Origin of the sequence: Limnohabitans sp. 2KL-27 (assembly GCF_001269345.1) — a bacterium.
GTDB lineage: Bacteria > Pseudomonadota > Gammaproteobacteria > Burkholderiales > Burkholderiaceae_C > Limnohabitans_A.
Genome location: NZ_CXOP01000002.1, coordinates 1,287,786 through 1,343,066 on the forward strand (window position 1 = coordinate 1,287,786; position 55,281 = coordinate 1,343,066).

A 55,281-nucleotide genomic window follows, 5' to 3' on the forward strand; every position below is an offset into this window, starting at 1 on the left:
CGAGCGTTGGTTGATCGAGCCTTTGTCGGTGATTTCGCCCTTGTCGATGGTGGGCGGCTCGCTTAGCAAGCACAGCCGGGCGATGCGGTTGGCGCTGCCGGTGCTGGTTTTGGCCAATTCGTTCACGATGTCTTGGAATTTGGCCAGCACGGGGGCACAAGCGAGCACCTCGGACAGGGGGGCGTCCGCAGGCATACCGCTCAAAGCCCTCACCGCGGGTGTCGGAAAGATCATCGCGCCGACTTCTTTCAGGTTGATGCCGGTCAGCACAGCATCTTGGATGTAGGGTGCGCCTGCGGCAATGATCTTGCCCCGCAACGGGCCCACGCTGACAAAGGTGCCGGTGGCCAGCTTGAAGTCTTCGGCAATGCGGCCGTCAAATTTCAGGCCCAGGTGCACATTGGTCTCGTCGATCCACTTGACCGCATCGCCTGTTTTGAAAAAGCCTTCTTCATCAAACGCGCCCGCGGTTTCTTCGGCGTTGCGCCAGTAGCCGGGGGTGATGTTGGGGCCGCGGTAGCGCACCTCGGTTTTGCCTTGCATGTCCACCAGCTTGAGCTCCAGACCGGGCGTGGGCACGCCCAAATCGCCGGCCTGCACAAAGGGGTTGGTCACGAAAATGCCGAACGGACCCGACTCGGTCATGCCCAAGCCCGTGCCCATGACAATGCGTTCGCCCACCTCTCGCTCTTGCGATTCGTACAGGCTGTCCCAGATCGGTTGGGCCAAAGCGGCACCGGCATAGAAGAACATCTGGACACGCGACAGCAAGGTTTTGCGCAATTGGTCGTCGGCCTTCATCGCGTGGGCGATCGCTTCAAAGCCGGTGGGCACGTTGAAGTACACCGTGGGCGCGATTTCGCGCAGGTTGCGCAGGGTTTCGTGCATCAGCGCCGGTGTGGGCTTACCGTCGTCGATGTACAGGGTGCCGCCGTGGAACACGGTCATGCCAAAGTTGTGGTTGCCGCCAAAGGTGTGGTTCCAAGGCAACCAATCGACCAGCACCAATTCTTGCTCGGCCAACACGGGCATGGACTGGGCCATTTGCTGCTGGTTGGCGCACCACAGGCGGTTGGTGTTGATGACGGCTTTGGGCAGCTTGGTGGAGCCGCTGGTGAACAAAAACTTGGCGATGGTGTCGGGGCCGGTGGCGGCCATGGCAGCGTCCACGGCCGGTGTGGCGGCGGTGGCGCACAGGCTGTCAAAAGCCGTGACCGTGCGGCCGGGCACTTCGCCCTCGACCATCACCACTTCCATGTCAGGGCCCACGGTGGCGGCAATGGCTTTGGCATAGCGAGCGTCTGAGGCGAACACCAGGCCGGGGGTGACGGTGCTGAGCACATGCTTGAGCTTGTCGTAGTCCACGCTGACCAGCGAATAGGGGGGCGAGGTGGGGACAAAGGGCACGCCTGCGACCAGGCAACCCAAGGCCAATAGGGCGTGCTCCAGGCTGTTTTCGCTCAAGATGACCACTGGGCGCTCGGCGCTCAAGCCTCTGTGGATCAGGCTTTGGGCAATGCTGCGTGCGGTCGTCCAAGCTTGGTCATAGGTGATGTGCTGCCAGTCGCCCAATGTGCCATCGGCATTTTTCACGCGGCGTGCCATGAAGGTTTGGCCAGGCTTGACGCGCGCCCAGTGCTGCAGGCGGTCGGTCAGGCGCTCCGGAAAAGCTTGCAGTTCTTGGTCGGCCTTCAGGTATTGCGTGCCGGACACGCCACTTTCCAGTGTGACGCGGGTCACGCCAAATTTGAGGGGGCGAAATTGAGGGGCGTTCATGCGCTTCTCCGATTCAGCTTTTTTGCACCTTAGCCGCTTTGCCTTCGAGGAAGGCGCGCACACGCGCTTTGGCTTCAGGCGCGGACTGCGCAATGGACGAAATCAGGGCTTCGGTGAAGAAGCCGTGGTCCGCAGGCTGCTCGGCAATGCGGGGCAGGGCGTGCATCAGGGCAAAGTTGGTCAGCGGGGTGTTGGTGGCGATGCGGGTGGCCAACTCGATGGCTTTGGTCAAGGCGGTGCCGGTGGGCACCAGGTACTGGGCAAAGCCCACGCGTTCCCCGTCTTGGGCGTTGTAGACACGGCCGGTGAGCATCATGTCGGTCATGCGGGCCGCACCGATCAGTTTGGGCACGCGCACCGAGCCCCCACCCCCCACGAAAATCCCGCGTGTGCCTTCGGGCAGGGCGTAAAAAGTGCTCTCGTCGGCGACGCGGATGTGGCTGGCGCTGGCCAACTCGAGTCCACCACCGACCACCGCGCCATGAAGCGCCGTCACCACCGGCACCCGGCCTTGCTCGATGGCATTCAGGGCGACGTGCCAACTGCGCGAGTGGTGGATGCCTTCACCCGCGTCGCGCTCTTTCAGTTCGGACAGATCGAGGCCAGCACAGAAATGGTCGCCTTCGCCGTGGATGACGGCGGCGCCGGCTTCGGGGGGGAGGTTCTGAAAGACATCTCGCAGCGCTTCAATCAGACCGTCGTTGAGGGCATTGCGTTTGGCCGGACGGCACAAACGCACCACGGCCACAGCGCCTTGCAGGGTCAGAGAAACGCCATTCGCAGCGGCACGGTCAAGGATGGGGTGGCTTTGCGTGGTCATCAGGGGTCTCTCAAATGACTTGACCAAGGGGTCAAGAAGGTTATTATTGATAACGATATTGTGGGCAGGTCGGTGCACTTTGTTGCTTGGGGGTTTCCCTAGGTTTGAACGGAAATCTTTGTTGACAGCTTGCAACCATCGATCTGAGCCGCCGTCATCGGCTATCGTCCACGGGACGCACGGAGACACCGAACCATGAAACACGAAGACCTGATCGCCATCGACATCCACACCCACGCGGAGGTGAGTTGCTGGAACCCGTTTGACAATTACGGCGAGGAATACGACCGCGCTGCGGACAAGTTCTTTGGCAGCAACCGCCGTCCGACCATCGAAGAAACGGTGGCCTATTACCGCGAGCGCAAGATCGGTTTGGTCATGTTCACCGTGGACAGCGAATCGCAGTTGGGCCGTCGCCGGATCCCCAACGAAGAAATCGCCAAGGCCGCGCGCGACAACAGCGACATGATGATCGCCTTTGCCAGCATCGACCCGCACAAAGGCAAGATGGGCGCTCGCGAGGCCGAGCGACTGATCAAGGAAGAGGGCATCAAGGGTTTCAAGTTCCACCCCACGGTGCAAGGCTTTTTGCCCTATGACCGCATGGCATGGCCGATTTACGAGGTGATCAACCACCACAAACTGCCTGCGATCTTTCACACCGGACACAGCGGCATCGGCTCTGGCATGCGTTGCGGAGGCGGTCTGCGCTTGCAAAACAGCAATCCCATGCTGCTCGAAGATGTGGCGATCGACTGGCCCGATATCCAGATCGTCATGGCGCATCCCAGCTTTCCATGGCAAGACGAGGCGCTCAGCCTGGCCACGCACAAGCCCAATGTGTGGATTGACCTGTCGGGTTGGAGCCCCAAGTACTTTCCCAAGCAATTGGTGCAGTACGCCAACACCTTGCTCAAAGACCGCGTCTTGTTTGGCAGTGATTACCCACTGATCACGCCCGAACGCTGGATGAAAGACTTTGAGGTGGCGGGCTTCAAGCCCGAGGTGATGCCCGGTATCTTGAAGGGCAATGCGGTCCGTTTGTTGGGGCTGGACAAGGCCCTGTGACCCTTTCAGGGGCGATGGGGCTGCCTCAGCGCTGACCCCACGGGGTGACTTTGATGGCCACCGCAGTGACCACGCCATACAGCACCATGGCCACGGCCACCAGCCCATAAAAATGCTCGGCTGTGCCTTGGTGTTGGGTCAGCCAATAACCGACCCCGGCCACCAAGACCAGGCGCACCGTGCCCGCCAGCACGGGTCCGATGACCTGTCCTGCGCCTTGCGAAGCAAAGTACAAGGTCAGGCCCAAACCAAAGAACGGAAAAGCTGGCCCAGCCGTTACCAGGTATTGCCGGGCGAAGCCCAGCACCGTTTCATCTTGCGTGAACAGCCGTGCCCACAGCTCAGGGGCCAGTGTGACCACGGCCCCGATCAGCGCCAAATTGAAAGCCGACACGCCACCGGCCACCCAGGCCACGCGCCGTGCTCGATCCACTTGGCCAGCGCCTATGGCCATGCCCACCATCGGCACCGAGGCCACGCCAATGCCAAATGCGATGGGGATGAGCAAAAACTCCAAGCGCTGACCAATGCCATAGCCGGCCAAGGCTTCGGTGCCCAGCTGAGCCAGCAAACCGGTAAAAATCAGAATCGCCAGCACCGATTGCACGGGCGACAAGCAAGCCATCGCCCCCACTTTGAGGATGTCGGCAAACACACGGCGCTGCATTTCGAAGGCCTGAAGCTTGAGCGTGAGGCGCCCTTGACCCGTGATCAGGTACCAGAGGAAGTAAGCCACGCCGGCGGCCGTGGCGATGATGTGGCCCCAAGCCACCCCCACCATGCCCATGGCGGGCACAGGCCCCGCGCCCAGACACAGCACACCGGCCAAAATGATTTGCAGGGCCGACGTGACCATCAATGCGATGGAGGGCGTGCGCATGTTGCCCGTGCCGCGCAGCACCGAGGCCAAGGTGTTGATGAGCCAAACCCAGAGGGCCCCACTGAAGAGGACCAGGGCATAAGCATTCGCTTCCAGCAAAACGGCATCTCGCCCGCCTAAAAGTTGGTAAAGCCAAGGCCCCCAGATCACAAAGATGGCGCTGTAAATCAGCCCAGAGCCCAGACCAATCAACAAGGCATGCTGCAACAAGGTTTGCGCGCGCGGCACATCGGCTGCACCCAGTGCCCGGCTGATGGCGGCAGACACCCCTCCACCCATGGCCCCGGCCGACATCATTTGGGTGAGCATGGCAAACGGGAAGACCAGCGCCATGGCCGCCAGAGGGGCAGTGCCCAAGCGGCCGACGTAATAAGTTTCGGCAACACCCACCAACACCGTCATGACCATGGCCAACACATTGGGTGCAGACAAACGCAGCAGGGTGGGCAAGATGGGCGCGGTGAGCAGGCGCTGCAGATCGTTAGAGGCTGGGGTCATGGGCGCATCGTGACTTGGGGCTCGGGCTTTGTCATGACTTAGGCGACAGACTCTCCGGGCGGTGGTGCTTGCAGCAGCTGGTCCATCGGCCAGTTGAGCAGCTCGGCCAAGCGACACACCACCCAACGCGCTTCGACGGGCGAGACCACGGAGGGCTCGGCGAGCAGGCCCAACTCGCACTGCTGCAACGCCAGCTCCTCGGTGATGCCCAAGGTGAACTGCATGTTGGCTGCCTTGTCGGTCAATAAATTGGCCAAGTCTTCGCACAGCTCGTAGCGCCCGGCCATCTCCCGCAGGCCCAGTGTGGGCTTGACTTTGCCAGGCAGCAGGTAAAGCGCCATGAACGATGGCGGGATGTGGATTTGGAATTCTTCGGTCATGGGGCGCAATGAAATCAGGGGTGAATTAACGCACAGACGCGCCGTCGGGGACTTTTTTCATCTGCTCATCGCAGGCGGGCGCTCTATTCAGTCGGTTCCAGCGCAGGCATCCCTCTTTTGGGGCTCAGACTTTTTTGACGAACGCGGTTGTCAGTCGAAATGGGCAGTGTGCATTTGACGTTATGCTTGATGCGACTGTTTTTATCCTTTGTTGACATGGCCACCACCCCCAAATCGCTCACCGGTCTCACGCCATTCTTAAAGCCTTACCGCGTGGCCATGGGTTTTGCCGCGGTGTTTTTGCTGCTGGCGGCAGGCACCACGTTGGCTTTTCCTTGGGTCTTGCGCCAGTTGATTGACCAAGGCCTGGCCAGTGGCGCCACGGCCGATCAGTTGTCGGGCAATTTTTTGCAGCTGTTTGTGGTGGCCGCGGCTTTGGCGGTGTTCTCTGCAGGGCGTTATTACACCGTGAGTTGGCTGGGTGAGCGCATCACGGGCGACCTGCGCAATGCGGTGTATGGCCATGTGCTGAAACAAAGCCCGGCTTTTTTTGAGACCACCCAGTCGGGCGAAGTGCTTTCGCGCCTGACCAACGACACCACCCTGGTGCAAACCGTGGTGGGCTCTTCGTTCTCGATGGGCTTGCGCAACTTGGTCATGGGGGCGGGCGCGCTGATCATGCTGGTGTGGACCAACCCGGTGCTCATGCTGCAGGTCGTGGCCGTGCTGGCTGCGGTGATTTTTCCAAGCGTCTACCTGGGCCGCCGTGTGCGCCGCCTGTCGCGGGCCAACCAAGACCGTGTGGCCGACTCGAGCGCCATCGCGTCCGAAGTGCTCAACGCCATCAGCGTGGTGCAAAGCTATACCGCCGAGGGCCGCGAAACCCGCCGTTTCGTGGAATCAACAGCCCGAGCCTTGGGTACGGCTCTGGGCCGCATCCGCGCCCGGGCGGTGCTGGTGGGCTTCATCATCATGGCGTCGAGCGCCGTCTTGCTTTGGGGCCTTTACATGGGCACCCTGGCCGTGCGCGCGGGCACCAGCACCGCAGGCCAGCTGGGCGAGACGGTGTTTTACGTCATCTTGTTGGCCAGTGCTTTTGCAGTGCTGGGCGAGGTGTACGGCGACTTGCTGCGTGCGGCGGGCGCCACCGAGCGACTGATGGAGTTGCTGCACACCGAGTCGAATCTGAAAATCGCCCCCCAGCCGCAACCAGCGCCCTGGCCGCAAGGCGGCTCGTCCTTGCAGCTGGAATCGGTTCGATTTCATTACCCCTCGCGCCCCGACACCTGGGCGCTGGACCAGCTGACAGGCCAGATCCACCCCGGACAGACCGTGGCGGTGGTGGGCCCGAGCGGTGCGGGCAAAACCACTTTGTTTGATTTGCTGATGCGGTTTCACGACCCGCAGTCGGGCCGCATCGTACTCGACGGGGTGCCCATCGACCAAATGGACCTGCATGCCCTGCGCGAGCGCATGGCCATCGTGCCGCAAGAGCCGGTGATTTTTTCGGGCACCGTGATCGAGAACATCCGCTACGGCCGCCCTGATGCCAGCCTGGAAGACGTGCACGCCGCGGCCGAAGCCGCTTATGCGCAAGAGTTCATCCGCGAGCTGCCTGAGGGTTTTGACACGTATTTGGGCGACCGGGGTGTGCGTTTGTCTGGCGGACAGCGCCAGCGCATCGCCATCGCGCGGGCCATTTTGAAGAACCCGCCACTCTTGTTACTCGACGAGGCCACCAGTGCGCTCGATGCGCAAAGCGAAAAAATGGTGCAAGCCGCGCTGGACAAAGCCATGGTGGGTCGCACCACGCTGGTGATTGCCCACCGACTGGCCACGGTGCAACGCGCCGATGTGATCTGGGTGCTCGAGCGCGGTCGCCTGATGGAGCAGGGCACCCACGCCGAACTGCAAGCCAAAGGCGGGCTCTACGCCAGCCTGGCGGCGCTGCAGTTCAACGCCGACCACAGCGTCTGAAGACCGCTGTGCAGTAGCCCACCCCGTGGGCGATGGTTGTGGCATACGCCCCCAAACCATCTGGCAGATGCCTGTGGCTCACGACCTCTTGTCGGTTTCTTCGCTCGCTGGCTTGGCGGCGGCTTCCTGATCCTGCGCCTCTTGCGCCGCCTTTTCCCGTGCCCGCTGCTGGCGGGTAAGTTCCTGCGCCTTGCGCACGTCGTGCATTTGCCAAAAGGCAAACACGAAGACCAGGCCAAAAATGCCCAGTTCCAACCAAATTCCCATGGCTTGACCTTCCGCGTGTTGATATGTCAATAAAGGTTGACAGTATTGATTATCAGGTTATATTGACACTCATACCTGTCAGTTTGTATTGACAGGTCTTCCCTGCCGGAGGTCCCATGAGTCTGTTGACACGCACCGAAGAAGCTTTGAGCGCCCATTTTGACCAAGCTGCGGGTGTGGGCGCCCCCACCCGGCTGGTGGCCGCCATGCGGCATGCGGTGTTTTCGGGCGGCGCCCGCATCCGCCCTCAGCTGTGCATGGCGGTGGCCACTGCCTGTGGCGACGATGCGCCGGAGTTGACCAATGCCGCCGCCGTGGCACTCGAGTTGATGCATTGCGCCTCTTTGGTGCACGACGACATGCCCGCTTTCGACAACGCCGACACGCGGCGCGGCCGGCCCACGGTGCACAAGGCCTTCAGCGAGCCGCTGGCGCTGCTGGCCGGTGACGGCCTGATCGTCATGGCCTACCGCGTCTTGCTGCAAGCGGGCGCGCAGCGTCCCGAGCGCCTGATTCAGTTGATGGACAACATGACCACGGGCGTGGGCCTGCCCAACGGCATCGTGGCCGGGCAAGCCTGGGAGTGCGAGACCAGTGCGGACCTGGGCCAATACCAACGCGCCAAGACCGGGGCTTTGTTCGTTTCGGCCACTTGTGCGGGCGCGCTCAGTTGCGGATACGAACCCGAGCCCTGGGCGCCTTTGGGGCAATACCTGGGCGAGGCCTACCAAGTGGCTGACGATATCCGTGACGTGATCGCCGACGCCGCCACATTGGGCAAACCTGCAGGTCAAGATGTTTTGCACGCCCGCCCCAGCTCGGCCCAAGCACTGGGTCTGGACGGGGCCATTGCCCACTTTGACCACCTGATCGAGCAGGCCGCCTCGTCGATCCCCGCCTGTTCCTGCCGCGATATGTTGCGCCAGCTGGTGCAGCTCGAAGCCGAACGCCTGGTGCCCAAGGCCCTGTGCGAAGGCTATTTCAAGACGCACCCGGCCGTCGCCCCGGCCCGTATCGGTGCCGCGCATTGAGCGCCCCAGCTGCCCAAAGCGAAGGAAGCCGCATGTCACAACCCCTGGATCTGGCCGCCATGCAGGCCCACACCGCCCCCACGTTCAAGGATGCCTGGCAGGCCCGCCTCGAGCGCTGGTACGCGCACCCTGGCTTGTACCGCTGGTCATTGGGTAACCCGCTCACCCGCTGGCTCACGCGCCGCCGAACCCGACAGTTGTTTGATTTGATGGCCGGTTTCGTGCACAGCCAGGTGCTGCTGGGCTGCGTGCGCCTGGACCTGTTTCGCGCCTTGCACCAAGCCCCTGCCAGCTTGACCGATCTGGCCCGTCGCACGGGCCTGGCCCCGGCCGTCTTGCAGCGCTTGTTGCTCTCGGCCGTGGCACTGGGCTTGCTGGAGCACCGCAGCCAGGGCCGTTTTGGCCTGGGGCCTCTGGGCGTGCCTTTGGCCCAGCACGAGGGCATCGCGCAGATGATCGAGCACAACCACCTGCTCTACCAGGACATGCAGGACCCGGTGCAGTTCCTGAACAACGCCTGGAGCGGCGGTATGGCCGAGTACTGGCCCTATGCCCACGAAAAACCCGCTGTGGCCATGCCAGCAGCTGAGGTGGACAAGTTCACCCGCTACTCCCAGCTCATGGCGGCCTCGCAAGGCTTTGTGGTGCAGGAGATTTTGTCGTCCTACTTTTTTGACGAACACCGCTGCGTGCTCGACGTGGGGGCGGGCAAGGGCCGCTTCGTGAGCGAGCTGGCCGTGCACGCGCCGCACCTGCAGTTCAAGATGTTCGACTTGCCGCCAGTGCTGGCGCTGGCCCGTGAAAACCTGCAAGCCCAGGGTTTGAGTGAGCGGGTGAGCTTGCACCCCGGCAGCTTTCTCGACGACCCTTTGCCTGAAGGCGCCGACCTGATCACCTTGGTGCGTGTGGCGCACGACCACCCCGATGCGGTGGTGCGACAGATTTTGCAAAAAGCCCATGCCGCCTTGCCGGTGGGCGGTGTTTTGCTGTTGGCCGAACCCATGGCCCAACCCGACGAAGAAGCCGGGCAGCCCGAGGCCTCGGCCGATGCCTACTTCCACTTTTACCTGCTGGCGATGGGGGCAGGTCGTCTGCGCACCCCGCAGGAGCTGCAAACCATGATGCAAGAGGCCGGTTTCACCCATGTCGAGCTGGTGCCCAACGCCATGCCCATCCATGCGCGCATCCTTGTGGGGCGTAAATCTCAGTGTTTACCCTTGGTTTCGCAAAATAGTGTCAATTAACTTTGACATAATTTGATGTAAAGCAAAAAATACAAGCATGAAATCCCAAGCCGTCGTTTTCAACAGCCCCAGGCACCTGTCCTTGCAGGCCTTGGACTTGCCTGAACTGCAAGCCGGTCAGCTGGATGTGGCGGTCGAATACAGCGGCATCAGCACCGGCACCGAGCGCATGCTCTGGGACGGCAGCATGCCGCCTTTCCCGGGCATGGGCTACCCGCTGGTGCCTGGTTATGAGACCGTGGGCCGTGTGGTCCGGGCCGCCTCAGACACCGGCATGCAAGCCGGTCAGCGCGTCTTTGTGCCGGGGGCCAATTGTTTCACCGGCGTCAAAAGCCTGTTTGGTGGTGCCGCCTCGCGCTTGGTCGTGACCGAGCAAAAAGTCGTGCCCGTGGCCGAACACCTGGGCCCGCAATCGGTGCTGCTGGCGCTGGCTGCCACGGCCTACCACGCAGTGTCTGGCGGAGGTCAGCAAGACCCGTTTGAAGCGCCGGAACTCATCGTGGGCCATGGTGTCATGGGCCGGCTGCTGGCCCGCTTGACGGTGGCGGCGGGTTTGCCAGCGCCCACTGTGTGGGAAACCCAGGCCGAGCGCTCTGCCGGGGCCGAGGGTTACACCGTGGTGCAGCCGCAAGACGACCCGCGCCGCGACTACCGCACCATCTACGACGTGAGCGGTGACGGCAGCCTGCTCAACGGCCTGATTCAGCGCCTGCGCCCCGGTGGCGAGCTGGTGCTGGCGGGCTTTTACAAACAAGACCTTTCTTTTGCCTATGCCCCGGCCTTCATGCGCGAAGCGCGCATGCGCATCGCCGCCGAGTGGAAGCGCCCGGACCTGTTGGCCGTCAACGAGCTGGTGCACACCGGCCGCTTGTCGCTCGACGGATTGATCACCCACACCCAGCCATCGACGCAAGCTGGTTCTGCCTACGAGACTGCCTTCGGAGATGCGAGCTGTCTCAAGATGATCCTTGATTGGAGTGCCTCAGCATGAATACAGATACCACCACCCAGCCCATCAAATTTGTCGAAGTGCTTCGCCGCGAAGCCGACGTCGAGCCCGACGCCGTCAGCACCTCCGAGGTGACCAAAGAGACGCAGATCATTGCCATCTACGGCAAAGGCGGCATCGGCAAAAGCTTCACGCTGGCCAACCTCTCTTACATGATGGCGCAGCAGGGCAAAAAAGTGCTGCTGATCGGCTGCGACCCCAAGAGCGACACCACCAGTTTGTTGTTTGGCGGCAAAGCTTGCCCGACCATCATCGAAACGTCATCCCGCCTCAAACTCTCCGGCCAGGCCGTGAGCATCGGCGACGTGTGCTTCAAGCGCGATGGCGTGTTCGCAATGGAATTGGGTGGCCCCGAAGTCGGTCGCGGCTGCGGCGGACGCGGCATCATCCACGGCTTCGAAACGCTCGAAAAACTCGGTTTCCATGACTGGGGTTTTGACTACGTGCTGCTCGACTTTTTGGGCGACGTGGTCTGCGGCGGCTTTGGCCTGCCCATTGCCCGCGACATGTGCCAAAAAGTCATTGTGGTGGCCAGCAACGACTTGCAGTCGCTGTATGTCGCCAACAACGTGTGCTCGGCGGTGGAATATTTCCGCAAGCTCGGCGGCAACGTGGGCGTGGCCGGCATGGTCATCAACAAAGACGATGGCACCGGCGAAGCCCAGGCCTTTGCCGAACACGCCGGTATCCCGGTGCTGGCCGCGATTCCGGCCAACGAAGACATCCGCCGCAAGAGCGCCAGCTACGAAATCATTGGCCGGCCTGACGGCGAGTGGGGACCGCTGTTTGCCGAATTGGCCAAAAACGTGGCCGAAGCCCCGCCCATGCGCCCGAAACCCCAGACCCAGGACCAGTTGCTGGGCCTGTTCAGCGCCGATGTCGTCGGCCGCAATGTGGTGCTCGAGCCCGCCACCGTGTTCGACATGGTCGGCAAGCACGAAGACATCAAGCCCTCGCTGGAAGTCGTCTACGACGCGGCCTGAACTGCGCTGACACACCCACAGGACACGGCCATGACACGCACCATCCCGATTCACCCCAGCCCACAAGCGCCCAACCCAGCAGGCCTGCAAGGCGACGGCATGGGTTGCCACGCCGGCACCGAAGCCATGGTGGCTGCCGCCAAAGAGGCGGGCAAGTCCGAGGTGCTCGACCAGTACGCCCGCGATTACCCACGCCAGCCCGATGCCGGTCCACACGACCAGCCACAAAGCATGTGCCCGGCCTTCGGTTCGCTGCGTGTGGGTTTGCGCATGAAGCGCACCGCCACCATCCTCTCGGGCTCGGCGTGCTGCGTGTACGGACTGACTTTTACATCCCACTTTTACGGCGCTCGCCGCAGCGTGGGCTACGTGCCTTTCAACTCCGAGTCGCTGGTCACGGGCAAGCTGTTTGAGGACATCCGCGAGGCGGTGCACGCCGAGGCCGACCCGGACAAGGTGGACACCGTCATCATCATCAACCTGTGTGTGCCCACGGCCAGTGGTGTGCCGCTGCAGTTGCTGCCCAAAGAAATCAACGGGGTGCGCATCATCGGCATCGATGTGCCCGGTTTTGGTGTGCCCACCCATGCCGAGGCCAAAGATGTGCTGGCCGGCGCGATGCTCAAATACGCCCGCGAAGAAATCATGAGCGGCCCGGTGGCTGCCCCCCGCGCTGGTCGCGGTGACAAGCCCACTGTGGCTCTGTTGGGTGAGATGTTCCCGGCCGACCCGGTCATCATCGGCCAGATGCTGGCCCCCATGGGCCTGGCCGCTGGCCCTGTGGTGCCCACCCGCGAGTGGCGCGAGCTGTATGCCGCGCTCGATTGTTCGGTGGCCGCCGCCATCCACCCGTTTTACACCGCCAGCGTGCGCGAATTCAAAGCGGCCGGTCGCCCAGTGGTGGGTTCGGCCCCGGTGGGTCTGGAGGGCACTCAAGACTGGTTGCAAAACATTGGCCAGTCTGCGGGCATCGCGCAGGCGCAAATCGATCTGGCGCGCAACCAGTCGCTTGCACAAATGCGTGGCCTCCTCATGCAAAAGCCAATTTCTGGCCGCATCACCTTGAGCGGCTACGAAGGTTCTGAATTGCTGGTCGGGCGTCTGCTTGTCGAGTGCGGTGCTGATTTGCGTTATGTGGGCTCGGCCTGTCCTGCGACCGAGTGGAACGCACACGACATCGAATGGCTCAAAGCCAAAGGGGTGCAGGTGCAAATGCGCGCCTCGCTGGAGCAAGACCTCAACGCCATGTACGAATACCGGCCGCAACTGGCCATTGGCACCACCCCGGTGGTGCAAATCGCCAAGCAAAACAGTGTGCCCTCCTTGTATTTCACCAACCTGATCTCGGCCCGACCCTTGATGGGTGTGGCCGGTGCCGGTTCGCTGGTGCAGGTGGTGCAAGCGGCCATGGGCAACCAGGCCCGCTTTGACGCCATGAAGGATTTCTTTGGCGATGTGGGTGCAGGTCACGCCGCAGGCGTGTGGGAGTCGGTGCCCAAAGACCGACCCGAGTTCAAGGCCGAAACCCGCCGCCAGATTGAAAAGCTGTTGAAAAAGCGCAAAGCCGAGGAGATGGGTTCATGAACCAAGTGTCCCCACCCCCCAGCACTGTGGCCAAGCCCAAGTCGCCGCTTATCCTGGACCACGACCGCGCAGGCGGTTACTGGGGCGCGGTCTATGTGTTCACCGCCATCAAGGGTTTGCAAGTGGTGATCGACGGCCCGGTGGGCTGCGAAAACCTGCCTGTGACGTCGGTGCTGCACTACACCGACGCCTTGCCACCCCACGAGTTGCCGATTGTGGTGACGGGCCTGGCCGAAGAGCAGCTGGGCCGAGAAGGCACGGAAGGCGCGATGAAACGCGCCCACGCCACACTGGACCCCGAACTGCCCGCTGTGGTGGTGACCGGCTCGATCGCCGAGATGATCGGTGGCGGCGTCACGCCCGAAGGCACCAACATCGCACGTTTTTTGCCACGCACCATCGACGAAGACCAGTGGCAATGCGCCAACCGTGCCATGTACTGGCTGTGGAGCGAGTACGGTCTGCGCAAAGTGCCCGCACGCAAGCCTTTTGAAGAGCGTCCTGTGGGCGAAAAGCCCCGCGTCAACATCATCGGCCCCTGCTATGGCACCTTCAACAGCCCGAGCGACCTGGCCGAAATCCGGCGACTGGTGCAAGGCATCGGCGCAGACGTCAACATGGTCTTCCCTCTGACCAGCCATTTGGCCGATGTGTCACGCCTGGTCGAAGCCGATGTGAACATCTGCATGTACCGAGAGTTTGGCCGCATGCTGTGCGAGGCGCTGGAGCGCCCTTATTTGCAAGCGCCGATTGGCTTGCACAGCACCACCAACTTCTTGCGCAAATTGGGCGAGTTGCTGCACCTGGACCCTGAGCCCTTCATTGAGCGCGAAAAGCACACCACTTTGAAACCGATGTGGGACCTGTGGCGCTCGGTCACGCAAGACTTTTTTGCCACCGCCAGCTTTGCCGTGGTGGCTGGCGAGACCTATTCCCGGGGCCTGAAAAACTTCCTTGAAAACGAAATGGGCTTGCCCTGTCGCTTCAGCGTGTCACGCACCGCCGGCAACAAGACCGACAACGCCGCTGTGCGCGAGCTGGTCAAAACGCAAACGCCATTGATCATGTTCGGCAGCTACAACGAGCGCATGTACCTGAGCGAGATCTCGGGTGGCAGCCCCATGCGTGCGGCCTTCATTCCCGCGTCCTTCCCCGGTGCCATCATCCGCCGCCACACTGGCACGCCCTTCATGGGCTACAGCGGTGCAAGCTATGTGATCCAAGAGGTGTGCAATGCGCTGTTTGATGCGCTGTTCCACATCCTGCCCTTGGGTACCGAGATGGACAAAGTCGAAGCCACCCAAGCGCGTGGCGTCGTGGCCCCCAATGCCAGCTGGCAAGACCAGGCTCAGCAACGCCTGCGCGATGTGGTGCAAAGCCAGCCCGTGCTGGTCCAGATATCCGCTGCCAAGCGCTTGCGCGACCAGGCCGAACAACTCTCGCAGGCCCAGGGCCACAGCGAGGTGACCGAAGCCCATGTGAACGCGGCCAGCCGCGAACTGGGCCTGGGGGTGGCGGCATGAGCCACAACCCCAACAACACACCAGCTGGTGCCGCCGCGTGCGGCACGGCTTATCCGATGTCGTGGCCTTTGGCTGCGGATGCCCATCTGCGCGGGCTGTGCGCAACCCGGGTCGCAAGGCCTCGTTAACAGGAGCAAAACATGTCCACCAAGACATCAATTTCCGGACTCACCGATGAGGAAGCCCAGGAGTTCCACCACTACTGGATGCAGGGCACCGTGGGCTTCACAGCAGTTGCTGTGCTGGCACACATCCTGGTCTGGGCGTGGCGTCCCTGGTTCTGATTCAGAGCCTGTTTTTTCAACAATAGATTGACGGAGTCACTGTCATGTCCAACACAACCCACCTCAACGAGGCCCATTCGCGTGCGGATGAGTCTCCCGCTTACTGGTCCATTTTCCTCATCGGATTCGGATGTCTGTTTGTGGTCGTCGTACTGGCCAAACTGGTCGGCGTTCACTGGCGGGATCTGCTGCCTGGTGCAGAAGATGCCAAGAGCATGAGTCAGGGTGTGAAAGCTGCTGTGTACACCTTCATGTCCCACATCATTTAGGAGATTCACCATGTGGAGAATTTGGCGACTTTACGACCCTTTGCGTGCCATGGTACTGCAGGGTATTTTCTTGTTTGGCCTGGCCGCGATGATTCACCTCATCTTGCTCAGCACCAACAAATTCAACTGGCTCGACGGCGCGAAAAAGCCCGTAGCAGCATCGGCGCAAAACTCGCCGCTGCCGACTGCAGTGGCTTCGCTCCCAGCGCCCAAGTCCTGATCCAGGACTTGCCGTCCAGGTGCTGTCATTGGACCCGTTCAATGCAGCACCTGTTCATCCACTGAAAGCAGGAGGACCCAACCATGGCCATGCTGAATTTTGAGAAAAAGTACCGTGTTCGCGGTGGTACCCTGCTGGGTGGTGATTTGTTCGACTTTTGGGTCGGACCGTTTTACGTCGGCTTTTTCGGCGTGACAACCTTGTTCTTTTCGTTCCTGGGTACAGCCCTCATCTTGTGGGGTGCCTCACAAGGGCCTACCTGGAACATTTGGCAAATCAGCATCGCACCGCCTGATTTGTCGTATGGCTTGCGATTTGCGCCCTTGATGGAGGGTGGTCTGTGGCAGCTCATCACGGTGTGTGCCATTGGCGCCTTCGGCTCATGGATGATGCGTGAGGTCGAAATTTGCCGCAAGCTTGGCATGGGCTTTCATGTGCCCGTGGCCTTTGGTGTGGCCATCTCGGCCTACGTTACTTTGGTGGTCGTGCGTCCGGTGCTCATGGGCGCTTGGGGCCACGGCTTCCCGTATGGCATCTACAGCCACCTGGACTGGGTGTCCAACGTGGGCTACCAGTACCTGCACTTTCACTACAACCCGGCGCACATGATCGCCGTGAGTTTCTTCTTCGCCAGCGTGTTTGCACTGTCGCTGCACGGCGGTCTGGTCCTTTCCTCCACCAATCCACAGCCTGGACAAGTGGTCAAAACGCCAGAGCATGAGGACACCTTTTTCCGCGACTTCATCGGCTATTCGGTGGGCACATTGGGTATCCACCGAGTCGGCCTGTTCCTGGCATTGGCGGCTGTCTTGTTCAGTGCGCTGTGCATCGTGCTCAGTGGTCCTTTCTGGAGCCGTGGCTGGCCCGAGTGGTGGAGCTGGTGGCTGAACCTGCCGATCTGGTCTCAGTGGCCTGTGTGAGTCGGACGAGAAAACCCGTCCGAATCTGAAGAATATAGGAGTACCGTAAATGGCCGATTATCAAAACCTGTTCACCACGGTGCAAGCCGTGGGACCAGTCCATCACGGGGTTGAACTGGGTCACGGAAACAGTCCGCGCACCGGACAACCTTTGATCAATTACTGGATCGGCAAATTGGGCAACGCCCAGCTGGGTCCGATTTACCTGGGGGGCCTGGGTTTGGCCTCACTGGTGTGTGGCTTGATCGCCTTCACCTTGATCGGCATGAACATGCTGGCCTCGGTCAACTACGACCCGATCCAGTTCGTGCGCCAGCTGTTCTGGCTCTCGCTGGAGCCGCCGCCGCCCAGTTATGGCCTGAGCATGCCTCCACTCAACCAGGGCGGATGGTTCCTCATCGTCGGTCTGTTCCTCACTGCGTCCATCATGTTCTGGTGGGCCCGCACTTACCGGCGCGCGGTCGAGCTGGGCATGGGTTTGCACATCGCTTGGGCTTTTGCCGCAGCCATTTGGTTGTTCTTGGTGCTGGGCTTGTTCCGTCCCATCTTGATGGGTTCATGGGGTGAGGCTGTGCCTTACGGCATCTTCTCCCACCTGGACTGGACAGCGGCCTTTTCGCTGCGCTACGGCAACCTGTTCTACAACCCATTCCATGCGCTGTCCATTGTGTTTTTGTATGGCTCAGCCTTGTTGTTCGCCATGCACGGTGCCACCATTTTGGCTGTGACCCGTTACGGTGGTGAACGCGAGATCGAGCAGATCACTGACCGGGGCACAGCCTCGGAGCGTGCGGCCTTGTTCTGGCGCTGGACCATGGGCTTCAACGCCACCATGGAATCGATTCACCGCTGGGCCTGGTGGTTCGCCGTCCTCTGCCCCATCACCGGCGGCATTGGCATCTTGCTGACCGGCACCGTGGTGGATAACTGGTACCTGTGGGCCATCAAGCATGGCGTGGCGCCACCGTACCCCGAAATTTTTCCAGCGATGGTTGACCCCGCGCTGAGCACAGGAGTCAAGCCATGAACCCGAACACCCCACACCCATCCAGCTGGTTCGGCCGCATGGCCAAAGGCTTGGGCCTGGCACTGGTCGGTCTCGTGCTGGCCGGTTGCGAACGCCCGATTCCCGAATCGGTGCAAAGCGGCTACCGGGGCACCGGCATGGCACAGATCTACAACGCGCGTTTGCTCGAAGTCAAAACCGAAAAGAACCAGCCGCCTGTGGCTATTCCATCGGCGGGTTCTGACGGGCCTAAGGCCTCGCAGGTCTACAAGAACGTCAAGGTTTTGGGCGACCTGAGTGTGGGCGATTTCAACCGCCTGATGGTCTCCATGACCAGCTGGGTGGCGCCCAACGAAGGCTGCGCCTATTGCCACGCCTTGCCCAACTTTGAAGACGACAGCAAGTACACCAAGGTGGTGGCGCGGCGCATGGTCGAGATGACCCAGCACATCAACGCCGACTGGCAGCCACACGTCGCCCAGACCGGGGTGACCTGCTACACCTGCCACCGTGGCGAGCCTGTGCCCAATGCCATCTGGTTCAAGTCCAACCCGCAGCCTTATGGCTCCAACTTCATGGGCGACAAGGCCGGACAAAACGAGCCGTCCCCCGTGGTCAATTTGTCATCCTTGCCCAACGATCCTTTCACACCCTTTTTGCTGGACAAGCAAAACATCCGTGTGAATGGCCCCACCGCGCTGCCGTCGGGTAACCGCCAGTCGATCAAGCAAGCCGAGTGGACCTATGGATTGATGACGCACATGTCGACTTCGCTGGGCGTGAACTGTACCTACTGCCACAACACGCAGTCCTTCCAGAACTGGGAAAACAGCCCACCGCAACGCACCACCGCCTGGCATGGCATCCGCATGGCGCGGGACCTGAACTTGACCTTCATGGAGCCTTTGACCGAAGTCTTCCCGGCGCACCGCAAGGGCCCCATGGGTGATGTGGCCAAGCTCAATTGCGCCACTTGCCACCAAGGGGCCTACAAGCCGCTGAACGGTGCGCCCATGGCCAAGGACTTCCCCGAGTTGCTCAAACCTGCTTTGGCTGCGTCCAAAGTGGCGGCCAAGTAGTTCGCCCCACCTTGACTTGCTGACCGGACCCCGTCATGGAAGCCCTTACACCCCTTCATGACCCGCTGTCCGGCGTGGTGGTGGTGTTGCTGGCCGATTTTTTGCGCCAGCACCAGGGCTGGGGCTGGTTGCGTCTGGTGGCCGGGGCCACGCCCTACAAGGACGTGCCCGGTCTGACCATGGTCAAGGTCATGGGCAGTGGACATGGCGGGGGCTTCAGCTTGCGCCCCAGTGCCACGCACCAGGGCCTGATCTGCACCTTCAGCCACCTCGATCTGGCCCTGAAGTTTCTGGACAGTCCTGCGGTTCAGGCCTACCGCAGCCGCGCCCGCGAATGCTGGACGGGTGTGTTGTCCGTGCAATCGGCCCGGGGCCATTGGGACAAACAAGCCTGGCAAGCGAGCAGCGCGCAAGCGCTGGGCTTGTCTGGCGAGAATGAAGACAAGGGCGAGCAGGGCGATCCAGGCCTGGGTTGGGCGGGCAGGCCGCACAGCGGTCCTTTCGCTGTGCTCACCCGCGCCAGCATCGTGCCCACCAAGGCCATGGCTTTTTGGCGTTATGCCCCCGCTGCGCAAGCTGACTTGGGGCAAGCCCCCGGTTGCCTGTTGGCCATGGGCCTGGGCGAAGCGCCTTTGGTGCGCCAATGCACCTTCAGCCTGTGGCAGGACACGGCCGCCATGCTGCAGTATGCCCGCCAGGGCGCCCACCAAGTGGCCAGCGCCGCCGCTTACAAGCACCAGTTTTTTTCTGAATCGCTGTTCGTGCGCATGCAGGTGCTGCAGATGGCCGGTGCCTGGCAAGGCCGCAGTTTCGATGCGCCCGCCTTGGCCGTTCAGAGCACCGCCCCAGCCGATGCAGCGCTGGCCGGCAGCCGCCTGGCTGGTGTGCCCAGCCTGGAGGTCAGCCATGTCTGAGCACCGCGTCGTCATCGTCGGCGCGGGCATGGGCGGTTTGTGCAGTGCGATCCAGCTCGCACACCAAGGGCTCGATGTCACCGTGGTCGAAGCTTCGGGTGCGCCCGGCGGCAAGGTGCACAGCCGCGAAGTGAACGGCGCACACATTGACAGTGGTCCCACCGTGTTCACCATGCGCTGGGTGTTCGATGCCTTGCTGCGCAGTGTGGGCACCAGCGTCGAAGCCGAGATGCAGATCACGCCGCTGCAGGTGCTCGCCCGCCACTTTTGGCCCGATGGCAGCCAGCTCGATTTGTCGGCCGATGCCCGCGAGAGCGAAGCGGCGATTGCCGCTTGGTCCAGTGGTGATGAGGCCCGGCGCTTTCGGGATTTTTGCAAGACCACGCGCCAGCTCTACGCCACGCTCGAAGGCCCCATGATCCGCGCCCAGCGCCCCAGCATGGGCGGCTTCATGGGCGACTTGGGATTCAAAGGCCTGGGCGTGTTGGCCCAACTCGGGCCCATGCGCAGCCTGTGGCAACAGTTGGGACACCAATTTACCGACCCGCGTCTGCGCCAGCTTTTTGCGCGCTACGCCACGTATTGCGGCTCATCGCCTTGGCATTCGCCCGCCACCCTCATGCTGATCGCCCAAGTCGAGATGGACGGGGTCTGGTCGGTCGAAGGCGGCATGGTCGGCATGGCCCAGGCATTGGCCCGTGTGGCCCGCCGCCGAGGCGCGGTGTTCCGCTACCACAGCAGCTGCCAGCGCATTGAGCAGCGCCAAGGCCGCGTGTGCGGTGTTCACCTGCAGTCGGGCGAATTTTTACCGGCCGACCGCGTTATTTTTAATGGCGACGCCGCCGCTTTGCGCCAAGGCTTGTTGGGCGACGACGTGCGCCGCGCTGTGCCAACAGACGCGCCGCCACGCTCCTTGTCGGCCTTGACCTGGTCCATGCACACCCCCGCCGAAGGCGTGGCGCTGGACCGGCACAACGTGTTTTTTCAGAGCACCTATGCCAGCGAGTTCGAAGACATCTTCGAGCGCCAGCGCTTGCCCGAGCAGCCCACGGTCTATGTCTGTGCACAAGACCGACCCGCTCAGTTGCCGCACGGCCAAGCCGAGCGCCTGTTTTGTTTGGTCAACGCCCCCGCCTGCGGTGACGGCAACGCAATCACCGAGGAGGCTTTAGAACAATGCCAAACGCACACCTTTCAGCACCTGCGTCAACTGGGCCTGCATCTGCAACCGTCGGTGACCAACAGCCTGCGCACGACGCCGCAGGATTTTCATCGGCGCTTTCCGGCCAGCGGCGGGGCACTGTACGGGCAGGCGACGCACGGCTGGACCAGCATCTTCAGCCGACCTGGCTCCAGCACACCCCTGCAGGGCCTGTATCTGGCGGGGGGCAGCGTGCACCCGGGGCCGGGCGTGCCGATGGCGGCTTTGTCCGGGCAGCGGGCGGCCGAGGCGCTGATGGCGAGCCTCGCTTCGACCAGCACGTTCCCGACGGGGGCTACCTTTGGTGGTATGTCGACGCCATGAGTGACGACGGCCAACACGGCATCACACTCATTGCTTTTGTGGGCAGTGTGTTCTCGCCTTATTACGCTTGGGCGCGTGGGCGCGGCCGTGCCAACCCGGACCACCACTGCGCCCTGAACGTGGCCATTTACAGCAAAGGCCAAGGCCGCTGGGCCATGACCGAGCGTGGCCAGCGCCACTGCGCTCGCAGCGCCCGACAGTTCACCATCGGCCCGAGCCAGCTGAGCTGGGATGGCGACTGCTTGACCATCGACATCGACGAGGTGTGCATGCCCATCCCGCGTCGCGTGCGTGGCCGCATCAAGCTGTGGCCGCAGCAACTGTTTGGCTACTCCACGCCATTGGATGTGGCTGGCCGGCACCGTTGGGGTCCGTTGGCGCCGGCCTCGCGCATCGAGGTGGACCTGAACGCCCCCGATTTGAAATGGCAAGGCCACGCCTACCTCGATTCGAACGAAGGCGATGAGCCGGTGGAGCAAGGTTTTCACACCTGGGACTGGTCTCGGGCCCGCAAACGTGACGGCAGCACCCTGGTGTTTTATGACATGCAAGCGCCCGGTGCCGAAGACCGCGTGCTGTCGCTGCGCTTCACACCACAAGGGACGGTGGAGCCCATCGCCACGCCCCCGGTGCAGCGCTTGTCCAAGACCGGTTGGCGCATCGACCGCCGCATGCGCAGCGCGCAAGCCGTGCGCGTGCACGAACAACTCGAAGACACGCCGTTTTATCAACGTGCCTTGCTGCAATTTGAACACGCAGGCGAGCCCTTGCTCGCCTTTCACGAAACCCTGTCGGTGCCGCGTCTGGTGTCACCGGTGGTTCAAGCCATGCTGCCGTTTCGCATGCCAAGGCGGGCTTGAGATGATTCGCTTGACACCTTCCACACCTGGGCCCAAGAGGCCCAGCTGCGCCCGGTTTCAGGCACCCCCATTCCTGGCCGTGGTGGCCAAGAATAGCCCTCGTGCGGGCCGTGCACGTCTTCTGCAAGGAGAAAACTATGTCTAACTCAGACAAAGTCTGGCCAACGGGACTGACCGAGGCCGAATCGGAAGAGATTCACCGCAATCTCATCCAGGGTACGCAGATTTTCGGCATGATTGCCGCATTTGCTCACCTGCTGGCCTACATCTATTCACCCTGGCTCAAGTAAAGGAAAATCATCATGATCTACTCGAAAATGTGGTGTGTGGTGAAGCCTTCGGTGGGTATTCCGGTGTTCATTGCGGCTGTGGCGATCTCGTCTTTCAGCGTGCATTTGGCCCTGACAACCAACACCACCTGGGTGAAAAGCTTCCTGAACGGTGGTACCAAAGTGGTCGCGACAGCGCCTACTGCGGATGCTGCAGTGAAGAAGTAAAGGGTGAAAGCCCGAACGGCCAGGCGCGCAAGCGCCTGGTCTTTCTCTTGACTTATGAACACCACCAAAAATCGCAGCAACTGGGGCATGGCTTTGGCCAGTTGGGGTCCCCGATTTCTCCCTTTTGCCGACGCCGCCAGTGATGACTTACCGCTGTCGCGTTTGCTGCGCTTGTCACTGTTCCAAATTTCTGTGGGCATGGCCATGGTCATGCTGGTGGGCACCCTCAACCGCGTGATGATCGTGGAGCTCAAAGTCTCCGCCACGCTGGTGTCCTTCATGGTGGCCTTGCCCTTGCTCGTGGCCCCTTTGCGCACGCTCATTGGTTTTCGTTCGGACAACCACCGCTCCCAACTGGGCTGGCGGCGCGTGCCCTACATCTGGATGGGCAGCCTGCTGCAGTTTGGCGGCTTTTCCATCATGCCGTTTGCGCTCTTGGTGCTCGCCGGTGCCGGGCAAGCCAGCCAGGCGCCGGCCTGGGTCGGCCAGCTGGGCGCGGCGGGCGCGTTTTTGTTGGTGGGCTTGGGCATGCACACGGTGCAAACCGCAGGTCTGGCGCTCGCCACCGACTTGGCCCCACCCGAGCGCCAGCCCCAGGTGGTGGGCCTCATGTATGTCATGCAGTTGATCGGTATGATCGGCAGCGCCTTGGTGCTCGGCTATTTGCTGCACGACTACAGCCCCGGTCAACTGATTCGCGTGGTGCAGGCCGTGGCGGTGACCACGCTGGTGCTGAACGTGGTCGCCTTATGGAAGCAAGAGCCGCGCAGCCGGCTGCGCAAACCCGGCACACCCGTTGAGCACAGCTTTGCACAAGCTTGGCAACTGTTTTGCCAAGGACCCAACACTTTGCGCCGCTTGCTGGCGGTGGGCCTGGGCACCATGGCCTTCACCATGGAAGACGTGTTGCTCGAACCCTACGGCGGCGAGATTTTGCACATGAGCGTGTCCAGCACCACCTTGCTTTCGGCCACTCTGGCGCTGGGCGGCCTGCTGGGTTTTGCCTGGGCTTCGCGCGTGCTGGGGCGCGGCGGCGACGCCTACCGCATGTCCGGCTGGGGGGCCTGGGTCGGTTTGCCTGCCTTCGTCTGCGTCATTGCTTCTGGCCCTCTGGCCATGCCCGCCTTGTTTGTGCTGGGCATTTTCATGATTGGCTTGGGGGGTGGTTTGTTTGCACACGGCACCCTCACCGCCACCATGCAGCTGGCCCCACCAGGCCAGATCGGACTGGCCATGGGCGCCTGGGGCGCTGTCCAGGCCACGGCCGCTGGCGTGGGCATGGCCGCAGGCGGCTTGGTGCGCGACGGCGTGGCCTTGATCAGCGACCCCGTCATGGGCTACTCGGCTGTTTACGCCATTGAAATTCTTTTGTTGGGCATGACCTTGTGGGCCATGGGACCTTTGCTGCGTTCTGCGACCCCCACTGTACGTCCGCCCGGCAACTCTGCATAATCTCTACCCACGCCATTTCAAGATCACCCTGTAACCCAAGGACTCACCATGGAAATCAAACACATCCTCATCATCATGTTCGTGGTTTTCGGCCTGTTCATGTTGGCCAACTGGTTCAACCGTCCCAAGCGCCCACGCAAGTAAACCGCCCCAAGGTTTGGGGCTTTCCAAAAAGCCCCGCCCACAAAAAAGCCGCTGTGAAGCGGCTTTTTTGTGGGCGACTGAATCAGATCAGTTGCGTGTGTCGCGGTAACCGCTGCCGTAGCCGGTGCTGGGCTCTTTGGGCTTGGAGATGTTCACCACGATCGAGCGACCGCTGACCGACATGCCGTTGAGGCCCGTGATGGCGGCTTGGGCTTCTTCGGCGCTGGACATTTCCACAAAGGCGAAACCCTTGGAGCGACCGGTGTCGCGGTCCATCATGACCTTGGCCGACAGAACGCCGCCAAATTCAGAAAAGTTTTGACGCAAGCTGGCGTCGTCGATGGTGTAAGGCAAGTTGCCCACGTAAATTTTGCTGCTCATGGTTGAGCCTTTCAGAGAGGTGGCGTGGCGGCTTCAAAACGAAGCCGACATGCAGGGAAAAGCGGATTCCTGGCCAAGGTCGGGAAGCCGCAGGAAAACGCGCCAGGGCCGTGAGGCCTCAGCGCATTTGTTCGGGGCTGGGGCTGTTTTGCAGCCAGTCGCGCGTGGTGTCGAGGACATGGCGCGCAGCATGTTGGGTGAAAGCACAGGCCGTGCGGTGCAGGGCGGGCGTCAGGTTCAGGCCTTGCAGAGCAGGGCGAGCCTGGCGCAAAGCCGTGGCAGCTGTTGTTCGGCCAAGGCCGGTGCAAAAAGGGTGTGTCGAGGGCGAAGCGACCGGGGAGCCCGTGCGGGTGGTAATCGGGAAAATCAAAATCAATCGAGTCGCAAACCATCCAGGGGCTTGCGCAGAGCGGTGAGAAAAATGCCGAGGCCTGCAGCTCAACAGGAGACGGTGTTCGACGTCAATCGATGCCAGTGCAGACGCCTTGTGAGCCTTCTGCGTGTTGTTCATGCGGGTAATGCAGAACAAGGTGCTAATATATTCTCAAATGAAATAAAAGTCAATTGTTTTATTTCTATCGGTTTTAAAGAGGCCAGAGCCCGCTCGCCACTTGGCGCACCATCAAGAGCGGCAGCACCCACATGGTCACACCGATCAGCGCGTCCATCACCTGCCAGGCGCGCGGCTTTGCAAACCACGTTGCCAGCCAGCGCGCCCCACGGCCCAGGACCATGCCCTGCACAAATACAGGCCAAGCCCCAGCCACATTGGCTGGCACACCCATGCGTTGCGCGCTTCAGAGCCCGAAATGAGTCATTGGAGAGAGTGTGTGCCGCGTTTGCTCAGCCATGGCACTGGGCCGGAACCTGCGAGAAGGCTGGGGGCAGACCCACCCATGGGGCGTAAAAACCATCCCGGCTTGTTGGCGCAGCAGGCGCCTTTTGTTGCAGCAAAACCTCCCAACCGGCTTGGGCGCTGTCGATCAGGGGCAGGGGGCAATGGGCTTGCAGCAGCCGGGCGTACCCAGCCAAACCTGCGCCGCCCAGGATGATGGCGGCCACACCCGACTGGGCCGCTTGCTGGCAAGCCTGCGTCAAGCAGCGAATGGCCATGTCCGGGTCGGCCTGCAGCGCCGCCCCGGTGGGGGCCACGGTTTCGATGTGCCGCAGTTGCGCGCCATAACCCAAGCTGTTGGCCAAGCGCTGCAGCATGGGTTTCCAGCGCTCACCGCCGGTCACGATGGCAAAGGGGCCGTGCGAAGCGGCCTGAATGAAGGAGGCCTCGGCCAGACCCGTGACAGGGCAGCCACTGACCTCGCGCAGTGCGAACAAACCTGGGTCGCCAAAGCAGCCAATCAGCACGCCGTCCAGCGGTTGCTCTGGCGTGCCCCGTTGCGTGGTCCACACATCCAAACAAGCATGGGCCGCCACCGCATGGCTGGCTTCGCAGGCGATGTAAGGTGCGCCAAATCGGGCCGTCTGCACCAGCAACTGAACCCCTGGCGGCACTTGGGGCTGCAAGACGTCCTGCAGCCGCTGTGTGGTCAGCGGGTTGGTGTTGGGGTTGATCAGCAAATAGCGGCGCAGTGGGGTGGTGTCCATCCTGGGTTTTCCTGTGGTCATGTGGGTGCTCTTTGCCCCAAACCCGTGCGCGAGTCTGGTTCAAAACAGGGCGGCTCTGGGTGGGTCGGCACCGTTTTGGTGTGCCCAAGCGGCCAGGCCCATGCCAAGCCAGTCGGTATTGTGCATGTCCCGCACCAAGAAGCATCCATCGTGCCGAGTTGGCACACCTCCTGCATAGCCACAGCGCTGGCCGATGGCCAAGCCATTTTTTCAACCCTGTTTTGCTCTAGGAGTCCCCATGAAACGTCGTGAATTATTGGCAGCGGGTGCCGCCACATTGGCCGCCCCGTGGGTCCACGCCCAGTCTTCTGCCTGGCCCAGCAAAGGTCCCATCCGCTTGATCTGCCAATACCCACCCGGTGGCTTGGTGGACACCGTGGCGCGCATGATGGCGCCGCACCTCTCGAGCGCTTTGTCGCAAACCGTGGTGGTGGATAACCGCGCAGGGGCGGGTGGCCTGATCGGCACCGAATTCGCATCGCGCCAAGCTGCCGACGGCTATAACTTGCTCGTCAGCCACGCGTCGGTGCACATCTACGCCACCGCCACGCGGCGCACCATGCCCTTTGACCCCGTCAACGACTTTACCCACATGGGCATGCTGGTGGAAGCACCCATGCTCCTGTTGGTGCGTGCCCAGTCGCCCTACCAAACGCTGGCGCAGTATGTGAACGCCGCCAGGACCAAACCCGTGCGCTTTGGCACCTCGGGCATCGGCTCGGCCAACCACCTGTATGGGGAGTTGCTCAAAATCGAAGGCCAGGCCAGCGAGCACGACCATGTGCCTTACCAAGGCAGCGCCCCAGCCATGCAAGACCTGCTGGGTGGCCAGATCGACAGCGTGTTTGACCCCGTCACCACCAACGTCAACCAGCTCAAGGCCGGCTCGCTGCGAGCATTGGCGGTGTCCACGCCCACACGCATGGCGGCCTTCCCCAACATTCCGACCTTTGCCGAACTGGGCTATGGCTCCCTGACTGGCTCTCAGTGGCTGGGCCTGTCTGCACCCAAGAATTTGCCGGCACCGATTGCGCAGCGCCTGACCGCACTCATCCCTGAAATTTTGGCCAAACCCGATGTCATGGCTCGGCTGGAAGAGGTGCAAACCCTGCCGCGCAAAACACCGGTAGTGGGCGATGATTTCGTGAAACTCATCCAGTCGCAAATCACCAGCTGGAGCGCGGTGGCCAAACGCGCCAAGGTCGAAGTGATCGCCTGAGCGCCAACCAAGGCTTTCATGCCACCACCCGGCGGCAGCATCCAGCGAGGGCTAGACTGGATGCTGCCGTTTTTTGTTGCCCCACCCATAACCCGCACCTTGTGAAATCCCCCATGACCGAAGTCGACTTTGACCAGATCAGCAGCTACCAGCGCTACAAACTCATGGCCAGCCTGATCGTGCCCCGGCCCATCGCCCTGGTGACCACGCTTGGGGCCAACGGGGTGATCAATGCCGCGCCGTTTTCCATGTTCAACATGATCGGTGAAGACCCTCCCATTTTGATGATCAGCATCAACCGCCTGCAAGACGGCCGCCTCAAAGACACGGCCGCCAACATCCTGCACAACGGCCAGTTTGTGGTGCACATGTCCGATGAACCCATGGCGCAAAAAATGCACAACTGTGGCGAGTCCATGCCTTCTGATGTGAGCGAGCTGACCGCCGTGGGCTTGACGCCTGTGCCCTCGCACACTGTGGCGCCACCGCGTATTCAGGAAGCGCCCATTGCTTTTGAGTGCGTCTTGCACGAAAAGCTGGAGACCCCCAGCCGTTACGTCTTCATCGGCCGTATCCAGTGGCTGGCCGCTCGCGAGGGCCTGATCGACACCGAAGCCTGGCGCGTCAACCTGCGCGACTACAAGCCAGTGGCCCGCTTTGGTGCGAGTTTTTACACCCGCACCGAGGACCGGTTTTCACTGTCGGACAAGCCCGGTCAAGCGCCATCGGTCCACACAGCGATTGATCAGATGTGAAGCCACAGGCGGATCAAGCCGCAGGCATCCGAATCGGCTGCCCGGCCTCCAGCAAATCCATCACCTGCTGCATGACCTGCGGACCAGAGGCCGAGTAAGGGTCGAAGTCGGGGTGGTGCAGTTTGACCATGGGGTCGTCCACCGACAGGTGCACCAGCGCCATGGACCATTGGCCAAAGCGGCGTTCGTGGATTTCTTCGTAGTGCAGGATGTCCACGTCCTGGTGGCGGGTGTCGGCGCTGATGCGGCGGTACAAGGCATTCACGCGGCTGCGCTCGCCCTCGATGACTTGGAAGAAAAAGCCTTGACCTTGGCACAACACGCCCGTGATGCCTTGCGCGGGGTTGTTGGCTTGTGCTTGCGCCAAGATGGTGGTGGTCATCGTGGTGGTTTGTGGGCCCACGGCGCGGCTCACGTACAGCAGGCGCACATTGATGCTGTGGCTGGGCACCCTCATCGTCTTGGGCTCATGGTGTGTGGTGCATGGCGTTGCGGTCCAGGCGCTCGTTTTCGCGGCGCTCGAACAAATTGAGCATCCAAGCCACGCGTTGGGGCATGGCCCGGTTGGGAAAATAGGCTTTGTTGCCGGTTTGCTGAGCGGCGTCGCGGCAGCCTTGCACCAGGCCCACGATGGCGGCCAACGGGGCGGGGCTGTGGTCCGCCACGCGGATCCAGTGCACCTGGGTCCAGGCGCTGGCCAGCAGCATGAGCTTGCGCGTGGTGCTGACCACCGTGCGTTTGTTGACCGAGTCCAGGCCTTCTCGGCGCAGCTGGTGGCCGATTTCGGCGTAGATCATGCTTGCCGCGCAAATGGCGGCGCGGCAGTCAGGCGGTAAGGCCGCAATGCCCGAGTGGGCTTGTTTGTAAAGGCGATCGGCCTCATCGAGCAAACGCGCCACCACCTGCGCGATGGCCGGGGTAAAGCTGGGTTGGGCCATCCAGGCTTCGGGTTGCACACCCGCTTCGATCAGCCAGCGGCGCGGTAAATACAGTCGGCCGATGCTGGCGTCATGCCCCACATCGCGGGCGATGTTGGTCAGCTGCATGGCCACGCCCAGCTCGCAAGCGCGCGCGAGCGTGTCCATGCTTTGTGGGCCCATGATCCAGCTCATCATCGCGCCCACACTGCCCGCTACCCGCGCACCGTAGGCGTGCAGGTCTTCGATGCTGTCGTAAGAGCGGCCCCCAGCGTCCCAGGCAAAGCCTTCGATCAGCGCGTCCAGCAAATGCCGTGGCAGTTTGTACTGCTGCACCACCAGGCTCAGCGCGTGGTCTTCCACATGGTCGTGCGGGGTGCCGGCATAGATGGCGTCCAAGCGCTCTTGCAGCACATCGAGCGGGGTGTCGCCCGCAGCGGCTTCGTCCACCAAGTCGTCGGCCACGCGGCAAAAGGCGTAGAGCGCGATCGCGGCCGTGCGCACGCGGGGCGGCAGCAGGCGGCTGGCGGCAAAAAAGGTTTTGGAGCCGCCCTGCATCATGGCCACGCAGGCCTGCAGGTCTTGCGAGTCGAAGTCGAGTTCTTGCAAGCTCACGGCGTTGGGAGTGCGTTCAGACGTTGACATGGGGGACCACCGATTCCAAAGCTTTGGCCGACATGAGCACACCCGGAACGCCCGCGCCCGGGTGTGTGCTGGCGCCCACCACAAACAGACCCGGCACATCCTCGCTGCGGTTGTGGGGGCGGAACCAGGCGCTTTGCAGCAGCAAGGGCTCTAGGCCAAAGCCCGCGCCTTTGTAGGACCACAAGTTGTCCTGAAAATCCTGCGGTGTGCTGACCTTGCTGGTCACGATGCAGTCGCGCAAGCCGGGCAGCACGCTGGCCTCCAGGCTCTCGGCAATCGCGGCGCGGTAGGTTTCGGCAAAGGCGGGCCAGTCGGTCCCGCTGTCCAGGTGCGGCACGGGCGAGAGCACATAAAAGGTGTCGCAGCCCTCAGGCGCCAGCGAGGGGTCGGTGGCGGTGGGGCGGTGCAGGTACAGGCTGAAGTCGTTGGCCAGTTTGTGCTTGTTGAAAATGTCTTGCAGCAAGCCTTTGTAGCGCGGGCCCAGCACCATCATGTGGTGCGGCACGTCTTTGTATTGTTTGGAGGTGCCAAAGTACCAGACAAACAAGCCCATGGAGTATTTGCCGTTGGCGATTTTGCGGTCGGTCCAAACGCGGCGGTGCTCGGAGGCCACCAGGTTTTTGTAGGTCCAGGCGGTGTCGCCGTTGCTGACCACGATGTCGGCGGGTATAAATTCGCCGTTTTGTAATTCGATGCCACAGGCACGGCCGTTTTCAATGCGAATTTGTGTGACGGGTGCGTTGCAACGCAGTGGCACGCCGCGTTCTTCCAGTAGGCTGACCAGGCCTTTCACAATCGCCCCGGTGCCGCCCATGGCCGAGTGAACACCCCAAGTGCGTTCCAGCGAGTTGATGAGGGCGTAAGCGCAGGTCACGGCAAAGGGGTTGCCGCCGATCAGCAGCGGGTGAAAGCTCATCACGATGCGCAGCTTGTCGTTTCGCATGTGTTTGGCCACCAGGCTGTACAGGCTGCGCCAAGCGCCCATGCGCAAAAAGTCGGGGATGGCGGCCATCAGGTCGCTGACCTTGTCAAAAGCCATGTCGCCCATGCCCTCAAAACCCAGCGTTTTGCAGCGCTCGGCTTCTTCCAAAAAGCGTTCGTAGCCGGGCAGGTCGTCGGGTTCAAAGCGGGCGACTTCGGCGCGCATGTGCTCTGGGTCGCCGTTGTAGTCGAACCAGGTGCCGTCTGCAAAACGCACGCGGTAAAACGGGTCCATGGCGACCAGCTTCACGTCGCCCGCAAAGCTTTTGCCGCACAGCGCCCACAGCTCCTCGAGCAAGAACGGTGCGGTGATGATGGTGGGGCCAGCATCAAACGTGAAGCCATCCTGGTGGTGCACATAGGCGCGGCCACCTGGGGCGTCGAGTTTTTCAAAGACTTTGACCTCGTAGCCCTTGACGCTCAGGCGAATCGCGGCGGCCAGCCCGCCAAAGCCGCTGCCAATGACCACCGCCACCGGGCGCTGTGTTGTGCGGCTCCCCTCACCGGCATGGGGGCGCGGTGGGATGCTGGGTGTGTCAAAGCCATCGGCGCGCAAGGCGGGGGTGAGGGTCAAGGTGTTCATGGGGGCCTTCAAGGGGGTGAGGTCAAAGCCGGTTTGTTGGTCTGGCCCATGGCCCAACCCCACAGCCGCTCCAGTGGCCAAGGAAAAATCATGATGATGTGTTCAACGATCGCCAGCCCCAACAGCGTGGCCAGCATGACCCAGCCGGTGGTGATGGCCACAGCGCCTTGTTGCGCCAGCCACACCAGCCAAAACCAGGTGCCCATGGCCACACCCATCGAGAGCACAAACCACAGCGACATGCCGGTGGTGGTGCGGAAATAACTGCCCAGGTAATGGAGGTGCGCGGGCAGGTATTGCGCGCCGTTTTGCGGCACACCAAAAAACAAATTCAGTTTGGCCGACAGGCGCATGCACCACAGCAGCGCAAAGGTGCAAATGGCCACATGGCTGGCCTGGCCCTCTTGCATCCACCACAGCACGGCGAAGTTCGCCAGCAAGGCCAGCTCGTGGTACAGCATGACCTGCACCGATTGCACAAAACGTGGCCAGCCCGTGACGCCCGATTCCAGCGGTGTTTTTCTCGGGCCGGTGATCCAGCCTGTGAGAAAGGCCAGCTCGTGCCAGCCCCACATCACGATCACGCTGCCAAAGGCCAAGTAAGCGTTGAACACGCTGACCTCTTGCATGCTGTGGGCCACGCCCCAAAAACTCAAAGCCAACAGCACCGTCCAGCCCGCCAAGCTGAAACGGAAGCTGCGCGCGGGCAGCCGGTCGAGCCACAGGATCACGCCCGTGCCGAGCCACCAGCACAGGGCCGTGAACACGCAGGCCCAAATGACTTCATTCACCATGCGGGTTCCATGCGGACTTGGGGCGACAGGTCTTGCTCAATCACTGGCATGAAGTACAGGCGGGCAAAGGTGGCCGCCGCTTTGACGGCGCACACGCCTTGCTGCAGCTTGCCCACGACGCCGCCTCGCGCCTTGGCTTTTTCCATGGCTTGCGAAATCGCAAACAGGCGCTCCAGGCCTCGGCGGAAGTTGGGGTGGTCGGTGTCGAGCGCCAGCGGGAACACTTGCTTGGTGATCTCGGTGGTGATGCGGAACACTTGGTAGTCGTATTCGCTCGAATCGAGGCCCATGGCTTCGTGCAGCATGGGGCGGGTGTGGTCACGCACGTACATGGTGGCGTAGACGGCGAGCAAAAAGAAGCGGATCCACAGCTTGTTGCCACCGCTGAGCAGCTTGGGGTTGGCGCGCATGATCAGGGCAAAGGATTCGCCGTGGCGGAACTCGTCGTTGCACCACAGCTCGAACCAGCGAAAAATGGGGTGAAAGCGTTTTTCGGGGTGTTTTTCGAGCTGGCGGAAGATGGTGATGTAGCGCGCGTAGCCGATTTTTTCGGACAGGTAGGTCGCGTAGTAAATGTATTTGGGCTTGAAGAAGGTGTATTTCTTGGTGCGCTTCAAGTTGCCCAGGTCGATGCCCAAATTGAAGTCGCGCAAGGACAGGTTGATGAAGCCCGCGTGGCGCGATTCGTCGCGTGCCAAATAGGTCATCAGCTGCTTGATGTCGGGGTTGGTGACGTTCTTTCGGATTTCGTTGTAGAGCACACAACCCGAAAATTCTGAGGTCAATGAGCTCACCAGAAAGTCCATGAATTCTTGGCGCATCTCGGGCGACAGGCTGGCCATGCCCGAGGCCACTTCGCCGGCAAAGGCTTCGTCACGCTGGAAGTGGTCGTGGTTGTTGTCGCCTTCGTACTCGGCCATCATCTTGTCCCATTCGGCGCGCACCGGATCGATGTTGATGCGGTCCATGGCCGCAAAGTCGGTGGTGTAAAAGCGCGGGCTGATCATGTCGTCGTGCACGGCTTTTTTGTTGGCGTCTTCAGCGGTTTCGATGGTGTGGACAGCAGTGGCGGTCATGGTGTTCTCCGGTGCGGGACGTTTCAATTTCAGGGGGCTTTGTGGCCAGCCAAGCGCAAGCTGGCAAACACGGCCGCGTTGCTGGGGCCAAACGACTCCAGGTCAATGCGCTGGCCAGTGCTGGGGTCTTGCAGGGTCAAGCGGCCGTCGGCGCGGCCTATCAATAAAAAGGGGGCTTCTTTGCCCAGACTTTCGCGCTGGCGTTCACGGGCGAGGGCCCGCAAAGTGCTGCGCAAAAAACCTTGCTCGCCAGAAAACACAGCCACTTTTTGGCCGGTGCGGTGGTCCAGCACGGCGATGTCGCCGCTGGGCAGGTCTGTGAATTGCAGGTCGCGCTGCCACTGCACGGCTGCGTCGGGCGTGCGCGGGTCCAGGCCCGACCAGCGGGCCAGACCCACGGCCACCAGCATGGCCAGCAGCATCACGCCGATCCAGGCCATGGGCCGGTTCAGGCCCTGGGTCTGCGTGTCAGGGCGGCTGGGCTGCCAGTCGTGCTTGGGCAGGGTGTTCATGCCAGCATGCCTTGGGTGGGGGTGTTCTGCTGGCTGACAGGGGCGTCACCCAAGTGCAGGCTTTGGCCGGCTCGCTCGGCACGCCAGAGGTTCAGCAGCAACTCGCCCACTTCTTGGCTGTCTGGTACGCAGCGCAAAGTCGGTTGTGGTTGGGTGATGTGCCAGGCGCGTTGGTGTGGCCACAGGTGGACCCAGCCGATGCGGTCCTCGGCGTGCAAAGCCAGCGCGATGTCGCCGGTGCCAGCGCCTTGGGTCTTCAAAGAGGCGCCTGCGATGCGTTTGAAGGGCAGGTTGAAGGTCAGGGTGAGCACGATGCCGATGCGCATCACCACACGCTTGTTGGTCAGGGTGTAGAGCGTGCTGCGCGCCGACATCCAGGCCGAGCCCAAGAGCAGGGCCAAGGCCAGGGCGTACAAGCTGGCGGCCACGACCAGGGGTTTCCAGTCGACCTCTGTCAGGGGCTTCCAGCCAGTGCCGCTGTCAGGGGCCGTCAGGTTGAGGGCTTGCACGGCCAGCATCAGCGCAAAGTACAGCGCGACCTTGCGCACATGAAACGCGTGGATGGCCAGACGTTTCCAGTCGGGCGCGCCCTGCCAGACCACACGCTCGCCCTTGGGCAGGGCGCTGGGCAGGCCAGGGGCGGCTTCCCACTCGTGTTCGTGGGTGGCTTTCATATGATGGGTTCCTGACGCTCAGGCGTGGCGTACAAGGTGCCTGCACCGTAGTAGGCCGTGATTTTTTCTTCTTCGAGCAGGGTGATCTGTTCGTTCGATTGGGTTTGTGGCACGTTGGCAAACTGGTGCGCCAGGATGGCTTGTACATGTGTGCCGTCTTTCTTGATGCGTGCAAAAGTCATGGGCAGCAGCACGCGTTTTTCGGAGCCTGCCAGTTGCACTTCGGCGAAGCGGAACATCATCTCCATGCGGTCCACCCAGAGTTCGACCACGGTGCCCGCGATTTGTTGGTCAGCGCCCCAGACGGGCAGGCCGCGTGGATCGACGTCTTGCTTGGCCACCGAGTGGTCGGTGGCCACGCGCAGCGGCACGATTTTGGGGTGACCGTGCGGGTCAGCGTCAGGAATGTCGGCACGCATGGCCCAGGCACCCGGGCCCACGCCTGCGAGCAAGGGGTCGCCCACGGGTTCCAGGGGTGCGCCGTTCCAGCCGTGTGTGGGCTGGCCGCTGTAAGTGCCGTCAGGACGGGCCAGATCGGGCGACAAATAGGTGTGGCCGTCTTGGGTCTTGAAAGCCTTGGGCTCAGGCACAGGGGGCCAGCCGTCGATCTTCGGGCCGTTCTCGCGTCCCGAGTCCATGGGATAGCCCTCGCGGTGGTTTTCACGCAAGAGGTAGTAAATCAATCCGGCAAAAAATGCCCAGAACATGTACAAAACGATTTGGGCCACATCGATGTACTGTGTGATAGCGCCTGTTTCCATGGCTGTGCTCCTTCAAAAAATCTGTGCGTCAGCCTGGCAGTTGTGCCAGACCAAAGGGGGTTGAGGGGGTGCTGGGGCGCTGGGCTTTGGCCCTGGCTTCCAAGCGGCTGGCGCGCAACATGGGGCCCAAGGCCACCAGTACGACAAACAACAAATACATTTCCAGGTGGTAGACGAAGCTGTAGGCGGTGATGGGGGTGACCAGCACCTCGCCCAAAGCGCCCGACATGGCCAGCACCGACACGCCGTCGCGCAAAGCACCGCCCAGTGCCATGGCCGCGCCTGCGCTGGTCGCTTGCACAGCGCCCCAAGTGCCGATGACCAGACCGCCGAGCTTGCCCAGCGGGCTGCCGTCTTGGGCCATGCCCATGGCCGTGACCAGCATGCCCACAGAAAACAAGCCGCCACTGAAACCGATCAGGCCCACGCCGATGCGGAACATCCAGGCCGCTTCGAGGGGTCCCGAAAAAATCACCATCGCAAAAGCGGGCAAGCCCAGCAGCACGCCCAGGCTGGCCAGGCGGCAGGCGTGCATGCCACCCGACAGCCAGCGGGTTGACAAGAGGAAAGCCAGCAAAGCACCTCCGGCACTCAAGGCTGTGAGGGCGCTGGTTGCGCCCACGTCGAGCTTCAAAATCTCGGCCGCATAAGGCTCGAGCACGATGTCTTGCATGTTGAAGGCAAAGGTGCCCAAGGCCAGCGTCCACAAAAAACGGCGCATTTGCGGCTGGGCCATCAGGCCCCGCCAGCTGCTGGCAAAGCCACCGGCTTCGCGGCGACCGCGCTTGACGCCACGCGCCTCTTGTTTCCACAGGGAGGCCAAGTTCAGTACCGCCACCATGACGGCGCAGCCTTGCACCAGCTGGATGAGTGTTTGCGGGCTGAAGTCACTGAGGATCAGGCCGAACACTGCGCTGCTGGCGATCATGCCCACCAGCAGCATGCTGTAGAGCAAGGCCACCACGCGGGGTCGTTTCTCGTCGCTGGCCAAGTCGTGCGCCAGCGCCATGCCCGCGGTTTGCGTGACCTGGATGCCCGCGCCCACCAGCACAAAGGCCAGACATGCGCCGAGCTGCCCCACCCACAGGTTGGCGGCTTCGCGCTCTGACAAGAGCAACAGGGCAAAAGGCATGATGGACAAGCCACCAAACAAGAGCAAAGTGCCTGTCCACATATAGGGAATGCGGCGCAGACCCAGCGCAGAGGGGTGTGTGTCGCTGCGGTAGCCGATCAGGGTGCGCAAAGGTGCAAACACCATGGGAATGGCCACGGCCAGCGCCACCCACCAAGCGGGCACCTGCAGCTCCACGATCATGACCCGGTTGAGCGTACCCACCAAGAGTGTCGTCACCATGCCGATCACCACCTGAAACAGCGACAGGCGCAGCAAGCGCGCCATTGGCAGCTCGGGCGAAGCCGCATCGGCAAACGGCATGAAGCGCGTGCCGTAGGCCGTGAACCAGCGGGGCATGGGAACGCGCAGTTTCATGAACGGGTCCACTCCCAGGCTTGCGAGGTGTAAAAGCCGCTGGCCACGCGCTGCATGCGCGCGCCTTGCCAGCCCTGCAGATCGATGTGGTTTTGCATGCGTTGCAGCAAGTCGGCATGCGCCACGGGTGACAAAGAGGGTGAGCGGTCGCTGCGCGGAAACAAGCGGCCCGCGCTGTGCATCAAGGCCAAGAGTGGCGTGCGCGGCGCAAACGTGAAGGCCATGGAGCCGCGTGTGCGCTGGGCCAGGCCTGCCAATGCTTCGGCGATTTGGTCGCTGTCGTAGTGAATCAGCGAGTCCATGCATACCACATGGTCGAAGTGGCCCAGATCGGGGCTGAGCATGTCGCCTGACATGAATTCCACCGAGCCGGGCAAGGTGGGGTGCTCGGCCGCCATGCGTTCGGCGGCGAGCTTGACCAAGGTGGGCGACAGGTCAATGGCCACCACTTGCGCACCACGCAGCGCCGCTTGCAGGGCCAGCGCGCCGGTGCCGCAACCGGCGTCCAGCACGCGCTTGCCGCGCAGGTCTTGCGGCAACCACGACAGCAGGGTTTCGCGCATGGTGTCGCGCCCGGCGCGCACGGTGGCGCGGATGCGGCCCACCGGCTCGTTCGAGGTCAGGCGTGCCCAGGCATCGGCCGCGGTGCGGTCAAAGTAGTGCTCGATCTGGCTGCGGCGTTGTTCGTAAGCGGTGGTGTTCATCGGGTGCTTTCCGTGGGGGAGTCAGTCGAAACCCAGCAGGTCAAAAATGTCGCGGTCTTTCATGGGAATGGAGGGCAGGGCATCGGCCCCCAGCCAAAGCGCAGCGGCCAGGCGCAGGTACTCATCTTGCACGGCCTTGACGGCCGGTGTGGGCTCCAGCTCGAACAGGGTGCACTTTTGCAAACGGCTCTTGCGGATCTCGTCGAGCATGGGAAAGTGCGCCATGGTTTTGAGACCCGTGACCGCGTTGTACTTGTCGATCTGGTCGGTCGCGTCGCTGCGGTTGGCGATCACGCCGCCCAAACGCACGTTGTAGTTTTTGGCTTTGGCACCGATGGCTTGAACGATGCGGTTCATCGCAAAGATCGAATCGAAGTCGTTGGCGGTGACGATCAGCGCGCGGTCGGCGTGTTGCAACGGGGCGGCAAAACCGCCACACACCACGTCGCCCAGCACGTCAAAAATCACCACGTCGGTGTCTTCGAGCAGGTGGTGCTCTTTGAGCAGCTTCACGGTCTGGCCGACCACATAACCGCCGCAGCCGGTACCCGCAGGCGGGCCACCTGCTTCGACGCACATCACGCCGTTGTAGCCTTTGAAGACAAAGTCATCGAGGCGCAGCTCTTCGGCATGAAAGTCCACCGTTTCAAGGGCGTCGATCACGGTGGGCATGAGTTTTTTGGTCAGGGTGAAGGTGGAGTCGTGCTTGGGGTCGCAGCCGATTTGCAGCACGCGCTTGCCCAGCTTGCTGAAGGCCACCGACAGGTTCGACGAGGTGGTGCTTTTGCCAATGCCCCCTTTGCCGTAGACCGCAAACACCTTGGCGGTGCCGATCTTGACGGTGGGATCCATCTGGAACTGCACGCTGCCTTCGCCGTCTGCGCCGCGTACCCTCTGGATGCTGTTCACGGGGATGCTGGTGGTTTCGATCATGCTGGGAGTCCTTCTTGTATGCCTTCAAGGCGGTCTTCAAGTTCTTCGCCGGCACGCAGCAAAGCTGACATGGTTTCGGCGTCGGGTTGCCAGTACTGGCGGCGGGTGGCCTCCAGCAGGCGGTTGGCCACTTTGGCCGATGCGGTGGGATTGAGCTGGGCCATGCGCTCACGCATGGCGGGGTCCAGCACAAAGGTTTGGGCCAGTTGCTGGTAGACCCAGGGCTGCACTTGCCCTGTGGTGGCCGACCAGCCCATGGTGTTGGTCAGGTGCGCTTCGATTTGGCGCACGCCTTCGTAGCCGTGTTGCAGCATGCTTTCGTGCCACTTGGGGTTGAGCATGCGGCTGCGGGTTTCCAGCGCGACTTGTTCGGTCAGGCTGCGCACCACGCCATCGCCTTGGGTCTGGTCACCAATGAACACCGGCGGGGCTTCGGCGGCATTGCCGTCGCGCTGGTGTTTGGCCTGCAGCACGGCGCGGCTGATGCCACCCAGCGTGTCAAAGTAAGTGTCGATGCTGGTCACGCCCAGCTCCACCGAGTCGAGGTTCTGGTAGGTCAGCGAGACGCTGGCCAGCGCGCTTTGCAGCACCGAGGTGTTGCGCACCGGGCGGCCTTCGCGGCCATAGGCAAAGCCCTTGCGCTGGGTGAAGGCGTCGCCCAGTTCGTTTTCGCTCTCCCAGCAACTGCTGTCGATCAGGTGGTTCACGTTCGCGCCGTACGCGCCTTCGGTGTTGCCAAACACGCGCAGCGCGGCGCATTCCATGGTGCTGCCTTCGTGCTCGGCCAAGTAGGCCAGCGCGTGTTGGCGCACAAAGTTTTGCTCGACCGGTTCGTCGGCACTGGCGGCCAAAAACGCGGCTTCGGCCAGCAAGCGGATTTGCATGGGCAACAGGTCGCGGAAGATGCCGGACAAGGTGATGACCACGTCGATGCGTGGGCGACCCAATTCAGCCAAGGCAATCAGCTGGGCCCCTGCCAAGCGGCCGTAGCTGTCAAAGCGAGGGGCGGCGCCCATCAAGGCCAGGGCTTGCGCCATGGGGCTGCCTTCGGTCTTGAGGTTGTCGGTGCCCCACAGCACCATGGCCACGGTCTCGGGTAAGGCTTGGTGGTCTTGCTGGTAACGGGCCAGGAGCTTGTCGGCCTGGCGCTGGCCATCGCGCACCGCAAAGGCTGACGGCATGCGGAAGGGGTCGAGGCCGTGCAGGTTGCGCCCGGTGGGCAGCACGTTGGCGTTGCGGATCAGGTCACCGCCGGGGGCGGGTTGCAGGTAGCGACCGTCCAGGGCGCGCATCAGGCCTTGCATTTCGTGGTCTTCGCCCAACAGGCGGTTGCTGCGCACCAGTTGGCGCAGTGTCTCGGCTTGGGCTTTGTCGCTGGCATGCAGTTCGGTGCTGAACTGTGCGTTCAGTTGCGCTTCGCTCGCACCGTCGACTAGGGCTTCCATCAGGGCCGTGTTTGGGGCTGCAGTCAAACCCATGGCGTCGGCCATGACTTTGAGGGTGCCCAAGCGCTGCTCGCGGGTGGGGGCTTGGCCCATGACGTGCAAGCCTTCGGGGATGAGGGCGTATTCGAGTTCCAGCAACTGGTTTTGCAGCTGCTCGATCCAGGCGGTGGGGTCTGCCGCCTGATGGGCTGGAACCGACAAGTCAATGCTTTGCGCTTGTTCGCGGATCAGTGTGGTCAGGCTCTCGCGGTCCTGGGCCTGGTCGGGCCCCATTTGCTGCCAGCGCTCGATCGATTGCTGCAGGCTGACCAGCTCCTTGTACAGGCCCGAGTGCGTGAGCGAGGGCGTGAGGTAGCTCACCAGCGTGGCCGCGCCCCGGCGTTTGGCGAGGGCACCTTCAGACGGGTTGTTGGCCGCATAGAGGTAGACATTGGGCAGCGCGCCGATCAACCGGTCGGGCCAGCATTGGGCCGACAGACCGGTTTGTTTGCCGGGCATGAATTCGAGTGCGCCGTGCGTGCCAAAGTGCAGCACCGCGTCGGCGGCGTAGTCGTCGCGCAGGTAGCGGTAGAAAGCGCTGAAGGCGTGGGTGGGGGCGCAGCCGGTTTCAAACAACAGGCGCATCGGGTCGCCCTCGTAGCCAAAGCCCGGTTGCACCGTGACCACCACCTGGCCAAAGTCTGCGCCGAGCACAAAGATGGACTGGCCGTTGGTCAGGTGCTTGCCGGGGGCGGGGCCCCACTGCGCCTCGATCTCGCTGAGCCAGCGTTCGTTTTGAACATGGTGGCCGTTGTCGATGGCATGCAGCACATTGGCCTGCGTACCGTACTGGCTGGCGTTGCCGTGCAGCAGGCGGTTGCGCAGGTCGTCCACGCTGTCTGGCAATGTGACCTGGTAGCCCTCGAGCGACAAGCGCTGCAAGGTGTTGAACAGCGACTGGAACACCGATAAGTACGCGGCCGTGCCCACGCTGCCTGCGTTGGGCGGGAAGTTGAACAGCACGATGGCCAGTTTGCGATCGGCGCGAGGTTTGTCGCGCAGGCGCACCAAGCGCTCGACGCGGGCCGTCAGCATCTCGGTGCGCTCGCTGCAGGTGAACATGTCCTGGCTGCGCGGGCCGCTGGGGAAGGTGCAGCGCTTGTCGCAGCCGTGGCAAGTTTGCCCGGCGGGGCCAGGGCGGCCGCCGTAGACCATGGGCAAGATCGAGCCGTCGAGTTCGGGAATGGCCACCATGATGGTGTTTTCCACCGGCAAGAGGCCCCGGTTGGAGTCGCCCCATTGTTCGATGGATTGGAACTCGAGCGGGTGCGCTGCGATGTAGGGCACATCGAGTTCGCTCAGGGCCACTTCGGCTGCGCTGGCGTCGTTGTAAGCGGGGCCGCCGACCAGCGAAAAGCCGGTCAGTGACACCAGGGACTGGATGTTCGAGCCCGACCCTTGCTTGAAAAAACGGTCCATGGCCGGGCGGGCATCGAGGCCGCTGGCAAAGGCGGGGATGACGCGCAGGCCGCGCGCTTGCAGCGAGGCGATGACCGCGTCGTAATGCGCCGTGTTGCCCGCCAGCAGGTAGGACCGCAACAACAACAGGCCCACAGCAGGCTGGTCTTTGCGGCCGTGACCGGGCAGATCGCTCAGCTGCTCGCTGATGCGGTTTTTCATCTGCGGGTGGTACAGGCCCACCTCGGGGTATTCGATCGGGTCTTCGGGTTGGGCCAGGGCGCGCAGGGGCTCGCGCGGGCCTTGGGCGTAACGGTGCACCAGGGTTTTGACCAAGTGCTCGATGTTGTGCTCTGACCCGGCCAGCCAGTAGCGCATGGTCAAAAAGTACAGGCGCAGGTCTTGCGCGGTGCCGGGGATGAAACGCAGCAGCTTGGGTAAACGGCGCAGCATGGCCATTTGCTTGGCCCCGGCACTCGAGGGTGCGCCGGTCTCGGCACCGGTGTCTTTGTTCTTGGCGCTGGGGCGCAGTTTTTTCAGCAAGGCCATCAGGCCACTCGATTCGCGGCCCATCACCAGCTTGCCCATGCGGGTGAGCTGGGTGACTGGCGGAGCCGACATGATGCAGACCATGGCGTCACACTGTTCGCGGCGCGCCTGCAGGGCGTCGAGCACCGGCAGGAAATGGTCTTCCATGAACAGCATGGTGACGATCACCAGATCGGCCTGCGCCACGGCAGCCAGGCAAGCGGCCAGCGCCTTGTCGCTGTCGCGCCAGGCCGAGGCGCTGTGGGTTTGCAGGTGCAGGCCGGGCAGGTCGCGGGCCAGGCGCTCGGCAGCGCTCTCGGCGGCGCTGGCCAGGTGGCTGTCCATGGTCAGCAGCACCACGCTCATGCGCGGTGGTGTTGGGCCAGTCTGTTCAGCGGCTGAAATGGGCTTTGGCATCGTAGAGCGTCTCCACGGTGATGGTCGCCACGCCCAGGTCTTGGGCAAATCGCTCGGTGTTGCGGCGCGCTTTGCCCCGCACAAAGAACGGGATCTTGCCCAGCTCTTTTTCGGCTTCGGGGCTCCAGGTGGCCTGGTTCGAAGCGGCTTGTGCGGGGGCGGCGACCTTTTGAACGCTGTCGGTGGTCAGGGTGTCGGTGTGGGCGGGTGCCGCTGCTGAAACAACAACGGGTGAAGCAACAGGTGTAGCAACGGGTGCGGTCACTGCTGGTGCCACGTTTTCAGCCGCAGGCCGCGTGCTGCCCAAATGCGAGGGTGCAGCACCTGCGTGGAACTCGAAGTCTTCGCGGAACATGCCGATCAGGTGTTCTTCGAGACCCATCATCAGCGGGTGCACCCAGGTGTCGAACAGCACGTTCGCGCCTTCAAAACCCATTTGCGGGGCGTAGCGCGCGGGGAAGTCCTGCACGTGCACCGGGGCCGAAATCACTGCGCACGGAATGCCTTGGCGCTTGGCAATGTGGCGCTCCATTTGTGTGCCCAAGATCAATTCAGGTTGGAGTGCGTTGATTTGCGTTTCGACTTCCAAATAGTCGTCGGTGATCAGGGCTTCGACGCCGTAACGCTTGGCGCAGTCGCGCACTTCGCGGGCAAATTCCCGGCTGTAGCTGCCCAGGCCCACCACCTCAAAGCCCATCTCTTGGCTGGCGATGCGGGCGGCGGCGACCACATGCGTGGCATCGCCAAAAATGTAGACCCGCTTGCCGGTCAGGTAGGTCGAGTCGACCGACTTGGCGTACCAGTGGGCGTGGGCGTTGCCGGGGTCTTGCGCGGGCTGGGGCAGGCCGGTGAGGGTGCAGACTTCGGCGATGAAGTCGCGCGTGGCATGGCTGCCCAAGGGCACGGTCTTGGTGTAAGGCTGGTCAAACTGGCGCTGCAACCACTGGGCGGCAGCCAGGCCAATTTCAGGGTAAAGCACCACGTTGAAGTCGGCTTCGGCCAGTTTTTGCACATCGGCCACGCTGGCACTCAGGGGTGCGACCACGGCCACGTCCACACCAAGTTGGTTCAGCAGCTGGGTGATCTCTTTGACGTCGTCGCGGTGGCGAAAGCCCAGGGCGCTGGGCCCGAGGATGTTGCAAGTGGGGCGGGCTTTTGCGGGCTTTTCCGCAGCAGGTTTGTGCACCAGGTGGCGGCACAGTTGGTAAAAGGTCTCGCTCGCACCCCAGTTTTCCTTGCGCTGGTACGAAGGCAACTCCAGCGCCACCACGGGGATGGTCAACTGCAAGGCTTGGGCCAAGCCGCCCGGGTCGTCCTGGATCAGCTCGGCGGTGCACGACGAGCCCACCAACATGGCAGCGGGGTTGAAACGTGCCATGGCCTGGCGCGCAGCGTCTTTGAAGAGTTCTGCCGTGTCACCCCCCAGATCCCGCGCTTGGAAGGTGGTGTAGGTGACGGGCGGGCGGCGTGGCAGGCGCTCGATCATGGTGAACAGCAGGTCGGCGTAGGTGTCGCCCTGCGGCGCATGCAACACATAGTGCACGTCCGTCATGGCGGTGGCCACGCGCATGGCGCCCACATGGGGCGGTCCTTCGTAAGTCCAGAGCGTCAGTTGCATGGGGTGTTCCTGCGCTTTCAGGCCGCCAGCTTCAGGCGGCGTTTGAGTGGGCGGCTGAACAGGCCGGCAAGGTCCGCCGCCTGTTCGTAGCCTTGAATGGGCGTGAAGACCAACTCGATCGCCCATTTGGTGGTGATGCCTTGGGCCTCCAGCGGGTTGGCCAAACCGAGACCACACACCACCAAATTGGGGGCGTCGGCGATGCAGCGGTCGAGCTGCAGGTCCACGTCTTGGCCTTCGCTGATGCGGGTGCCTGCGGGCAAAAGGGCCAGCTCGGCGGCCATGTGTTGGCGGTGCAAATAGGGTGTGCCCACTTCCACCAAGTCCATGCCCAGTTCCCGGTGCACAAAACGCGCCAGCGGAATTTCGAGTTGCGAGTCGGGGAAGAAGAAGATGCGTTGGCCTTGCAGCATCTGGCGCTGCACAGCCAGGGCTTTTTCGGCGCGTTGGCGTGGCGCGGTGGTGGCTTGTTCAAACACCTCGGGGGCCACGCCAAACTCGGTGGCGGCCGCTTGCAGCCAAGAGGTCGTGCCTTCCACACCGAGTGGAAAGGGCGCCGGCAAATGCGCTGCACCGCGCGACTGCAGGGCGCGGGCGGTGTCGGCCAAAAAGGGCTGGGCCAGCAAATAGCGGGTGTTCGGGCCAACCGCCGGCATGGCCTGGCTGTTGCGCGGCGGGAAAAAGCTGACCTGCAAACCCATGCGATCAAAGAGGCTGCGCATCTGGTCTTCGACCACATCGGCCAGGGTGCCGACCACCATCAAGGCAGGGGCGGTGTCGGGTGCACTGGCGGGCAGGCCGGGGACCATGGCCGCCAGGCAAGCGTCTTCGCCCTGGGTGAAGGTGGTTTCGATGCCGCTGCCCGAGTAGTTGAGCACGCGCACGGCGGGGTGGTGGATCTGGTTTTGGCGCTCGGCGGCGCGCGACAAATCGAGCTTGATGACCTCAGACGGGCAAGAGCCCACCAAAAACAACAAGCGGATATCGGGGCGGCGGGCCAGCAACTGGCCAACCACGCGGTCGAGTTCTTCGTGCACATCGGCCAAACCGGCCAGATCGCGTTCGTCGATGATGGCGGTGCCAAAGCGGGGCTCGGCAAAGATCATCACGCCAGCCGCCGACTGGATCAGGTGGGCGCAGGTGCGTGAGCCCACCACCAGAAAGAAGGCGTCTTGGATCTTGCGGTGCAGCCAGATGATGCCGGTGAGGCCGCAAAACACCTCGCGCTGGCCGCGTTCGACCAAAGGCACGACGTCGGTGCAACCTGTGCTTGCAGCGGAGGTTTCGGCGCGGATCGGGATGACAGTGCTCATGTGCTGGCCTGTGCGCCCGTGTCGGGCATGGATGTGGAAGAGGGTTGCTTTTGCAGCCGCGCCATGCGCAGCTTGCGGATGTATTGCGCCGCGTTGATGGCGTAGCTGCCATAAGCGGCCAAGGCCAGCCAGAGCAAGTCATTGGCGCTCCAAGCGCCTTGCCACCACGCCCAAACATAGGCGGTGTGCAGCACCATGACCCCCATGCTGACCACGTCTTCCCAATAGAAGGCCGGCGCAAACAGGTACTGGCCGAACACCACTTTTTCCCAGATCGCGCCCGTGACCATGATGGCGTAGAGCACCACGGTCTTGAGCACCACCGAGGTCAGGGCCCAGTCGGTGTGCTCGCCGGTGTGCAAGCTGTTGACCACCAAATAGAGGCTGATGCCGAAAATCAGGAACTGCACCGGGGCGAGCACGCCTTGCACCAGCGTCCAGGCGGTCGCATCACGCCGGGCGCGTTGCGCTGGCGTGTACAAAACCTGAGGGCTTGAAGCGGGCATGGAGGACCTTGTTGGAGGGAGGGCTTGGCTTTGAATGTAAGTCTGGACATACAGTGTGTCAACACAAATTGACATATATTTGTGATGTCAGGGTTTACACTAGATACAATAGCCAGAAATCAAATCACACTTGGAACCGTGTTGTGTGAGAGCTTTTACGGGGTCTCACACCACGCACTTCTTGCGACGAGCACTCCGCCGCCCCGGAGCCTGCCGCTGGTGTATCCCTCCTGATGATCGGTGCTTGTCATGGCTCAATTCAATCCAGAAACTGCACACTCCCCGCCCTTGGCTGAGGGTTTTCGTCAGGCCTTGCCCGAAGCTTTGCGCCAAGGCGCGCCGGTCGGCCCGCGCTTGGTGGGCGGCACCAGCTTCACCGGCAAATCGGCACTCGATTTGGCACAAATCCAGATCCTGGCGCAGGCTTGCCTGCAGGGCTTGGACGCGGCGCGGCAAGTGGTCTTTGGCTGGCAGCGACAAGGCAAGTCCTTGGAGGACATCTATTTACAAGGCATCACGCCTTGTGCCCGTTTGCTGGGCGATTGGTGGTGCGCCGACCGGCTCGACTTCGCCATGACCACCATCGCGTCGGCCCATTTGCAGCAGCTGCTGCACGATTTCAGCAGCGAGTTTTTGCAGGAAGCCCCCCAGCAACGCCAGCCCTGGAGCCTGCTGTTGCTGACCGAGCCGGGTGCTCAGCACAGCATGGGTTTGTTCATGCTCAGCGAATTCTTCAAGCGTGCAGGTTGGCTGGTGACCGTGGGTGTGCCGCAGGATGTGCACGAATTCAAACGCCTGTTTCAGTCAGACTGGTTCGATGCGGTGGGCATCTCGGTGAGTACAGACCGCCACCTGGACACCTTGGCCACCTTGCTGCCAACGCTGCGCGAGGGCTCGGACAACCTGGGTCTGCAGGTGTTTGTGGGTGGGCCCATGGCCATTGTGGCGCCAGAGCGCCTTCAGGGCCTGGCCGCCGAAGTGCTGACCGAGGACGCTCCTGCTGCGGTGTTGCGTGTGACCCAAGCCATGCCGGTTGCGGCAGTGAACCTGAGATGAAATGGGCCCCTTGTGTGCGCCACATCACCTTGAAACTGCAAGGGCTAGCGGTTTTCCTGCCGATACCCGCCTATACTTGGATGACAAACCTAAGTGTCAACTTCTTGATGCTTGAACGCCGTTGATTGACACAATGAAGCTACCCTCTCTGGACCCCTCCACTTTTTCCCAGTTGCTGGGTGTGGTGTCGGACGTCACCCTGGTCATGGACCTCCAAGGGGTGATCGAGGACGTGTCGACAGGGCGCGACACCCTGGCTGCCTTGGGCTGCCAAGCCTGGATCGGTCGCCGTTGGATCGACACCGTGACCACGGAGAGCCGGGTCAAAATCCAGGAAATGCTGCAGTCCAAAGGCACACCCGACCTGTTGCGGTGGCGTCATGTGAACCACATGTCCCCCTTGGGCAACGAGGTGGCTTTGCAGTACGTGCTTTTGCCGCTGGGCGGGAACAAATTGCTGGCCTTGGGCCGTGACCTGGAGAGCCTGGCCGAATTGCAAAGGCGCTTGGTCGAAACCCAGCAGTCCATGGAGCGCGATTATTTGCGCTTGCGCCACATCGAGGCGCGCTACCGGGTGCTGTTTGACACCTCATCCGAGGCCGTGCTGATGGTGGATGCCAGCACCCAGCGCGTGCTGGAGGCCAACGTGGGCGCGCAGTCACTGCTCAAAGATGCCGGCAAACGCCTGGTGGGTCGCGATGTGCGCGAATGTTTTGAAGGCGAGAGCCAAGGCGAGGTGCAGTCCTTGCTGCGGACCGCGCTGGCCACCGGCCGCATCGAGATGTGCGCGGCCCGTGTGGCGGGCTTGTCCTCGGCCTGGACGGTGTCGGCCACGGTGTTTCGTCAGGAGGGCGGGGCGCAGTTTTTGGTGCGCCTGGTCACCCGCGAGGCGGCCTCGGCCACCCTGCACGAAGCCGGGTCTTCGGCCGCTTTGAGCGAAGCCATGGAGCGCTTCCCCGATGGCTGGCTTCTGACGGACACTGCGGGCTTGGTCAAGAGCGTCAACGAAGAGGGCATGGCCTTGCTGGGCCTGACGGCCTCGTCGCAGGTGGTGGGCCAAAGCCTGGAGCGCTGGCTCTTGCGCGGCGCGGTGGACTGGGGCGTGCTCAACACCAGCTTGCGACAGCAGTTGCCGGTGCGCAATTTCGCCACCGAGGTGCGGACCTTGTCGGGCATGACCTTGCCGGTGGAGGTCTCTGCCGTGTACTTGAGTCGCCCTGAGCCGATGTACGCCTTTTTTGTGCGCGACATGGACCGCCGCCTGCAAGGCGGTGCGTCGGCGTCGCAAAGCCAGAGCAACCCCTTCGCTGACTTGTCGCAGCTGGTGGGGCGCCGCCCGATCAAGGACATCGTGGGGGAGACGGTGGACACCATCGAGCGCATGTGCATCGAATCAGCCCTGGAGCTGACCCACAACAACCGCGCATCGGCCGCGGAAATGCTGGGTTTGTCGCGCCAGAGTCTCTATGTCAAGCTGCGTCGCTTTGGCATGGTGGCCGAGGTGGAAACCGACGCACCTTGAAGATTGTCAGTCTAAATTGACATTAAGTGTCAATCCCGGTTGACATTTTTAAAACTCTCTTCACAATGGGGGCATGGACACCCCGCCCCTGGCCCACGCGCCACACCCCCAGGCCCTCGCGACGCCGCTGAGTCGGCCCGCCTTGCGCACGGTGGCCGAATTCCTCAAACCCATCACCTGGTTCCCACCCATGTGGGCCTTTGCTTGCGGTGTGGTGGCCTCGGGCCAAGATTTGGGGGCGAACTGGGCTTTGTTGCTCTTGGGGCTGGTGCTGACCGGCCCCTTGGTGTGCGCCAGCAGCCAGGCGGTGAACGACTGGTTTGACCGGCATGTGGACGCCATCAACGAACCGAACCGTCCCATTCCCTCGGGCCGCATGCCCGGTCGCTGGGGGCTGGGCATAGCGATTGCCTGGACCGCCTTGTCGCTGATCTGGGCCACGCTCATGGGGCCTTGGGGTTTTGCGGCCTGCGCCTTGGCGATTGCGCTGTCGTGGGCCTACAGCGCACCGCCCGTGCGCCTGAAAAACAACGGCTGGTGGGGCAACGCGGCTTGCGCCCTGAGTTACGAAGGCCTGGCTTGGCTGACCGGCACGGCCGTCATGCTGGGCGGCGCCTGGCCGGGGCCCCATTCGGTGGCGCTGGCGCTGCTTTACAGCGTCGGGGCGCACGGCATCATGACGCTCAACGATTTCAAGGCCATCGAGGGCGACCGCCGCATGGGCGTGGCCTCGCTGCCGGTGCAACTGGGTGCGCACGGTGCGGCGCGCATGGCCTGCGTGTTCATGCTGGTGCCTCAAGTGGTGGTGGCGGCTTTGTTGCTGAACTGGCAGCTGCCATGGCACGCGTCAGCCGTTGTGGCTTTGGCGGTTGCGCAGGGGCCCTTGATGGCCAAGTTTTTGCGTCAGCCTGTGGAGCGTGCCTTGCATGTGTCGGCCTTTGGTGTGCCGCTGTTTGTCAGCGGCATGATGGTCAGCGCTTGGGGCCTGCGCCAGTGGAGTGGCTTGCACAGCAGTGTGGGGGGCCTATGAACGCTCAGAGCAATGCATCGGTGTTTGGCTGGTTCCAGATCATCCGATTGGGGCTGATCCAGGCCTGCTTGGGCGCGGTGGTGGTGGTGACCACGTCCACGCTCAACCGCATCATGGTGGTCGAGTTGGCGTTGCCCGCCTTGCTCCCCGGATTTCTGGTGGCCTGGCATTACGCGGTGCAGATGGTACGCCCGCGCATGGGCTTTGGCTCTGACAAGGGGCGCCGCAGCACGCCCTGGATGATGGGCGGCATGCTGGTGCTGGGCGTGGGCGGTGTGATGGCCGCCTGGGCCACGGTGTGGATGGCCACGCAGCCTTTTTATGGCGCTTTGCTGGCTTGGCTGTCCTTTAGCCTGATTGGTTTGGGCGTGAGCGCCTGCGGCACCTCGCTGCTGGCCCTGATGGCCAAGCGCGTCCCCGACGAGCGACGCGCACCTGCAGCCACCACCGTGTGGCTGATGATGATCGTCGGCTTTGCGGTCACTGCAGGTGTGGTGGGCAAGCTGATCGACCCCTACAGCCCACAGGTGCTGCTGCAGGTCTCGGCAGGGCTGAGCCTGCTCACGGCGCTGATCACGGCGCTGTGTTTGTGGGGCCTGGAAAAGGGCGGTGACCCCTCACAGGCCGCCGTAGCGAGTGCGGGCACCGAGCGCCTGCAAAAGCAAAATTTCAAAGAGGCTTTTCAAGAAGTCTGGGCCGAGCCAGCGGCGCGCACTTTCACCGTGTTTGTGTTCATGTCCATGCTGGCCTACAGCGCACAGGATTTGATTTTGGAGCCCTTTGCGGGCGCGGTGCACGGTTTCACGCCGGGGCAGACCACGCAGCTGTCGGGCTGGCACCACATGGGTGTGTTGATCGGCATGCTGGCGGTGGCCGGGGCGGGTTCGCGTTGGGTGGCTGGGCGACTCGGATCGGTGCAAGCCTGGATGGTGGGGGGCTGCCTGGTCTCGGCGTTGGCCACAGTCGGCTTGGTCAGCTCGGCCCTGTCGCAGGGGTGGCCGCTCAAGGCCAACGTGGTGTTTCTGGGGGTGGCCAACGGCGCCTTCTCGATCGCGGCGATCGCCACCATGATGCGCCTGGCCGGCGAAGGTGGCGCGGGCCGCGAAGGCACACGCATGGGTTTGTGGGGCGCGGCGCAAGCGGCGGCCTTTGGCTTGGGTGGATTGCTGGGCACTGCCGCCAGCGACCTGGCCCACGCCTTGTTGGGTGAACAGCGCACGGCCTATGCGGCCGTGTTTGGCATGCAAGCGCTCATGTTTGCGGTCTCGGCAGCGGTGGCTTCGCGCCTGCGCACCGGGCCAGCAATGCAGCGAGCGCCTTTGCGTTTTGACGGTCCCGTATTGCTCAAAGGTGGGTCAAGCTCATGAACCAAACCGATTACGATTTTGTGGTGGTGGGCGGAGGGCCTTCGGGCGCCACCGCTGCACACGACTTGGTGCGCCAAGGCTGGCGCGTCTTGCTGCTCGACCGACAGGGCCGCACCAAACCCTGCGGCGGCGCGATTCCGCCGCGCCTGATCCAGGACTTCGACATCCCCGACCACCTGCTGGTGGCCAAGGTGCGTTGCGCCCGCATGATTTCGCCGACCGACAACAAGGTCGACATCCCGATTGACAACGGCTTTGTCGGCATGGTGGACCGCGACGAGTTCGACGAGTATTTGCGTGACCGCGCCGCCCAGTCAGGCGCGGTGCGCTGCCAGGCGATTTTTGACAAGCTGCAGCACGACGACAGCGGCCAGTTGTGGGTGCATTACACCCCGGTCACGCCCAAAGAACATGCGGCGCTGGAACACGCGCAGCCGGTCAAGGTGTCGACCCGCATGGTGGTGGGGGCCGACGGCGCACGCTCGGAAGTGGCGCGCCAGGCCATTCCCAACGCGCACAAGACCAAGTATGTGTTCGCGTACCACGAGATCATTGAGTCGCCTGTGGGCCAGCCCGGCTATGACGCGGCGCGTTGCGACGTGTACTACCAAGGCGAGGTCTCGCCCGACTTTTATGGTTGGGTCTTCCCGCACGGCAAGACCATGAGCGTGGGCATGGGCAGCGCCGACAAAGGTTACTCGCTGCGCAGCGCCACGGCGCGTTTGCGAGAAATTGCGGGTCTGACCCACGCACCCACCTTGCGCCGCGAAGGCGCGCCCATCCCGCTCAAGCCCTTGCCCCAGTGGGACAACGGCCGCGATGTGGTGGTGATCGGGGACGCCGCTGGCGTGGTCGCCCCCTCTTCGGGCGAGGGCATTTACTACGCCATGGACTGCGCCCGCCGTGTGGCCAAGGCCGCCCACGAGGCGCTCAAAACCGGCAACAGTGCCTGCCTGAAACAAGGCCGCAAAAGTTTCATGAAGCAGCACGGCCGGGTGTTCTGGATCCTGGGCGTGATGCAGTACTTCTGGTACCAAAACGACAAACGCCGCGAAAAGTTCGTCAAGATCTGCGAAGACCGCGATGTGCAGCGCCTGACGTTCGAGTCCTACATGAACAAGGAGCTGGCGCGCAAGGACCCGATGGCCCATGTGCGCATTTTCCTCAAGGACATGGCCCACCTGCTCGGGCTGGCGCGGACCTGATGCGCTGGCTTGGCCCAATGTGACCTTGTCCATTCGCAACCGATTTTTGACCAGGAGTGTGTTCATGCAGCCTTCATTGATGGCCACGATTTTCTTGCTCATGACGGGCTTGTGCGGGGCGGCCTATTGGTGGCTGGATCGAAAAATGCTGAGTCTGTCGGACATGTTGCGCGACACCTACAAATTGGGTTTGATGATCGTCTATGGTTTGCAAATGGTGTTGCTGCTGATGTTTGCCATCTAACCGTGGCATGGTCCACCCAGGTGGACCTCAAAACATGAAAAGGCCTGGGGTCATGCTGTGGATGCTTCTTCTGGCGCTGCTGTCCTTTGGCGTTTGGACACCCGACCTGTCCCGAGCCGAGTTGGAGTCCCGCTACCTGGACAGCCCTGCTGATCTGCGCCCGGTGGGGCCATGGCGATTGCATGTCCGTGACCGTGGCCCGCGACAGGCCCCGGTCGTGGTGTTGTTGCATGGCTTTGGGGCCAGCCTGCAAACCTGGGACCCATGGGCATTGGCGCTGTCGAAAACGCACCGCGTGATCCGCCTTGACCTGCCCGGCAGCGGCCTGAGCCCGCCTGACCCGGCCAATGACTACACCGATGCGCGCAGTCTTCAACTGCTGCTGCATGTGCTGGACGATTTGGGCGTCTCCCGCGCCACGATCGTGGGCCACTCTTTGGGAGGGCGCATCGCATGGACGTTTGCGGCCCAGCATCCTGAGCGCACCGAACGGCTGGTGCTGATTGCGCCGGATGGCTTTGCCAGCGAAGGCTTTGACTACGGCAAGCCCCCGCAGGTGCCCGCCATTTTGGGCTGGATGCGTTATGTGTTGCCCCAATTTGTGCTGCGCATGAACCTGCAAGGCGCTTACGCACACGCCGATCATCTGAGTGATGCGCTGACTGCGCGCTACCACGACTTGTTGCGCGCGCCAGGCGCCCGTCAGGCCATGCTGGAGCGGTTGAAACAAACTGTTTTGCAAGAGCCCCAGCCGATGCTGCGCCAAATCAAAGCCCCCACTTTGTTGGTTTGGGGGCAAGCAGATGCCATGATTCCAGCGAGCAATGCGCAGGATTACCTGCAGGCGATTGCCGGCAGCCGTCTTTTTTTATGCCCTGGGGTGGGGCATTTGCCGCATGAAGAAGCCGCCGAGGTCTCGCTGAAGGCTGTGCTCGATTTTTTGCGCTGAAGCCTTCGGTACGTGGGGGTAAAAGGCCAGTGGCCTGAAGTCTAGGACAATACGTCGCATGGAAAAAAAAGCATGGATCTGCTTGGCGTGGGCCTTTGGGCTGAGCTACGCCACGGCCGGCATTGGCGGCGCCATGACCGATTTGGGGCCGTGGTATTTCGCGTTGCGCCACCCGCCCTGGAAGCCGCCCGATGCGGCGTTTGGCGTGATTTGGAGCACCATCTTCACGCTGTGCGCGATCAGTGGCTGGCTGGCCTGGCAAGCGGCCCACACGGCCGCGCTGCGCCGACGTGTGGCTTGGTTGTTTGGCGTCAATGCCGTGCTCAACATCGTTTGGAGTGCGCTTTACTTCAAGTTGCAACGCCCGGACTGGGCGCTGATGGAGGTGGTGTTTCTGTGGCTGTCCATCCTGGTCTTGGTGGTGGGCCTGTGGCGACTGTCGCGTTGGGCCAGTTTGCTGCTCATCCCTTACGGGGTCTGGGTCAGCATTGCCGCCGTGCTGAACCTTCAAACCGTCGAACTCAATGGGCCATTTGTCGGTCTTTGGTGACAACACAGTCTGAAATTCGTTTTACCCATTTCTCTAAAGTGGTTTTCTGCGAAGGGCTCTTCTCACTGGGCGCGCGCGGCTTTTGGTACTCGTAAAAGCCTTGCAAGGCGTGTCAAGCCTAGGGTTTCTCATGCTTGTAGAGCCGGGCTAAAGATTTTATAAAGTCATCTGCAGCTGCGAACCGGCATGCTATGTTGCTGGCGGATCAACGCCCCGGTTTTTACCTTCCTGAAGGGTGACACGCTCATGCTGCAAGGAACGCTCATGTCTGGGTTCAACAACTCGGGTGGTATGACACATGCTTACTCGCCACTGGCCAGTCAGCAAGACGACTGCAAGGACTCGCTGCAGGCCGTGATCGAACAGCAGATCATTCCCCGCTTGCTCAATGTGCATCAGTTATTTCCCGCCAAGGTGCAGGCCTTGCGTGAGGAGGCGTCTGTGGCAGAGCAGCCGGAGTTTCTGGCTTTCACGCAACACTGCCTGAGCGGGGACACCCGCCAAGCCAATGCGATCGTCGATGCCCTGATGGCCCGGGGCTTGGCACAAGACCGTATTTTCCTGGAGCTGATCACCCCGGCTGCCCGACATCTGGGGGTGTTGTGGGAGCAGGACCTGTGTGATTTCACCCAGGTGACCTGCGGCTTGGCGATGATGCACCAGATGATTTACCGATTGGGTTACGAGTCACCTGCCGGGCCCAGCAGTGAGGGGGAGCGCGAACGGATCATGCTGGCCTGCGCGCCGGGTTCCCAGCATTTTCTCGGTCTCACGATCGTGGCCGACTTTTTCCGGCAGGCTGGCGCCGAGGTGGTGCTTGAAATTTCTTCGACAGAGTCAGAGCTGCTTCGGGCCGTGGCCAATGAGTGGTTTGACGTGGTGGGGATTTCGGTCGCCATTGAGGCGCAATTGCAGACCCTGCCTGAGCTGATCGGGCATGTGCGGGCCAGTTCGGGCAACCCGAAGGTCCGGGTGGTGCTGGGCGGACCGATTTTTCTGTTGCAGCCTTGCACGGCGCAGGATCTGGGTGCAGACGCCATCTTCACGGATGCGCGCGAGGCCGTGGGGGCGGTCAAGCGCCTGGTTCGGTCCAGCTGAATTCAGCGGCCTGCTGGCGGCTATCCCATCGGGTTCACACCGAGCGGCACCAACGCAGGATGGCTTGTGCCGTGCCGGCCGGGTCCTGCTCGTGCGCCAGATGGCCCAGACCCGCTTGGACGTGCATGCGCGCTTGCGGTAAGCGCTGGCAGGCGTCGTTGGCCAAGGCAGGCGGCACGGTCTGGTCTTGCGCGCCGATGTGCATGAAGACCGGGTTGCGGATGTCGTGCAGTCGCGCGGCCAGTGGCTTGAGCCGCCAAGCCGCCATCATCGACAGCACGCCGTGCACATGCCCCGAGTCGCTCAGCACGTGGGTGTAGAGGTCAATTCCTTGCGTGTCCAGCATGGAGCCGGTGCGTGCGATCCACTCGGCCACCGCGCCGGGCTTGGCCGCCAGCTTGGCGGTGGCCCAGGCTGAGAGCGGGTTGAGCGCCGCCAATTTGGCCGCCGGGCCGAACAGCCACGACGCCACGCCCGGCAGAGGCAACCAGGCGGGGTTCAGGCCGATCAGGGTGCTGCGCGAGGCGCTGTCAAAGTGCAGCGCCATGTGCGCGGCTATTGCCGCGCCTGCCGAGTGGCCCACGATGACCTGCGGCGTGAGATTGAGTTGCAGCATCAAGGCCCGCAGGCCTTCGGCCATGCCGGGCAGCGAGAGCGCGCCCTCTGGCCCCCGGCTGGTGAAGGCGTGGCCGGGCAGGTCGGGCGCGACCACGGTGAAATGCTCGGCCAGCGTGGGCAT

Annotated in this window: 56 protein-coding genes (2 of these 56 running past the window's edge); 31 read left to right on the forward strand and 25 right to left on the reverse strand. The window is 62.5% G+C overall.

Annotation, left to right across the window (positions count from 1 at the left end; all coding sequences use genetic code 11):
* Nucleotides 1-1,776: the 5' portion of a feruloyl-CoA synthase gene (locus LHAB_RS09005; RefSeq protein WP_090045539.1), read on the reverse strand. Its footprint begins 78 nt before the window's first position; 1,776 of the gene's 1,854 nt are visible here — the first part of the coding sequence; its start codon is at nt 1,774-1,776; its stop codon lies beyond the left edge, outside the window.
* A 13-nt stretch (nt 1,777-1,789) separates the two neighbouring features.
* Entirely contained in the window at nt 1,790-2,596 is an 807-nt protein-coding gene (locus tag LHAB_RS09010; RefSeq protein WP_194943140.1) for a crotonase/enoyl-CoA hydratase family protein, read from the reverse strand.
* Between the two features lie 195 nt (nt 2,597-2,791).
* On the opposite strand from LHAB_RS09010, the gene LHAB_RS09015 reads away from it, so the two are divergent.
* On the forward strand, nt 2,792-3,664 hold the full coding sequence (locus LHAB_RS09015; protein ID WP_090045541.1) for an amidohydrolase family protein: 873 nt from the start codon (nt 2,792-2,794) through the stop codon (nt 3,662-3,664).
* Nucleotides 3,665-3,689: 25 nt separating this feature from the next.
* On the opposite strand, the gene LHAB_RS09020 is transcribed toward LHAB_RS09015, so the two are convergent.
* Both LHAB_RS09020 and LHAB_RS09025 read right to left on the reverse strand, forming a co-directional pair.
* Complete coding sequence (locus tag LHAB_RS09020; protein WP_090045543.1) at nt 3,690-5,042, reverse strand: MATE family efflux transporter; 1,353 nt, start codon at nt 5,040-5,042, stop codon at nt 3,690-3,692.
* Nucleotides 5,043-5,080: 38 nt separating this feature from the next.
* Entirely contained in the window at nt 5,081-5,422 is a 342-nt protein-coding gene (locus LHAB_RS09025) for an ATPase with chaperone activity (RefSeq protein WP_090045545.1), read from the reverse strand.
* 216 nt (nt 5,423-5,638) lie between these two features.
* On the opposite strand from LHAB_RS09025, the gene LHAB_RS09030 reads away from it, so the two are divergent.
* A complete protein-coding gene (locus LHAB_RS09030) occupies nt 5,639-7,399 on the forward strand; it encodes an ABC transporter transmembrane domain-containing protein (protein WP_090047840.1) in 1,761 nt (586 codons plus the stop codon).
* A gap of 78 nt (nt 7,400-7,477) precedes the next feature.
* On the opposite strand, the gene LHAB_RS09035 is transcribed toward LHAB_RS09030, so the two are convergent.
* Entirely contained in the window at nt 7,478-7,666 is a 189-nt protein-coding gene (locus LHAB_RS09035; protein WP_090045547.1) for a hypothetical protein, read from the reverse strand.
* Nucleotides 7,667-7,782: 116 nt separating this feature from the next.
* On the opposite strand from LHAB_RS09035, the gene LHAB_RS09040 reads away from it, so the two are divergent.
* From LHAB_RS09040 to LHAB_RS09125, 18 genes are all read left to right on the forward strand, one after another.
* Nucleotides 7,783-8,697 carry a polyprenyl synthetase family protein gene (locus LHAB_RS09040; RefSeq protein WP_090045549.1) on the forward strand — a complete coding sequence of 305 codons (915 nt, stop codon included), beginning with the start codon at nt 7,783-7,785 and terminating at the stop codon, nt 8,695-8,697.
* 32 nt (nt 8,698-8,729) lie between these two features.
* On the forward strand, nt 8,730-9,941 hold the full coding sequence (locus tag LHAB_RS09045) for a methyltransferase (RefSeq protein WP_090045553.1): 1,212 nt from the start codon (nt 8,730-8,732) through the stop codon (nt 9,939-9,941).
* Between the two features lie 37 nt (nt 9,942-9,978).
* On the forward strand, nt 9,979-10,932 hold the full coding sequence (bchC, locus tag LHAB_RS09050; RefSeq protein ID WP_090045555.1) for a chlorophyll synthesis pathway protein BchC: 954 nt from the start codon (nt 9,979-9,981) through the stop codon (nt 10,930-10,932).
* On the forward strand, nt 10,929-11,933 hold the full coding sequence (locus LHAB_RS09055; protein WP_090045557.1) for a chlorophyllide a reductase iron protein subunit X: 1,005 nt from the start codon (nt 10,929-10,931) through the stop codon (nt 11,931-11,933). The genes bchC and LHAB_RS09055 overlap by 4 nt, the downstream gene beginning before the upstream one ends.
* Before the next feature lie 30 nt (nt 11,934-11,963).
* Nucleotides 11,964-13,517, forward strand: a complete 1,554-nt coding sequence (bchY, locus tag LHAB_RS09060) for a chlorophyllide a reductase subunit Y (protein WP_090045560.1) — start codon at nt 11,964-11,966, stop codon at nt 13,515-13,517.
* The gene (bchZ, locus tag LHAB_RS09065; RefSeq protein ID WP_090045561.1) at nt 13,514-15,040 is read left to right on the forward strand and encodes a chlorophyllide a reductase subunit Z; all 1,527 of its coding nucleotides are present in this window, start codon (nt 13,514-13,516) and stop codon (nt 15,038-15,040) included. Before bchY ends, bchZ begins: the two co-directional genes overlap by 4 nt.
* A 140-nt stretch (nt 15,041-15,180) precedes the next feature.
* On the forward strand, nt 15,181-15,324 hold the full coding sequence (pufB, locus tag LHAB_RS09070) for a light-harvesting antenna LH1, beta subunit (RefSeq protein ID WP_019425952.1): 144 nt from the start codon (nt 15,181-15,183) through the stop codon (nt 15,322-15,324).
* Nucleotides 15,325-15,368: 44 nt separating this feature from the next.
* On the forward strand, nt 15,369-15,593 hold the full coding sequence (locus tag LHAB_RS09075; RefSeq protein WP_090045565.1) for a hypothetical protein: 225 nt from the start codon (nt 15,369-15,371) through the stop codon (nt 15,591-15,593).
* A 10-nt stretch (nt 15,594-15,603) separates the two neighbouring features.
* Nucleotides 15,604-15,813, forward strand: coding sequence for a light-harvesting antenna LH1, alpha subunit (pufA, locus tag LHAB_RS09080; protein ID WP_090045568.1), 210 nt, complete (start codon nt 15,604-15,606; stop codon nt 15,811-15,813).
* 83 nt (nt 15,814-15,896) lie between these two features.
* Complete coding sequence (gene pufL, locus LHAB_RS09085; RefSeq protein WP_090045570.1) at nt 15,897-16,733, forward strand: photosynthetic reaction center subunit L; 837 nt, start codon at nt 15,897-15,899, stop codon at nt 16,731-16,733.
* Between the two features lie 49 nt (nt 16,734-16,782).
* Nucleotides 16,783-17,760: a photosynthetic reaction center subunit M gene (gene pufM, locus LHAB_RS09090; RefSeq protein WP_090045573.1), complete on the forward strand. Its 978-nt coding sequence runs from the start codon at nt 16,783-16,785 to the stop codon at nt 17,758-17,760.
* The gene (pufC, locus tag LHAB_RS09095; RefSeq protein ID WP_228763394.1) at nt 17,757-18,818 is read left to right on the forward strand and encodes a photosynthetic reaction center cytochrome PufC; all 1,062 of its coding nucleotides are present in this window, start codon (nt 17,757-17,759) and stop codon (nt 18,816-18,818) included. The genes pufM and pufC overlap by 4 nt, the downstream gene beginning before the upstream one ends.
* Nucleotides 18,819-18,853: 35 nt before the next feature.
* On the forward strand, nt 18,854-19,732 hold the full coding sequence (locus LHAB_RS09100) for a hypothetical protein (RefSeq protein ID WP_228763395.1): 879 nt from the start codon (nt 18,854-18,856) through the stop codon (nt 19,730-19,732).
* Nucleotides 19,725-21,257: a 1-hydroxycarotenoid 3,4-desaturase CrtD gene (gene crtD / locus LHAB_RS09105; RefSeq protein ID WP_090047844.1), complete on the forward strand. Its 1,533-nt coding sequence runs from the start codon at nt 19,725-19,727 to the stop codon at nt 21,255-21,257. The genes LHAB_RS09100 and crtD overlap by 8 nt, the downstream gene beginning before the upstream one ends.
* Entirely contained in the window at nt 21,254-22,117 is an 864-nt protein-coding gene (locus LHAB_RS09110) for a carotenoid 1,2-hydratase (RefSeq protein WP_090045576.1), read from the forward strand. The genes crtD and LHAB_RS09110 overlap by 4 nt, the downstream gene beginning before the upstream one ends.
* Before the next feature lie 137 nt (nt 22,118-22,254).
* Entirely contained in the window at nt 22,255-22,407 is a 153-nt protein-coding gene (gene pufB / locus LHAB_RS09115) for a light-harvesting antenna LH1, beta subunit (protein ID WP_019429105.1), read from the forward strand.
* 12 nt (nt 22,408-22,419) lie between these two features.
* Entirely contained in the window at nt 22,420-22,614 is a 195-nt protein-coding gene (locus tag LHAB_RS09120) for a light-harvesting protein (RefSeq protein ID WP_090045578.1), read from the forward strand.
* A gap of 54 nt (nt 22,615-22,668) precedes the next feature.
* Nucleotides 22,669-24,066 (forward strand): PucC family protein, encoded by a 1,398-nt coding sequence (locus LHAB_RS09125; protein WP_090045581.1) that lies wholly within the window; start codon nt 22,669-22,671, stop codon nt 24,064-24,066.
* 231 nt (nt 24,067-24,297) lie between these two features.
* Here LHAB_RS09125 and LHAB_RS09130 read toward each other — a convergent pair whose 3' ends face one another.
* The 4 genes from LHAB_RS09130 to LHAB_RS09140 form a co-directional block, all read right to left on the reverse strand.
* On the reverse strand, nt 24,298-24,591 hold the full coding sequence (locus LHAB_RS09130) for an RNA recognition motif domain-containing protein (protein WP_019425964.1): 294 nt from the start codon (nt 24,589-24,591) through the stop codon (nt 24,298-24,300).
* A gap of 118 nt (nt 24,592-24,709) precedes the next feature.
* Entirely contained in the window at nt 24,710-24,862 is a 153-nt protein-coding gene (locus tag LHAB_RS14665) for a hypothetical protein (protein ID WP_194943141.1), read from the reverse strand.
* Nucleotides 24,863-25,175: 313 nt separating this feature from the next.
* Nucleotides 25,176-25,376, reverse strand: a complete 201-nt coding sequence (locus LHAB_RS09135; RefSeq protein WP_369814111.1) for a hypothetical protein — start codon at nt 25,374-25,376, stop codon at nt 25,176-25,178.
* A gap of 58 nt (nt 25,377-25,434) precedes the next feature.
* Nucleotides 25,435-26,193 (reverse strand): aspartate/glutamate racemase family protein, encoded by a 759-nt coding sequence (locus LHAB_RS09140; RefSeq protein WP_228763396.1) that lies wholly within the window; start codon nt 26,191-26,193, stop codon nt 25,435-25,437.
* 259 nt (nt 26,194-26,452) lie between these two features.
* Between LHAB_RS09140 and LHAB_RS09145 the strand changes: the two genes are divergently transcribed.
* Nucleotides 26,453-27,433 (forward strand): Bug family tripartite tricarboxylate transporter substrate binding protein, encoded by a 981-nt coding sequence (locus LHAB_RS09145; RefSeq protein ID WP_194943142.1) that lies wholly within the window; start codon nt 26,453-26,455, stop codon nt 27,431-27,433.
* A gap of 113 nt (nt 27,434-27,546) precedes the next feature.
* Nucleotides 27,547-28,188 (forward strand): flavin reductase family protein, encoded by a 642-nt coding sequence (locus LHAB_RS09150; protein ID WP_090045587.1) that lies wholly within the window; start codon nt 27,547-27,549, stop codon nt 28,186-28,188.
* A 13-nt stretch (nt 28,189-28,201) separates the two neighbouring features.
* Here the strand turns inward: LHAB_RS09150 and LHAB_RS09155 are convergent, their stop codons facing one another.
* The 15 genes from LHAB_RS09155 to bchF are packed head-to-tail and all read right to left on the reverse strand — an operon-like array spanning nt 28,202 to nt 45,521.
* Nucleotides 28,202-28,645, reverse strand: coding sequence for a BLUF domain-containing protein (locus LHAB_RS09155; protein WP_090045592.1), 444 nt, complete (start codon nt 28,643-28,645; stop codon nt 28,202-28,204).
* Nucleotides 28,646-28,655: 10 nt separating this feature from the next.
* Entirely contained in the window at nt 28,656-29,750 is a 1,095-nt protein-coding gene (locus LHAB_RS09160) for a phytoene/squalene synthase family protein (RefSeq protein WP_228763397.1), read from the reverse strand.
* On the reverse strand, nt 29,737-31,314 hold the full coding sequence (locus LHAB_RS09165; RefSeq protein ID WP_194943143.1) for a phytoene desaturase: 1,578 nt from the start codon (nt 31,312-31,314) through the stop codon (nt 29,737-29,739). The genes LHAB_RS09160 and LHAB_RS09165 overlap by 14 nt, the downstream gene beginning before the upstream one ends.
* An 8-nt stretch (nt 31,315-31,322) precedes the next feature.
* Nucleotides 31,323-32,108, reverse strand: a complete 786-nt coding sequence (gene puhE / locus LHAB_RS09170) for a putative photosynthetic complex assembly protein PuhE (RefSeq protein WP_090045594.1) — start codon at nt 32,106-32,108, stop codon at nt 31,323-31,325.
* Nucleotides 32,102-33,184 (reverse strand): magnesium-protoporphyrin IX monomethyl ester (oxidative) cyclase, encoded by a 1,083-nt coding sequence (acsF, locus tag LHAB_RS09175; protein ID WP_090045597.1) that lies wholly within the window; start codon nt 33,182-33,184, stop codon nt 32,102-32,104. The genes puhE and acsF overlap by 7 nt, the downstream gene beginning before the upstream one ends.
* Nucleotides 33,185-33,213: 29 nt before the next feature.
* The gene (puhC, locus tag LHAB_RS09180; RefSeq protein WP_090045600.1) at nt 33,214-33,696 is read right to left on the reverse strand and encodes a photosynthetic complex assembly protein PuhC; all 483 of its coding nucleotides are present in this window, start codon (nt 33,694-33,696) and stop codon (nt 33,214-33,216) included.
* Entirely contained in the window at nt 33,693-34,370 is a 678-nt protein-coding gene (gene puhB / locus LHAB_RS09185; RefSeq protein ID WP_090045603.1) for a photosynthetic complex putative assembly protein PuhB, read from the reverse strand. Before puhB ends, puhC begins: the two co-directional genes overlap by 4 nt.
* The gene (puhA, locus tag LHAB_RS09190) at nt 34,367-35,131 is read right to left on the reverse strand and encodes a photosynthetic reaction center subunit H (protein WP_090045604.1); all 765 of its coding nucleotides are present in this window, start codon (nt 35,129-35,131) and stop codon (nt 34,367-34,369) included. Before puhA ends, puhB begins: the two co-directional genes overlap by 4 nt.
* A 28-nt stretch (nt 35,132-35,159) precedes the next feature.
* Nucleotides 35,160-36,620, reverse strand: a complete 1,461-nt coding sequence (locus LHAB_RS09195) for a BCD family MFS transporter (RefSeq protein WP_090045606.1) — start codon at nt 36,618-36,620, stop codon at nt 35,160-35,162.
* Complete coding sequence (bchM, locus tag LHAB_RS09200) at nt 36,617-37,324, reverse strand: magnesium protoporphyrin IX methyltransferase (RefSeq protein ID WP_090045609.1); 708 nt, start codon at nt 37,322-37,324, stop codon at nt 36,617-36,619. The genes LHAB_RS09195 and bchM overlap by 4 nt, the downstream gene beginning before the upstream one ends.
* 21 nt (nt 37,325-37,345) lie before the next feature.
* Nucleotides 37,346-38,257, reverse strand: a complete 912-nt coding sequence (gene bchL / locus LHAB_RS09205; RefSeq protein ID WP_019425988.1) for a ferredoxin:protochlorophyllide reductase (ATP-dependent) iron-sulfur ATP-binding protein — start codon at nt 38,255-38,257, stop codon at nt 37,346-37,348.
* Complete coding sequence (locus LHAB_RS09210; RefSeq protein ID WP_090045611.1) at nt 38,254-42,084, reverse strand: magnesium chelatase subunit H; 3,831 nt, start codon at nt 42,082-42,084, stop codon at nt 38,254-38,256. Before LHAB_RS09210 ends, bchL begins: the two co-directional genes overlap by 4 nt.
* Entirely contained in the window at nt 42,059-43,702 is a 1,644-nt protein-coding gene (bchB, locus tag LHAB_RS09215; protein ID WP_090045614.1) for a ferredoxin:protochlorophyllide reductase (ATP-dependent) subunit B, read from the reverse strand. The genes LHAB_RS09210 and bchB overlap by 26 nt, the downstream gene beginning before the upstream one ends.
* A 17-nt stretch (nt 43,703-43,719) precedes the next feature.
* A complete protein-coding gene (locus tag LHAB_RS09220) occupies nt 43,720-45,015 on the reverse strand; it encodes a ferredoxin:protochlorophyllide reductase (ATP-dependent) subunit N (protein WP_090045617.1) in 1,296 nt (431 codons plus the stop codon).
* On the reverse strand, nt 45,012-45,521 hold the full coding sequence (gene bchF / locus LHAB_RS09225) for a 2-vinyl bacteriochlorophyllide hydratase (RefSeq protein WP_090045620.1): 510 nt from the start codon (nt 45,519-45,521) through the stop codon (nt 45,012-45,014). Before bchF ends, LHAB_RS09220 begins: the two co-directional genes overlap by 4 nt.
* Nucleotides 45,522-45,809: 288 nt before the next feature.
* Between bchF and LHAB_RS09230 the strand changes: the two genes are divergently transcribed.
* The 9 genes from LHAB_RS09230 (at nt 45,810) to LHAB_RS09270 (ending at nt 54,542) form a co-directional block, all read left to right on the forward strand.
* Nucleotides 45,810-46,577 (forward strand): cobalamin B12-binding domain-containing protein, encoded by a 768-nt coding sequence (locus LHAB_RS09230; protein WP_228763398.1) that lies wholly within the window; start codon nt 45,810-45,812, stop codon nt 46,575-46,577.
* 133 nt (nt 46,578-46,710) lie between these two features.
* Entirely contained in the window at nt 46,711-48,099 is a 1,389-nt protein-coding gene (gene ppsR, locus LHAB_RS09235; RefSeq protein ID WP_090045626.1) for a transcriptional regulator PpsR, read from the forward strand.
* A 73-nt stretch (nt 48,100-48,172) separates the two neighbouring features.
* Nucleotides 48,173-49,129: a chlorophyll synthase ChlG gene (gene chlG, locus LHAB_RS09240; protein WP_090045628.1), complete on the forward strand. Its 957-nt coding sequence runs from the start codon at nt 48,173-48,175 to the stop codon at nt 49,127-49,129.
* Entirely contained in the window at nt 49,126-50,496 is a 1,371-nt protein-coding gene (locus LHAB_RS09245) for a BCD family MFS transporter (protein WP_090045631.1), read from the forward strand. The genes chlG and LHAB_RS09245 overlap by 4 nt, the downstream gene beginning before the upstream one ends.
* Entirely contained in the window at nt 50,493-51,701 is a 1,209-nt protein-coding gene (locus LHAB_RS09250) for a geranylgeranyl diphosphate reductase (RefSeq protein ID WP_090045634.1), read from the forward strand. The genes LHAB_RS09245 and LHAB_RS09250 overlap by 4 nt, the downstream gene beginning before the upstream one ends.
* A 64-nt stretch (nt 51,702-51,765) precedes the next feature.
* Entirely contained in the window at nt 51,766-51,945 is a 180-nt protein-coding gene (locus tag LHAB_RS09255; protein WP_090045636.1) for a hypothetical protein, read from the forward strand.
* A 34-nt stretch (nt 51,946-51,979) separates the two neighbouring features.
* The gene (locus LHAB_RS09260; protein WP_090047851.1) at nt 51,980-52,894 is read left to right on the forward strand and encodes an alpha/beta fold hydrolase; all 915 of its coding nucleotides are present in this window, start codon (nt 51,980-51,982) and stop codon (nt 52,892-52,894) included.
* Nucleotides 52,895-52,952: 58 nt separating this feature from the next.
* Nucleotides 52,953-53,444 (forward strand): TspO/MBR family protein, encoded by a 492-nt coding sequence (locus LHAB_RS09265; protein WP_090045639.1) that lies wholly within the window; start codon nt 52,953-52,955, stop codon nt 53,442-53,444.
* Between the two features lie 264 nt (nt 53,445-53,708).
* Complete coding sequence (locus tag LHAB_RS09270) at nt 53,709-54,542, forward strand: cobalamin B12-binding domain-containing protein (RefSeq protein WP_228763399.1); 834 nt, start codon at nt 53,709-53,711, stop codon at nt 54,540-54,542.
* 34 nt (nt 54,543-54,576) lie between these two features.
* Here the strand turns inward: LHAB_RS09270 and bchO are convergent, their stop codons facing one another.
* A protein-coding gene (gene bchO / locus LHAB_RS09275; protein ID WP_090045643.1) for an alpha/beta fold hydrolase BchO crosses the window boundary here: on the reverse strand, nt 54,577-55,281 show its 3' portion. It continues 183 nt past the right edge of the window; the window shows 705 of its 888 coding nt (coding positions 184-888); its start codon lies off the right edge, out of view — the gene reads right to left on this strand; it ends in the stop codon at nt 54,577-54,579.

Excerpts from the sequence above, each read along its gene's own strand:
- LHAB_RS09010 (WP_194943140.1), bottom strand. The coding sequence starts at position 2,596 with ATGACCACGCAAAGCCACCCCATCCTTGACCGTGCCGCTGCGAATGGC.
- LHAB_RS09015 (WP_090045541.1), top strand. The coding sequence starts at position 2,792 with ATGAAACACGAAGACCTGATCGCCATCGACATCCACACCCACGCGGAG.
- LHAB_RS09020 (WP_090045543.1), bottom strand. The coding sequence starts at position 5,042 with ATGACCCCAGCCTCTAACGATCTGCAGCGCCTGCTCACCGCGCCCATC.
- LHAB_RS09025 (WP_090045545.1), bottom strand. The coding sequence starts at position 5,422 with ATGACCGAAGAATTCCAAATCCACATCCCGCCATCGTTCATGGCGCTT.
- LHAB_RS09030 (WP_090047840.1), top strand. The coding sequence starts at position 5,639 with ATGGCCACCACCCCCAAATCGCTCACCGGTCTCACGCCATTCTTAAAG.
- LHAB_RS09035 (WP_090045547.1), bottom strand. The coding sequence starts at position 7,666 with ATGGGAATTTGGTTGGAACTGGGCATTTTTGGCCTGGTCTTCGTGTTT.
- LHAB_RS09040 (WP_090045549.1), top strand. The coding sequence starts at position 7,783 with ATGAGTCTGTTGACACGCACCGAAGAAGCTTTGAGCGCCCATTTTGAC.
- LHAB_RS09045 (WP_090045553.1), top strand. The coding sequence starts at position 8,730 with ATGTCACAACCCCTGGATCTGGCCGCCATGCAGGCCCACACCGCCCCC.
- bchC (WP_090045555.1), top strand. The coding sequence starts at position 9,979 with ATGAAATCCCAAGCCGTCGTTTTCAACAGCCCCAGGCACCTGTCCTTG.
- LHAB_RS09055 (WP_090045557.1), top strand. The coding sequence starts at position 10,929 with ATGAATACAGATACCACCACCCAGCCCATCAAATTTGTCGAAGTGCTT.
- bchY (WP_090045560.1), top strand. The coding sequence starts at position 11,964 with ATGACACGCACCATCCCGATTCACCCCAGCCCACAAGCGCCCAACCCA.
- bchZ (WP_090045561.1), top strand. The coding sequence starts at position 13,514 with ATGAACCAAGTGTCCCCACCCCCCAGCACTGTGGCCAAGCCCAAGTCG.
- pufB (WP_019425952.1), top strand. The coding sequence starts at position 15,181 with ATGTCCACCAAGACATCAATTTCCGGACTCACCGATGAGGAAGCCCAG.
- LHAB_RS09075 (WP_090045565.1), top strand. The coding sequence starts at position 15,369 with ATGTCCAACACAACCCACCTCAACGAGGCCCATTCGCGTGCGGATGAG.
- pufA (WP_090045568.1), top strand. The coding sequence starts at position 15,604 with ATGTGGAGAATTTGGCGACTTTACGACCCTTTGCGTGCCATGGTACTG.
- pufL (WP_090045570.1), top strand. The coding sequence starts at position 15,897 with ATGGCCATGCTGAATTTTGAGAAAAAGTACCGTGTTCGCGGTGGTACC.
- pufM (WP_090045573.1), top strand. The coding sequence starts at position 16,783 with ATGGCCGATTATCAAAACCTGTTCACCACGGTGCAAGCCGTGGGACCA.
- pufC (WP_228763394.1), top strand. The coding sequence starts at position 17,757 with ATGAACCCGAACACCCCACACCCATCCAGCTGGTTCGGCCGCATGGCC.
- LHAB_RS09100 (WP_228763395.1), top strand. The coding sequence starts at position 18,854 with ATGGAAGCCCTTACACCCCTTCATGACCCGCTGTCCGGCGTGGTGGTG.
- crtD (WP_090047844.1), top strand. The coding sequence starts at position 19,725 with ATGTCTGAGCACCGCGTCGTCATCGTCGGCGCGGGCATGGGCGGTTTG.
- LHAB_RS09110 (WP_090045576.1), top strand. The coding sequence starts at position 21,254 with ATGAGTGACGACGGCCAACACGGCATCACACTCATTGCTTTTGTGGGC.
- pufB (WP_019429105.1), top strand. The coding sequence starts at position 22,255 with ATGTCTAACTCAGACAAAGTCTGGCCAACGGGACTGACCGAGGCCGAA.
- LHAB_RS09120 (WP_090045578.1), top strand. The coding sequence starts at position 22,420 with ATGATCTACTCGAAAATGTGGTGTGTGGTGAAGCCTTCGGTGGGTATT.
- LHAB_RS09125 (WP_090045581.1), top strand. The coding sequence starts at position 22,669 with ATGAACACCACCAAAAATCGCAGCAACTGGGGCATGGCTTTGGCCAGT.
- LHAB_RS09130 (WP_019425964.1), bottom strand. The coding sequence starts at position 24,591 with ATGAGCAGCAAAATTTACGTGGGCAACTTGCCTTACACCATCGACGAC.
- LHAB_RS09135 (WP_369814111.1), bottom strand. The coding sequence starts at position 25,376 with ATGGGTGTGCCAGCCAATGTGGCTGGGGCTTGGCCTGTATTTGTGCAG.
- LHAB_RS09140 (WP_228763396.1), bottom strand. The coding sequence starts at position 26,193 with ATGGACACCACCCCACTGCGCCGCTATTTGCTGATCAACCCCAACACC.
- LHAB_RS09145 (WP_194943142.1), top strand. The coding sequence starts at position 26,453 with ATGAAACGTCGTGAATTATTGGCAGCGGGTGCCGCCACATTGGCCGCC.
- LHAB_RS09150 (WP_090045587.1), top strand. The coding sequence starts at position 27,547 with ATGACCGAAGTCGACTTTGACCAGATCAGCAGCTACCAGCGCTACAAA.
- LHAB_RS09155 (WP_090045592.1), bottom strand. The coding sequence starts at position 28,645 with ATGAGGGTGCCCAGCCACAGCATCAATGTGCGCCTGCTGTACGTGAGC.
- LHAB_RS09160 (WP_228763397.1), bottom strand. The coding sequence starts at position 29,750 with ATGTCAACGTCTGAACGCACTCCCAACGCCGTGAGCTTGCAAGAACTC.
- LHAB_RS09165 (WP_194943143.1), bottom strand. The coding sequence starts at position 31,314 with ATGAACACCTTGACCCTCACCCCCGCCTTGCGCGCCGATGGCTTTGAC.
- puhE (WP_090045594.1), bottom strand. The coding sequence starts at position 32,108 with ATGGTGAATGAAGTCATTTGGGCCTGCGTGTTCACGGCCCTGTGCTGG.
- acsF (WP_090045597.1), bottom strand. The coding sequence starts at position 33,184 with ATGACCGCCACTGCTGTCCACACCATCGAAACCGCTGAAGACGCCAAC.
- puhC (WP_090045600.1), bottom strand. The coding sequence starts at position 33,696 with ATGAACACCCTGCCCAAGCACGACTGGCAGCCCAGCCGCCCTGACACG.
- puhB (WP_090045603.1), bottom strand. The coding sequence starts at position 34,370 with ATGAAAGCCACCCACGAACACGAGTGGGAAGCCGCCCCTGGCCTGCCC.
- puhA (WP_090045604.1), bottom strand. The coding sequence starts at position 35,131 with ATGGAAACAGGCGCTATCACACAGTACATCGATGTGGCCCAAATCGTT.
- LHAB_RS09195 (WP_090045606.1), bottom strand. The coding sequence starts at position 36,620 with ATGAAACTGCGCGTTCCCATGCCCCGCTGGTTCACGGCCTACGGCACG.
- bchM (WP_090045609.1), bottom strand. The coding sequence starts at position 37,324 with ATGAACACCACCGCTTACGAACAACGCCGCAGCCAGATCGAGCACTAC.
- bchL (WP_019425988.1), bottom strand. The coding sequence starts at position 38,257 with ATGATCGAAACCACCAGCATCCCCGTGAACAGCATCCAGAGGGTACGC.
- LHAB_RS09210 (WP_090045611.1), bottom strand. The coding sequence starts at position 42,084 with ATGCCAAAGCCCATTTCAGCCGCTGAACAGACTGGCCCAACACCACCG.
- bchB (WP_090045614.1), bottom strand. The coding sequence starts at position 43,702 with ATGCAACTGACGCTCTGGACTTACGAAGGACCGCCCCATGTGGGCGCC.
- LHAB_RS09220 (WP_090045617.1), bottom strand. The coding sequence starts at position 45,015 with ATGAGCACTGTCATCCCGATCCGCGCCGAAACCTCCGCTGCAAGCACA.
- bchF (WP_090045620.1), bottom strand. The coding sequence starts at position 45,521 with ATGCCCGCTTCAAGCCCTCAGGTTTTGTACACGCCAGCGCAACGCGCC.
- ppsR (WP_090045626.1), top strand. The coding sequence starts at position 46,711 with ATGAAGCTACCCTCTCTGGACCCCTCCACTTTTTCCCAGTTGCTGGGT.
- chlG (WP_090045628.1), top strand. The coding sequence starts at position 48,173 with ATGGACACCCCGCCCCTGGCCCACGCGCCACACCCCCAGGCCCTCGCG.
- LHAB_RS09245 (WP_090045631.1), top strand. The coding sequence starts at position 49,126 with ATGAACGCTCAGAGCAATGCATCGGTGTTTGGCTGGTTCCAGATCATC.
- LHAB_RS09250 (WP_090045634.1), top strand. The coding sequence starts at position 50,493 with ATGAACCAAACCGATTACGATTTTGTGGTGGTGGGCGGAGGGCCTTCG.
- LHAB_RS09255 (WP_090045636.1), top strand. The coding sequence starts at position 51,766 with ATGCAGCCTTCATTGATGGCCACGATTTTCTTGCTCATGACGGGCTTG.
- LHAB_RS09260 (WP_090047851.1), top strand. The coding sequence starts at position 51,980 with ATGAAAAGGCCTGGGGTCATGCTGTGGATGCTTCTTCTGGCGCTGCTG.
- LHAB_RS09265 (WP_090045639.1), top strand. The coding sequence starts at position 52,953 with ATGGAAAAAAAAGCATGGATCTGCTTGGCGTGGGCCTTTGGGCTGAGC.
- LHAB_RS09270 (WP_228763399.1), top strand. The coding sequence starts at position 53,709 with ATGTCTGGGTTCAACAACTCGGGTGGTATGACACATGCTTACTCGCCA.